Origin of the sequence: Micromonospora sp. SD12 (assembly GCF_052068495.1) — a bacterium.
In the GTDB taxonomy this organism is placed as follows: Bacteria; Actinomycetota; Actinomycetes; order Mycobacteriales; family Micromonosporaceae; genus Micromonospora; species Micromonospora echinofusca.
This window is the reverse complement of sequence record NZ_JBQHDF010000012.1, coordinates 114,209-171,879: the sequence shown is the minus strand read 5'-3', so window position 1 is coordinate 171,879 and position 57,671 is coordinate 114,209. Positions and strand designations below refer to the sequence as shown.

At 76.7% G+C, this 57,671-nt stretch carries 5 protein-coding genes (2 of these 5 running past the window's edge); all 5 read left to right on the top strand.

Going from position 1 to position 57,671, the window contains the following annotated elements; genetic code table 11:
- The coding region annotated (locus ACTMS2_RS21510) for a type I polyketide synthase (RefSeq protein WP_441176999.1) crosses the window boundary (this coding region is incomplete at its 5' end): on the top strand, window positions 1-8,358 show 8,358 of its 8,768 nt. Its footprint begins 410 nt before the window's first position.
- 347 nt (window positions 8,359-8,705) lie between these two features.
- Window positions 8,706-18,764, top strand: coding sequence for a type I polyketide synthase (locus ACTMS2_RS21505; RefSeq protein WP_441176998.1), 10,059 nt, complete (start codon window positions 8,706-8,708; stop codon window positions 18,762-18,764).
- Window positions 18,765-18,807: 43 nt separating this feature from the next.
- Window positions 18,808-33,372, top strand: coding sequence for a type I polyketide synthase (locus ACTMS2_RS21500; RefSeq protein WP_441176997.1), 14,565 nt, complete (start codon window positions 18,808-18,810; stop codon window positions 33,370-33,372).
- Window positions 33,373-33,413: 41 nt separating this feature from the next.
- Entirely contained in the window at window positions 33,414-44,606 is an 11,193-nt protein-coding gene (locus ACTMS2_RS21495) for a type I polyketide synthase (RefSeq protein WP_441176996.1), read from the top strand.
- A gap of 46 nt (window positions 44,607-44,652) precedes the next feature.
- Window positions 44,653-57,671, top strand: partial view of a type I polyketide synthase gene (locus ACTMS2_RS21490; RefSeq protein WP_441176995.1) — the 5' portion only. 1,105 nt of this gene lie beyond the right edge of the window; only the first 13,019 of its 14,124 coding nucleotides appear in the window; the start codon lies at window positions 44,653-44,655; the stop codon falls past the right edge of the window.

Sequence of the window (57,671 nt, the reverse complement as noted above, 5' to 3'; positions counted from 1 at the left end):
TTGGCGACGTACGGGCAGGAGCGTCCCGTCGACCGGCCGCTGTTGTTGGGGTCGGTGAAGTCGAACATCGGGCACACGCAGGCGGCTGCCGGTGTCGCTGGTGTGATCAAGATGGTGCTGGCGATGCGGCATGGTGTGGTGCCGTCGACGTTGCACGTGGATGAGCCGTCGCCGCACGTGGACTGGTCGGCCGGGGCGGTCGCCCTCGCGACCGAGCCCACTCCGTGGCCGGTCGTGGATCGGCCGCGTCGGGCGGCGGTGTCGTCGTTCGGGATCTCCGGGACGAACGCGCATGTGATCATCGAGCAGCCGCCGGCCGAGGTGGTCGAGGGTGAGATCGTCGTCCGTGAGGTGCCGCCGGTGGTGCCGGTGCTGCTGTCGGCCCGCGACGGTGCGGCGTTGTCGGCGCAGGCGGGCCGGTTGGCGCGCTGGTTGGCGGCCGACGAGACCCCGCGTCCGTTGGATGTCGCCTGGTCCTCGGTCACCACCCGGCCCGCCCTGGAGCAGCGCGCCGTCGCCGTGGTGGCCGACGGCAACGACCTGCTCTCCGCACTGCGGGCCCTCGACGCGGGCGAGCCCTCCGGGGCCGTCGTGACGGGCTCCGCCGCCGTACGCGGCCAGGTCGCACTGCTGTTCTCGGGTCAGGGTGCGCAGCGCGCCGGCATGGGTCGGGACCTGTATGCCGGGTTCCCGGTGTTCGCGGCGGCGTTGGACGAGGTGTGTGCGCAGCTCGATGCGCTGCTGCCGCGTCCGCTGCGGGAGGTGCTGTTCGCGGAGGCGGGCAGTGCCGAGGCGGAGCTGCTGGACCAGACCGTCTTCACCCAGGCCGGGTTGTTCGCGGTCGAGGTGGCGCTGTTCCGGCTGGTGGAGTCGTTCGGGGTCGTGCCGGACATGCTGGCCGGTCACTCGATCGGCGAGGTCACGGCCGCACACGTGGCGGGCGTGCTGTCGCTGGCGGATGCGTGTGCGCTGGTGGCGGCGCGGGGTCGGTTGATGCAGGCGCTGCCGGCCGGTGGCGGCATGCTGGCCGTGGCGGCGGACGAGGCAGCCGTGGCGGAGTCGATCGCCGGGCTGACCGACCGGGTCGGCGTCGCGGCCGTCAACGGACCCGCCGCCGTGGTCGTGTCGGGTGCCGCCGACGCCCTGGACGAGGTGGAGCGGCTCTGGCGGGACCGGAATGTGCGGACGCGCCGGCTCACGGTGAGTCACGCGTTCCACAGTCCGTTGATGGAGCCGATGCTGGCCGAGTTCCGTGCGGTCCTCGACGGGTTGACCTTCGCGGCGCCGTTGCTGCCGGTCGTGTCGAACGTGACGGGTGCGCTGGCCGATGCCGACGAGATCCGCACGGCCGAGTACTGGGTGCGGCACGTGCGGGAGGCCGTCCGGTACGCCGACGGGGTGACCGCCCTGAGGGCCGCCGGGGTGGACACGTTCCTGGAGATCGGGCCGCAGAGCGTACTGACCGCGATGGCCGGCGACGTGCTGCCCGCCGACGACGCCGTGCTGGCCGTCGCCGTGCAGCGCCGGGACCGGCCCGAGGCGCACGCGCTGCTGCACGCCCTCGCCGAGCTGCACGTCCACGGCGTTCCCGTGACCTGGCGGCAGTGGTTCGCCGACTCCGGAGCGCGGCGGGTGGACCTGCCCACGTACGCCTTCCAGCACCAGCGCTACTGGCCGGAGGGCACGCCCGCGAAGCAGACCGCCCCGGACGGCGGCGACGCCGACTTCTGGGCCGCCGTCGAGCGGGGCGACCTGGCCGCCCTCGCCGCCGAACTCGGCGACGACACCGAGGACCTGGACGCCCTCGGCCCGGCCCTGCCGCTCCTGGCTCGCTGGCGTCAGCACCGGTCCCGGGACACCGCGCTGGACGGGTGGTCGTACCGGGTCGCGTGGGAGCCGGTGCGCCCGGCCCCGGCGACCGGGCTGTCCGGACGGTGGCTGGTGGTCACCGTCGACGGCGGCGCCGACGCGGGCGTGGCGAAGACCCTGACCCAGGCGGGCGCGCGGGTCGACCTGCTGACCGCGCCGCCCACCCTCACCCGGGCCGACCTGGGCGAGCGGCTGCGCCGAATCGGTGCCGACGGCTGGGCCGGGGTGCTCTGCGTGCTGCCCCGGCAGGACCGGCCCCTGGCGGACACCCCGGCGGTACCCGCCGGCGCGGCCGCCCTGCTCACCCTCACCCGGGCGCTGACCGACACCGGCCTGCCGGGACGGGTGTGGGCGCTGAGCCGAACCGCCATCCCGGTCACGGCCGGGGAGCGGGCCGGCGACGTCTGGGCGGCCCTGGCCTGGGGCCTGGGCCGGGTCGTCGCCCTCGAACAGCCCGACCGTTGGGGCGGCCTGATCGACCTGCCCGACCGCGCCGACCGCGGCGCCCGCGCCGGGCTCGTCGCGGTCCTCGCCGACGGCACCCTGGACCAGGTGGCCGTCCGCCGCAACGGCCTCTTCGGCCGGCGGCTGGTGCCGGCCGCGCCGCCGGCCGGTGCGGGTTGGCGGCCCGTCGGGACGGTGCTGGTGACCGGTGGCACGGGTGCCCTGGGTCGGCACGTGGCGCGTTGGTTGCTGGCCAACGGGGCCGGCGAGGTGGTGCTGGCCTCGCGGCGGGGCCCGGCGGCGCCGGGCGCGGCGGAGCTGGTCGACGAGCTGGGTGCGGTGCGGGTGGTGGCGTGCGACGTCACCGACCGGGCGGCCGTCGACGCCCTCGTGGCGGACCTGCCCGGGCTGACCGCCGTCGTGCACACCGCCGGGGCGTCCGGCGGCACCACCCCGGCGTACGAGGTGACCGACGGCGAGCTGTCGGAGACCCTGGCCGGCAAGGTGCTCGGCGCCGTGCACCTCGACGCCGCCTGCCGGGGCCGCGACCTCGACGCGTTCGTGGTCTTCTCCTCGGTCGCCGGCGTCTGGGGCGGCGGCGGGCAGGCCGGCTACGCGGCCGGCAACGCCCTGCTCGACGCGCTCGTCGCCGCCCGCCGGGCGGCCGGCCTGCCCGCCACCGCCCTGGCCTACGGCCCGTGGGCGGAAGACGGCATGGCCGCCGGCGAGACGGCGGACGGCCTGCGCCGCCGCGGGTTCAGCCCGCTCGCGCCCGACGCCGCCGTCGCGGCGCTGGGCCGCTGGGTGAACGCCCCCGAGGCGGCCCCGGTGATCGTGGACGTCGACTGGTCCCGGTTCGTCACGGCGTTCACCGCCGCGCGGCCGAGCCACCTCTTCGACCGGGTCGCCCCGGCCGTCGCCGAGCAGCCGGAGCGGCCGGAGAACGCCGCCGCCACCGACGGGCTGCGCAACCGGCTCGCGACGCTCCCGGCGACCGGCCAGGAGGCGCTGCTGGTCGACCTCGTCCGCGCGGAGGCGGCGGCCGTCCTCGGCCACCCCACCACCGACCAGGTGCCGGCCGGCCGGGCGTTCCGCGAGCTGGGCTTCGACTCCCTCGCCGCCGTGCAGCTGCGGGACCGGCTGGGCCGGGTCACCGGCCTGACCCTGCCGTCGACCGTGGTCTTCGACCACCCGTCGGCGGCGGAACTGGCCCGCTTCCTGCGTACCGAAATCGTGGTCGGCGCGGACGGCGGCCCCGCCACCGGCGGCGTGGCCTCGGCCCGGCCGCCGGCCGACGAGCCGATCGCGATCGTCTCCATGGCCTGCCGGTTCCCGGGCGGGGTGTCGTCGCCGCAGGAGCTGTGGCGGCTGCTGGCCGACGGGGTGGACGCGGTCACGCCGATGCCCACCGACCGGGGCTGGGACCTCGACGCCCTGTTCGACGCCGACCCGGAGCGGGTCGGCACCAGCTACACCCGCAGCGGCGGCTTCCTGCACGACGTGGCGGGCTTCGACGCCGCGTTCTTCGGCATCAACCCGCGCGAGGCCCTCGCCATGGACCCGCAGCAGCGGCTGCTGCTGCACACCACCTGGGAGGTCTTCGAACGCGCCGGCATCGACCCGCACCGGGTACGCGGCTCCGCGACCGGCGTCTTCATGGGCACCAACGGGCAGGACTACGCCACCCTGCTGCTGGGCGCCCGGTCCCAGGTGGAGGGCTACCAGGCGACCGGCAACGGGGCGTCGGTGGTCTCCGGCCGCCTGGCGTACTCGTTCGGGCTGCACGGCCCCGCGGTCACCGTCGACACGGCCTGCTCGTCGTCGCTGGTCGCGCTGCACCTCGCCGCGCAGGCGCTGCGCAGCGGCGAGTGCGACCTCGCGCTGGCCGGCGGCGTCACGGTGATGTCGACCCCGGGCGCGTTCCTGGAGTTCTCCCGGCAGCGTGGCCTGGCCGCCGACGGGCGGGTCAAGGCGTTCGCCGAGGCCGCCGACGGCACCGGCTGGGGCGAGGGCGTCGGCGTCCTGCTGCTCCAGCGGCTCTCCGACGCCCAGCGCGGCGGCAACCGGATCCTCGCCGTCGTACGGGGCAGCGCCGTCAACCAGGACGGCGCGAGCAACGGCCTCACCGCCCCGAACGGGCCCGCGCAGCAGCGGGTCATCCGGCACGCGCTGGACAACGCCGGCCTCACCCCCGCCGACGTGGACGTCGTCGAGGCGCACGGCACCGGCACCACCCTCGGCGACCCGATCGAGGCGCAGGCGCTGCTGGCCACGTACGGCAGGGAGCGCCCCGCCGACCGGCCGCTGTGGCTCGGGTCGGTCAAGTCGAACATCGGCCACACCCAGGCGGCGGCGGGCGCGGCGAGCCTGATGAAGATGGTGCTGGCCCTGCAACACGGGGTGCTGCCCGCGACCCTGCACGTGGACGCGCCGACCCCGCACGTCGACTGGACGTCCGGCACGCTGGCGCTGCTCACCGAGGCACGACCGTGGACCACCACGGACGGGCCGCGCCGGGCCGGCGTCTCCTCGTTCGGGATCAGCGGCACCAACGCCCACGTGATCATCGAAGAGGCCCCGCAGCCGGAACCGGTCGCCGCCGACGGGGAAGGGCCCGAAGCGACCGTCGGGCACGGCGAAGCGCCACGCGACCAGCGCGCCGTGGCCCTGCCGTGGCCGGTCTCCGCCGCCGACCTGCCCGCGCTGCGCGCGCAGGCCGGCCGGCTGGCCGACCGGCTCGCGACCGGGGACGACCCCGCCGACCTGGTCGCCTGGACGCTCGCCGACGGCCGGGCCCACCTCGGCCGGCGGGCCACCGTGGTCGCCGCCGACCGGGGGACCCGGCTGGCCGCCCTGCGCGCCCTGGCCGGCGGGGAGGACCACCCCGCGCTGGTCATCGCCCGACGGCACGGAGGCGGCCTCGCGGTCCTCTTCTCCGGCCAGGGCGCCCAGCGTCCCGGCGCCGGCCGGCAGCTGTACGACACGTTCCCCGTGTTCGCGGCGGCCCTCGACGAGGTCTGCGCGGCGCTGGACCACCAGCTGCCGCAGCCGCTGAAGCCGGTGCTGTTCGCGGCCGACGGCAGCGCCGAGGCGACGCTGCTCGACGAGACGGTGTTCACCCAGGCGGGGCTGTTCGCGCTGGAGGTGGCCCTGTTCCGGCTGGTCGAGTCGTTCGGGGTGGTGCCCGGGCACGTCGCCGGGCACTCGATCGGCGAGATCACCGCCGCACACGTCGCCGGGGTGCTGTCCCTCGCCGACGCCGCCACGCTGGTGGCCGCCCGGGGCCGGCTCATGCAGGCCCTGCCCGCCGGGGGCGGGATGCTCGCCGTCGCCGCCGACGAGGCGGCGGTGGCCGAGTCCCTCGCCGGGCTGACCGACCGGGTCGGTGTCGCCGCCGTCAACGGCCCCACCGCCGTGGTGCTCGCCGGAGCCGTCGACGCCCTCGACGGGCTGGAGCGGCTCTGGCAGGAGCGCGGCGTACGCACCCGGCGACTGCGGGTCAGCCACGCGTTCCACAGCCCGCTGATGGAACCGATGCTGGCCGAGTTCCGGGCCGTCCTCGACGGGCTGACGTTCGCCGCGCCACTGCTGCCGATCGTGTCGAACCTGACCGGGCGGCTCGCCGGGCCAGACGAGATCCGTACGCCCGACTACTGGGTGCGGCACGTGCGGGAGGCCGTCCGGTACGCCGACGGGATCGCCGCGCTGCGCGACGCGGGCGTGGACACCTTCCTGGAACTCGGCCCGCAGGCGGTGCTGACCGCGATGACCGCCGGCCTGCTGCCCGACGACGACGGCACGGCCGTGGCGGCGCTGCGCGCCAACGCCGACGAGCCGACCGCCCTGCTCTCCGCGCTGGCCGTCGTGCACGGCACCGGACGCGACGTCGACTGGTCGGCGGTGCTCGCCGCGCTGGCCGGCCCCCGTCCGGACCCCCGCCGGCTGCCCGAGCTGCCGACGTACGCGTTCCGGCCGCAGCGCTACTGGCCGACCCTCGACGCGGCGCCGACCGTCGACCCGGTCGACGACGCGTTCTGGCGGGCCGTCACCGACGGCGACCTGGGCCGCCTCGGCCTCGACCCGGACCAGCCGCTGCGCGAGCTGCTGCCGGAACTGGAGTCGTGGCGGCGTCGCCAGCGCCTCGACGGCACCCTGGCCGGCTGGCGGTACCGGATCACCTGGGAGCGCCGGGCGCTGACCGGCGCCGACCCCGGCACGTGGCTGGTGGTGGCCCCGCCGCACCAGGTCACCGACCGGGTGCTCGCCGCCCTCACGGCCGGCGCCGCGACGGTGCACGTGCTGACCGTCGACCCGGCCACGGTCACCCGCGACGGCCTGGCCGCCGACCTCGACCGGCTCGCCGCCGCGTACCAGCCGACGGCGCTGCTGTCCCTGCTGGCGCTGGACGAGGCGCCGCACCCGGAGCAGACCGCGCTGCCGACCGGCCTGGCGGCGAACCTGCTGCTCGTGCAGGCGCACACCGGCCGCTCCGGACCGGCCGTGCCGCTGTGGCTGGCGACCACCGGCGCCGTCGCCGTGGACGACGAACCGGTCGTGCACCCGACGCAGGCCACCACGTGGGGCCTCGGGCTCGTTGCCGCCCTGGAGCACCCCCGGCACGTCGGCGGAGTCGTCGACCTGCCGGCGGGCCCCGACGAGGCGGCGTACGCGGCCCTGGTCTCGGCGCTGGTCAACGTCGACGGGGAGGACCAGCTCGCCGTCCGGCAGGCCGGCGTACACGCCCGGCGTCTGGTCCGCGACACCGGGCGGCCGGCGACGGGCGACGGCTACCAGCCGAACGGCACCGTCCTGCTCACCGGCGGGACCGGGACGCTAGCCCGGCACACCACCGACTGGCTGGGCCGCCACGGCGCCGAGGTGCTCCCGCTGACCGAGCCGGCCACGGGCAAGCTCGGTGATCTGATGGAGCAGCTCGCCGCCGAGAGCCGGCCGGTGACCGCGCTCGTGCACGTACCGGCGGAGACCGGCTCGGTGCCGCTGGGCGAGCTGACCCTCGCCGGCCTGGCCGCCGACCTCGCCGCCACCGTCGGCGACGTCCCCAGGTACGCCGACGAGCTGGCCCACCGGCCGCTCGACGCGTTCGTGCTGTGCACCTCCACGACGGGGGTGTGGGGCGCGGGCGGCCGGGCCGGCCAGTCCGCCGGTGACGCGCTGCTGCACGCGCTCGCGGCGAACCGACGGCACGGCGGACTGGCGGCCACCGCCGTGGCGTGGGGCCCGTGGCACGACGATCCCGAGTCGGCCGAGCTGGCGCAGCTGCGCCGGCGGGGCCTGCCGGGCCTGCCCCCGGAACTGGCCGTCGAGGCGTTCGGGCAGGCGCTGCGGGGCGAGGCGGCGCTGGTGGTCGCCGACGTGCGCTGGGACCGGTTCGTGCCGACGTTCGCGTCGATGCGGCCGTGCCCGCTGCTGACCGGGGTCCCCGAGGCGGGCGCGGCGATGCCCGCCGACGACGACCACCGGCCGGCGGACGACGAGGCGGCCGCCGCGCTGCGGGAGCGGCTTCGCCCGCTGAGCCCCGCCGAGCGGGAGGGCGTCCTCGTCGACCTGGTGGGTGGCCTCGCGGCGGCCGTACTCGGCCACACCGGGGATGCGGGGCTGGAGCCCGACCGGGCGTTCCGCGAGGTCGGCTTCGACTCGATGACGGCCGTGGAGCTGCGCAACCGGCTCCGCGCCGCCACCGGCGTCCAGCTCCCCGCCGCCGTGGTGTTCGACTATCCGACGCCGGCGGCGCTCGCCCGGCACCTGCGCGACCGGCTCGCCGAGGACGGCGCCACCGCGGCGGCCCCGCTGCTCGCCGAGCTGGAGCGGCTCGACGGCGTCTTCGCGGCCGACGCGCCGGACCGGCTCACCCGCCAGAAGCTGCTGGTGCAGCTCCAGGCGTTCGTGGCCCGATGGGGCGACGAGCGTGGTCCCGTCGAGGAGAAACCGGCCTCGCACACCCTCGACGACGCCACCGACGCCGAGATCTTCGATTTCATCCACCGCGAGCTGGGTGGCCCCGGCGGCAATTTGCCGGGCATCTAGAAATGGTGTCGTACGGCCGTTGTCGACGGTTGTGACACCTGCGGCCGGGCGGGCCTGGACACCCGCCCGGCCGCAGGCCGCGAGGGTGCCGCGCCGGACCGCTCGCAGGGCGGGTCGGCGCAGCCTGCGCCCCCGCCGCCTAGGGGCACCCGTAGGGGCACGCTAGGGGTTGTGACCGCCGTCCGGCGACAATTACCTTTCGTCCGGCGCGTAAGACCTGGTGGGGGCTTAAACGCTATTTGTCTAGCAATTCGTGGTCGGCTGAATGGGTTTGGATCTTCGCGGCTTGTGGCGTCTGTGGACGGTATTGGGTCGCTGTTTCTTTCCGACCCGAAGAGGTGGCGTCAATGGCGACTGAAGATACGCTCCGGGAGTACCTGAAATGGGTGACGGCGGACCTTCACCAGACCAGGAGGAAGCTCGGCGAGCTTGAGGCGGCCAACCGCGAGCCGATCGCCATCGTCGGCATGGCCTGCCGGTTCCCGGGCGGGGTGGACTCGCCGGAGGAGCTGTGGGAGCTCGTCGACTCCGGCCGCGACGCCGTCTCCGCGTTCCCCGCCGACCGTGGCTGGGACCTGGCGCGGCTGTTCCACCCGGACCCCGACCACCCCGGCACGTCGTACGTCGCCGAGGGCGGCTTCGTCGACTCCGCCACCGACTTCGACGCCGCGTTCTTCGGCATCTCGCCGCGCGAGGCCCTCGCCATGGACCCCCAGCAGCGGCTGCTGCTGGAGACCTCGTGGGAGGCGTTCGAGCACGCCGGCATCGACCCCTCGACGCTGCGCGGCCACCAGGTCGGGGTGTTCGCCAGCACCACCGGCCAGGACTACGTGGGGCTGCTCCAGCAGCCGCCGCCCGGCACCGAGGGATACATCCTCACCGGCACCGCGGCCAGCGTCGTGTCCGGCCGGATCTCGTACGCGCTCGGCATCGAGGGACCCGCCGTCACCGTCGACACCGCCTGCTCGTCGTCGCTGGTCGCGCTGCACCTGGCCTGCCAGGCGCTGCGGCAGGGCGAGTGCACCCTGGCGCTGGCCGGCGGGGCCACCGTCATGTCCACCCCGTCCGCCTTCATCGGCTTCAGCCGGCAGCGGGGCCTGGCCATGGACGGCCGGGTCAAGTCGTTCGCCGCCGCCGCCGACGGCACCGCCTGGGGCGAGGGGGCCGGCCTGCTGCTGGTCGAGCGGCTCTCCGACGCCCGCCGCAACGGCCACCCGGTCCTCGCCGTGGTACGCGGCAGCGCGGTCAACCAGGACGGCGCGAGCAACGGGCTGACCGCCCCCAACGGCCCGTCCCAGCAGCGGGTCGTGCTCCAGGCGCTGGCCAGCGCCCGGCTCGCCCCGGAGCAGGTCGACGTCGTGGAGGCGCACGGTACTGGCACCACCCTCGGCGACCCCATCGAGGCGCAGGCGCTGCTGTCGACGTACGGGCAGGGCCGGCCGGCGGACCGGCCGCTGTGGCTCGGCTCGGTCAAGTCGAACATCGGCCACACCCAGGCCGCCGCAGGCGTGGCCGGCGTGATCAAGATGGTGATGGCGCTGCGGCACGACACCGTGCCCGCCACCCTGCACGTCGACGAGCCCACCCCCAACGTGGACTGGACGGCCGGCGCGGTCGCGCTGGCCACCGAGCCGCGGCCGTGGCCCGCCGGGGAGCAGCCCCGCCGCGCGGGCATCTCCTCCTTCGGCATGAGCGGCACCAACGCCCACGTGATCATCGAGGAGGCGCCCGCCGCCGACCCGGCCCCGGCGGACGCCCCGGACGCCCCCGACGCCGGCACCGTGCCGGCCGCCGCCGACACCGCCTGCGTCGACGGGGCCGGCCTCGTGCCGGTGCTGGTCTCCGCCCGCGACGCCGAGTCCCTGACCGCGCAGGGCACCCGCTGGGCCGACTGGCTCGACGGCCGCCCCGAGCTGCGGCTGACCGACGTCGGCTGGTCGTCGGTGCACACCAGGGCCAGCCTCGAACACCGCGCCGTACTGCTCGCCGCCGACCGCGCCGACCTGACCGCCGGCCTGCGCGCGCTGGCCGCCGGCGGCGACGCCCCGGGCCTGGTCACCGGCGCCGGCCCGCGCGGCGGCAAGCTCGCGTTCCTCTTCTCCGGCCAGGGCGCGCAGCGCAGCGGCATGGGCCGCGAGCTGGCCGCCGCGTTCCCCGTCTTCGGCCGGGCGCTGGCCGAGGTCTGCGCCGAGCTGGACCGGCACCTGCCCCGCCCGCTCACCCCGGTGCTCTTCGCGCCCGAGGGCGACGAGGCCGCCGGGCTGCTCAACCAGACCCTCTACACCCAGGCCGGCCTGTTCGCCGTCGAGGTCGCGCTGTTCCGGCTCCTGGAGAGCTGGGGGATCGTCCCGGACGTCCTGCTCGGCCACTCGATCGGCGAGCTGTCCGCCGCGCACGCGGCCGGCGTGCTGTCGCTGCCCGACGCCGCCACGCTCGTCGCGGCCCGGGGCCGGCTGATGCAGGCCCTGCCGGCCGGCGGCGCGATGCTGGCCGTCCAGCTCCCCGCCGACGCCGTCCGGGCCGCCCTGGCCGGCGTCGAGGACCGGGTCGCCGTGGCCGCCGTCAACGGGCCCACCGCCGTCGTCGTCTCCGGCGCGGCCGACGCCGTCGAGGAACTGGAGCGCCGCTGGGCCGACCAGGGCGTACGGACCAGGCCGCTGCGCGTCAGCCACGCCTTCCACAGTCCGCTGATGGAACCCATGCTCGCCGAGTTCGCCGCCGTGGTGCGCCGGCTGGAGCTGCACCCGCCGGCGCTGCCGATCGTGTCGAACCTGACCGGCGCGCTCGCCGACCCCGACGAGATCCGCACCGCCGACTACTGGGTGCGGCACGTGCGGGAGGCCGTCCGGTTCGCCGACGGCGTCGACCAGCTGCGCGCCCTCGGCGTGCGTACGTTCCTGGAGGTCGGCCCCAGCGGGGTGCTCACCGCGCTGGCCCGCGACGTCCTCACCGCCGCCGGCGCGGACGACGACACCGCCGCCGTGGCGCTGCTGCGCCGCGACCGCCCCGAGCCCGCGTCCGCGCTCACCGCCCTCGCCGAGCTGCACGTCGGCGGGGTCGAGGTCGGCTGGGCGCGGCTGTACGCGGGCGCCGAAGCCGCGCGGGTGCCGCTGCCCGGGTACGCCTTCCGCCGGCAGCGCTTCTGGCCCGAGCCGCCGCCCGCCCCCGACACCGTGGCGGCGGACGGCGACGACGAGTTCTGGACCGCCCTGGAACAGGCGGACGCCGACACCCTGCGCGGCGAGCTGGGCGACGACGACGAGCAGGTCCAGGCGCTGCTGCCGGCCCTGCCCGTGCTCACCTCGTGGCGCCGGTCCCGGCGGGAACGCTCCCTCGTGGACGGCTGGTCGTACCAGGTGACCTGGCAGCCCGTGCCGGTCGAGGAGGCCGACGCCCCGGCGGGCCGCTGGCTGGTCGTGCTGCCCGCCGACGACGCGCCGGCGTGGGCCGACGGCCTGACCGGGCTCTTCGGCGACGCCGAGTCGCCGGTGCTGCGCGTCGGCGCGGCGGACCTGGACCGCGCGGCCCTCGCCGCCCGGCTACGGGACCTGGTCGACGGCCGGCCCGTCGACGGCGTGCTCGCCGTGGTCGCCGGCCAGGACCGGTTGCTGCCCGAACACCCCGGCGTGACCCTCGCCGCCGCCGGCACCCTCGCCCTGGTCCAGGCCATGACCGACCTCGACCTGGTGGCGCCGCTGTGGTGCGTCACCAGCGGCGCCGTGGCGGCGGCCCCGGGCGACCGGGTCGCGCACCCGTTGCAGACCGAGGTCTGGGGCCTCGGCCGCGCCGCGGCCGTCGAGCAACCGCACCGCTGGGGCGGCCTGGTCGACCTGCCGGCCACCGTCGACGACGCCACCACCCGACGGCTCGCCGCCGTGCTGGCCGGCCACGGCGGCGAGGACCAGGTGGCCGTACGACCCGGCGGCACCTGGGCCCGACGGCTCACCCCGGCCCCGCCGGCGGCGGACGAGCCGTCCGCCGGCGACTGGTGCTCCGGCACCGTCCTGGTCACCGGCGGCACCGGCGCCCTCGGCGGCCACGTCACCCGCTGGCTGCTCGACCGCGGCGTCGGGCGGGTGGTCCTGGCCAGCCGCCGGGGCGCCGCCGCCCCGGCCGTGGCGGACCTGCTCGATGCGTACGGCGCCGACGGGCGGGTCACCGCCGCCACCTGCGACGTCACCGACCGGCGGTCCGTGGCGGAGCTGGTCGGGTCGCTGCCCGACCTGACCGCAGTCGTGCACGCCGCCGGCACCGACCAGCTCACCCCGCTGACCGACACCACCCTCGACGAGTTCTCGCACGTCGTCGCGGGCAAGGTGCTCGGCGCCCTGCACCTCGACGCGTGCCTCGCCGACCGCGAGCTGGGCGCGTTCGTCATGTTCTCCTCCATCTCCGGCGTGTGGGGCAGCGCCGGGCAGTGCGCCTACGGCGCCGGCAACTCCCTGCTGGACGCCCTGGCCGTCAACCGGCGCGACCGGGGCCTGCCGGCCACCGCCGTCTCCTGGACGGCCTGGGGCGGCGCGCACGGCATGGCCGCCGAGAACGTGGCCACCGAGCAGCTCAACCGGATGGGCCTGCCGCCCGTCGACCCGGAGAAGGCCCTCGTCGCCCTCGACCGGGCGCTGCGTCGCCCGACGCCCTGCGTGACCGTCGCCGACGTCGACTGGAGCCGGTTCCACCCCGCGTTCACCGTGGCCCGGCCCAGCCCCTTCCTGGGCGGCCTGCCGCAGGTGCGGGCGCTCGTCGCGCAGGAGGAGGCCGCCGCCACGCCCACGGGCGGGGTCGCCGCGCCGCTGCGCCACCTCGCGACACTGCCCGCGGCGGAGCAGGAGCGAGAGCTGCTGCGGCTGGTCAACGAGCAGACCGCCGCGGTGCTGGGCCACGCCACCCCCGACGAGCTGCGCGGCCGCCCGTTCAAGGACCTCGGCTTCGACTCGCTGACCGCCGTGGACTTCCGGGGACGGCTGAACACGGCCACCGGCCTGCGGCTGCCCACCACGCTGGTCTTCGACTACCCCACCCCCGCCGAACTGGCCGCGCACCTGCGCGAGCTGGTCTCCGGCGCCGCCCCCGCCGACGCCCCGCAGGCCGTCGTCGTCGACGCCGACGAGCCCGTCGCGATCGTCGGCATGGCCTGCCGCTACCCCGGCGGCGTCGACGGGCCGGAGACGTTCTGGCGGCTGGTCGCCGACGGCGTGGACGCCATCTCGCCGTTCCCCACCGACCGGGGCTGGGAGATCCCCGAACCGGCGGAGGGGACGCACCCGCCGGCGGGCGGCTTCCTCTACGACGTGGCGGACTTCGACCCCGCGTTCTTCGAGATCTCGCCCCGCGAGGCCCTCGCCATGGACCCGCAGCAGCGGCTCACCCTCGAGACGTCCTGGGAGGCGCTGGAACGGGCCGGGGTGGACCCGGCGACGCTGCGCGGCACCCGTACCGGCGTCTTCGTGGGCGCCTCCACCTCCGGCTACGGCACCGGCCTGACCGAGGTCCCTGAGGGCGTCGAGGGCTACCTGATGACCGGCGCCGCGCACAGCGTGATCTCCGGTCGGGTCGCGTACGCCCTCGGGCTGGAGGGACCCGCCGTCACCGTCGACACCGCCTGCTCCTCGTCCCTGGTGGCGCTGCACCTCGCCGGGGCGGCGCTGCGGCGCGGCGAGTGCGACCTGGCGCTGGCCGGCGGCGTGGCGGTGATGGCCACCCCGACGGCGTTCCAGGAGTTCTCCCGCCAGGGCGGCCTGGCCTCCGACGGGCGGTGCAAGTCCTTCGCCGCCACGGCGGACGGCACCGGCTGGTCCGAGGGCGTCGGCATGCTGCTCGTGCAGCGGCTCTCCGACGCCCGGCGGCAGGGCCGCCGCATCCTCGCCGTGGTACGGGGCTCCGCCGTCAACTCCGACGGCGCGTCGAACGGCCTGACCGCCCCCAACGGCCCCTCCCAGCAGCGGGTGATCCGGCAGGCCCTCGCCAGCGCCCGGCTGACGGTCACCGACGTGGACGTCGTCGAGGCGCACGGCACCGGCACCGTCCTCGGCGACCCGATCGAGGCGCAGGCGCTGCTGGCGACGTACGGGCAGGACCGGGGCGACGCCGGCCCGCTGCTGCTGGGCTCGGTCAAGTCGAACATGGGCCACGCGCAGGCCGCCGCCGGCGTGGCCGGCGTGATCAAGATGGTGCTGGCGATGCGGGAGGGCACCGTCCCGGCGTCGCTGCACGCGGACACCCCGTCGCCGCACATCGACTGGTCGGCCGGCGACGTGGAGCTGGTGACCCGGTCCCGGCCCTGGCCGGCGGTCGACCGGCCCCGCCGGGCGGCGGTCTCCTCGTTCGGCATCTCCGGCACCAACGCCCACGTGGTCGTCGAGCAGCCCGTCGACACCGACGCCGCCGGCGACGCCGAGCCGACCCCCGCCCCGGCCGCCGGGCTGCTGGGCGCCGACGCGGTGGTCTGGCCGGTCTCGGCCCGCTCGGCCTCCGCCCTGGCCGCGCAGGCGTCCCGGCTGGCCCGGCACCTACGCGCGCACCCCGGCCTCGCCCCGGCGGCGGTCGGCTGGTCCCTCGCCGCGACGCGCTCGGCGTTCGACCGGCGTGCCGTGGTGCTCGGCGCCACCCCCGGCGAGCTGCTGGCCGGCCTGGACGCCCTCGCGGCCGGCACGCCGGCCGGCAACGTGGTGACCGGCACCGTCGCCAACCACGGCGCGGGCCCGGTGTTCGTCTTCCCGGCCGCCGCCCCGGCGGGCGCGGCGGCCGACCTGGTGGGCCGCTGCCCGGTCTTCGACGACGCCCTCGCCGAGTGCCGGCAGGCCCTCGCCCCCTGGGTGGACGTCGACCCGGCCGCCCTGCTCACCGGCTCCGACCCCTCCTGGGCCGAGCGGCCGGAGCTGGCCCGGCCCGTCCTGTTCGCCGTCGGCGTGGCGCTCGCCGCCGTCTGGCGGCACGCCGGGCTCGCCCCGGCCGCGGTCGTCGGCGACGGCGACGGCGAGGTCGTGGCCGCCTGCGTCGCGGGCCTGCTGTCCCTGCCCGACGCCGCCCGCACGGTGGCGCTGCGGGCCCGGGCCGCCGCCGGCGACCTGGACCCCGAGGGCCTCCGCGCCGCCCTGGCGGGGATCGCGCCGCAGCCCGGCACCGCTCGGCTGGCCTCCACCGTCACCGGGGACTGGACCGACCCGGCCGGCCTCGGTCCGGACCACTGGGCCGCGCTCGGGACCGGTGCTCCGTCGGCCGCCGACGGGGACGCGGGAACGGAGCGGCTCGACGCCGCCCTGCGCGCCGCCGTCGCGGCCGGACACGTGACCTTCGTGGAGGTCTCGCCGACACCGGCGCTGGCCGCCCGGGTCGCCGCCGTGCTCGACGCGACCGGCACCACCGGCCACGTCCTGGACACCCTCGACGGGCCGGACGACGCCGCCACCCGGCTGCTGACCGGCCTCGCCACCGCGTACACCCTCGGCCTGGCGGTGGAGCACCGCCGGCTGCTGCCCGAGGCCGAGCCGGTCGACCTGCCCACGTACGCCTTCGACCGGCACCGCTACTGGCTGGAGCGCACCGGCGCACACCGTTCCGTCCTGCCCGCCGTCGGCCTCGACGTGGTCGACCACCCGCTGCTCAGCGCGGTGGCCGACCTGCCCGGCGACGAGGGCCTGCTGTTCACCGGCCGGATCACCCTCACCACCCACCCGTGGCTCGCCGACCACGCCGTGCTGGGCACGGTGCTGCTGCCCGGGACGGCCCTGGTGGAGCTGGCGTCCTGGACCGGCCGGCAGGCCGGCGCGGCGACGGTCGCCGAGCTGAACCTGGAGGCGCCGCTGGCGATCCCCACCGAGGGTGGCATCGACCTGCGGGTCCGCGTCGGCCCGCCGGACGAGACCGGGCACCGGCCCGTCGCCATCCACACCCGGCGCGACGACGACACCGGACCCGACGGCGCCCGGGCCTGGCAGCGGCACGCCTCCGGCCAGCTCGCCGACACCGTCGACCCGGACCCCGCTCCGGCCGCCGTGTGGCCGCCCGCCGACGCCGAGCCGATCGCCCTCGACGGGCTCTACGCCCGGCTCGCCGCCCAGGGCTACCACTACGGCCCCGCCTTCCGCGCGCTGCGCGCCGCGTGGCGCTCGGGCCCGGACATCCTCGCCGAGGTCGCCCTCGACGCCGACGCGTCCACCGACACCACGGCCTTCTCGGTGCACCCGGCCCTGATGGACGCGGCGCTGCACGCCATCGGCGCCAGCGCCACGGCCGGCGCCACCGGCGCCACCGGCGCCACCGCGGACGGCGGCGCGCCGGCCACCGCCGGCGGCCCCGACATCCGCCCGGGCCTGCCGTTCACCTGGTCGGGCGTCACCATCCGGCCCACCCGCGCCCGCGAGCTGCGGATCCGGCTGCGCGCCACCGACGCCGGGTCCGTGGCCCTGACCATCACCGACACCGGCGCCACCCCGGTCGCCTCCGTCGACGGCCTGGTCCTGCGGCCCATCTCCGGCGAGCAGCTCAGCGCCGCCCGCCGCTCGGCCAGCCGGTCCCTGCACCGCCTCGACTGGGTCGCCCCCGCCGCCGGCCGCGCCGACGGCACCCCCCGGCTCGTCGTCCTCGGCGACGACTGGCCCGGCACCGACCGGCATCCGGACCTCTCCGCGCTGGTCGCCGACGTCCGCGCGGGCGCTGCCGTGCCCGACGCGGTGGTGGTGACCTGCGCCGGACCGGCCGCCGACGAGCCGCACCCGGCCGCCCAGGCCCACCGCGTCGCCCACCGCACGCTCGCGCTGGCCCAGCAGTGGCTCGCCGAGGAGGCCCTCACCGCCGCCCGGCTGGTGGTGGTCACCCGCGGCGCGGTCCGGGTCGACCCGGACGAGCGGATCGCCGACGTACCGGCCGCCACCGCCTGGGGCCTGCTGCGCTCCGCCCAGTCGGAGAACCCCGACCGGATCGTGCTCCTCGACGTCGACGACGACGCTTCGGCCGCCGCGCTGCTGCCGGCGGCCCTGGCCACCGGCGAACCCCAGCTCGCCGTACGCGCCGGCCAGCTCCGGGTGCCCCGGCTGACCCGGCTCGGGCCGCCCCCGGCCGAGGCGCCCGGCCCCGACCTGGCCGCCGGCACCGTCCTGGTGACCGGGGCGACCGGCCTGCTCGGGCGGCTCGTGGCGCGGCGGCTGGTGACCCGGCACGACGTACGGCACCTGCTGCTGGTCAGCCGCAGCGGGGCGGACGCCCCGGGCGTCGCCGCGCTGGTCGACGAGCTGGCCGAGCTGGGCGCCACCGCCCGGGTGGTCGCCTGCGACGTCACCGACCGCGACGCGCTCGCCCTGCTGGTCGACCAGCTCCCCGCCGACCTGCCGCTGACCGGCGTGGTACACGCGGCCGGGGTGCTCGACGACGGCGTCCTGCCCGCGCTCACCCCGGACCGCTTCGACACCGTGCTGCGCCCCAAGGTCGACGCGGCCTGGCACCTGCACGAGCTGACGGAGAAGCTGGACCTGGCCGCGTTCGTGCTCTTCTCCTCGGCCGCCGGCCTCTTCGGTGGCCCCGGACAGGCCAACCACGCGGCGGCGAACTGCTTCCTCGACGCCCTCGCCCAGCACCGGCACGACCGGGGACTCCCGGCGCTCTCGCTGGCCTGGGGGCCGTGGGTCAACGACACCGGCGACGGGCAGACCGGGCACGTCGACGAGGCCCGGATGAACCGGGGCGGCTTCGTCCCGCTCGGCGCCGAGGAGGGCATGGACCTGTTCAGCGAGGCTCTGCGCTTCGCCGAGCCGGTGGTCGTACCGGTCAACCTGGACCTCGCGCTGATCGGCCGGCACGGGCCGGCGGCGGTGCCGCCGGTGCTGCGGTCGCTGGTCCGCCCGGCGACGACCGGCGCGGCCCGGGCCGCCGAGCGCGACCCCGCCGAGGCGCTGCGGGAGACCCTCGCCGCCACGGCGGAGGCCGACCGCGACCAGGTGCTCTCCGACCTGGTCCGCACCCACGCCGCCGCCGTCCTCGGCTACGCGTCGATCCGCTCGATCGACGCCGAGCGCGGCTTCGTCGAGCTGGGCTTCGACTCGCTGACCGCCGTCGAGTTCCGCAACCGGCTCAACGCGGCCACCGGCCTGCGGCTGCCGTCCACGCTGATCTACGACCGGCCGACCACGGCCGCGCTGGTCGAGTACCTGCGGGGCGCGCTGCTGGCGGAGCGGAGCACGTCCGCGCTGACGGTGCTCGGCGAGCTAAACAAGCTGGAGCACGCCATGCGCGCGGTGGCCACCGGTGACACCGACCGGGCCGCCGTCGGCGCCCGGCTGCGCGAACTGCTCTCCCTGTGGACCTACACCGAGTCCGGTGCGGAGGCCGCCGCCGACGAGGGCGCCAGCCTCGAGTCGGCCTCCGCCGAAGAGATCTTCAGCCTGCTGGACGAAGAGTTCGGCTCGGCCTGATCCGGCATGTCGCACACCTCGAACCCCGATACGGAGTGGCCCGATGCCCACTGAGGCAGAGTTCCTCGACTACCTCCGGCGTGCCACTGCCGACCTGCGCGACGCGCGCCGGCGGGTACGCGAGGTGGAGGCCAAGGACCGCGAGCCGATGGCCGTCATCGGCATGGCGTGCCGGTTCCCGGGCGGCGTGTCCAGCCCGGCCGAGCTGTGGGACCTCGTCGACCGGGGCGGCGACGGCGTGGGCGACTTCCCGACCGACCGGGGCTGGGACCTGGAGCGGCTCTTCCACGTCGACCCGGACAACCCGGGCACGTCGACCAGCAGCCAGGGCGGCTTCCTCTACGACGCGCCGCAGTTCGACCCGGGCTTCTTCGGCATCAGCCCCCGCGAGGCGCTGGCGATGGACCCGCACCAGCGACTGCTGCTGGAGACGTCCTGGGAGGCGTTCGAACACGCCGGCATCGACCCGCAGCGGCTGCGCGGCAGCCGGACCGGCGTGTTCGCCGGGGTGATGTACCACGACTACGCGTCGCGGGTGCTGGACCTGCCCGACGGCGTCGAGGGCTACATCGGCACCGGCAACTCCGGCAGCGTCGTGTCGGGGCGGGTGGCGTACACCTTCGGGCTGGAGGGCCCGGCCGTCACGGTGGACACGGCGTGCTCGTCGTCCCTGGTCGCCGTGCACCTGGCCACGCAGGCGCTGCGCCAGCGGGACTGCGACTTCGCGCTCGCCGGCGGCGTCACGGTCATGTCCACCCCCGGCACCTTCGCCGACTTCTCCCGCCAGCGGGGCCTGGCCTCGGACGGCCGGTGCAAGTCGTTCGCCGCCGCCGCCGACGGCACCGGCTGGTCCGAGGGCGTCGGGGTGCTGCTGTTGCAGCGGCTCTCCGACGCCCGCCGCGACGGCCGGCGGATCCTCGCCGTGGTCCGGGGCAGCGCCGTCAACCAGGACGGCGCCAGCAGCGGGCTCACCGCCCCGAACGGCCCGTCGCAGGAGCGGGTCATCCGGCAGGCCCTCGCGAACGCCCGGCTCTCGCCGGCCGACGTCGACGTGGTCGAGGCGCACGGCACCGGCACCACCCTCGGCGACCCGATCGAGGCGCAGGCGCTGCTGGCGACGTACGGGCAGGACCGGGGCGACGGCGGGCCGCTCTGGCTGGGCTCGGTCAAGTCGAACCTGGGCCACACGCAGGCCGCCGCCGGCGCCGCCGGTCTGATCAAGATGATCGAGGCGATCCGGCACCGCACCATGCCCGCCACCCTGCACGTCGACGAGCCGTCCCCGCACATCGACTGGTCCGCCGGGCAGGTCTCGCTGCTGACCGAGGCGCGGGCATGGTCGGCCACCGACCGGCCGCGCCGGGCCGCCGTGTCGTCCTTCGGCATCAGCGGTACGAACGCACACGTCATCCTGGAGGAGGCGCCCGCCGACGACGCCCCGTCCACCGACGAGGCCCCGCCCGTCGCCGACGCGCCGGTCACGCTCCCGCTCGCCCCGGTGTTCCTCTCCGCCCGTACGCCCGAGGCGCTCGCCGGGCAGGCCGGGCGCTGGGCCGACCACCTCGCCCGCGTCGACTCCCTGCGTCCGGTGGACGTCGCGGTCTCCTCGGTCAACCGCGCGGGGCTCGAACACCGCGCGGTCGTCCTGGCCGGCGACGCGGACGACCTGCTCGCCGGGCTGCGGGCCCTCGCCGCCGGCGAGCCCACCGGCACCGTCACCACCGCGGCGTCGGCCCCGCGCGGCCGGGTGGCCTTCCTCTTCTCCGGCCAGGGCGCGCAGCGCGCCGGCATGGGTCGCGAGCTGTACGCGGCCTTCCCGGTCTTCGCCGCCGCCCTCGACGAGGCGTGCGGACACCTGGACCCGTTGCTGCCGCGCGCGTTGCGGGAGGTGCTGTTCGCCGGGGCGGGTACGCCCGAGGCGGAGCTGCTGGACCAGACGGTGTTCACCCAGGCGGGGCTGTTCGCCGTCGAGGTGGCCCTGTTCCGCCTGGTCGAGTCGTTCGGGGTGGTGCCGGACCTGGTGGCCGGGCACTCCATCGGCGAGATCGCGGCGGCGCACGTGGCGGGGGTGCTCTCCCTGGCCGACGCGTGCGCGCTGGTCGCCGCGCGCGGCCGGCTCATGCAGGCCCTGCCGGCCGGCGGCGGCATGCTCGCCGTGGCCGCCGACGAGGCCGCCGTCGCCGCGTCCCTCGCCGGGCTGCCCGGCCGGCTGGACGTGGCCGCCGTGAACGGCCCCGCCGCCGTGGTGGTCGCGGGCGACGTCGAGGCCCTCGACGAGGTGCAGCGGCTGTGGTCGGAGCGGGGCGCGCAGACCCGCCGGCTGCGGGTCAGCCACGCCTTCCACAGCGCCCGGATGGACCCGATGCTGGCCGAGTTCGCGGCCGTCGCCGAGGGGTTGGCGTTCCGGCCGCCGACGATCCCGGTCGTGTCGAACCTGACCGGTCGCGTCGCCGACGCCGACCAGCTCTGCGACCCGGGCTACTGGGTGCGCCACGTACGCGGCACCGTGCGCTTCGCCGACGCCGTCGACTGCCTGCGCGCCGAGGAGGTCGACACCTACCTGGAGGTGGGGCCGAACGGCGTCCTGACCGCCATGGCGCAGAACTGCCTCGCCGAGCGCGCGGACGACGAACCGGCGCCCCTGCTGGTGCCGGCGTCGCGCCACGACCGGCCCGAGCCGCAGGCCCTCCTGGAGGCCCTCGCGTCGCTGCACGTGCACGGCGTGACCGTCGGCTGGGCGGACCTGCTCGGCCGGGCCGGCGGCCGGCACCTGGACCTGCCGACGTACGCCTTCCAGCACCAGCGGTACTGGCTGGAACCGGCGGGCCGGTGGACGGACGTCTCCGGGGCGGGCCTCGGGGCGGCCGGGCACCCGCTGCTCGGCGCTGCCGTCTCCGTGGCCGGCGAGGACATGGTGGTGCTGACCGGCCGCCTGTCCACGTCGACGCACGCGTGGCTCGCCGACCACTCCGTCTCCGGCGCGGTCATCGTGCCGGGCGCCGCCCTGGTGGAGTTGGCGGTGCGGGCGGGCGACGAGGTGGGTGCGTCGCGGGTGCGGGAGTTGACCGTGGCCGCGCCGCTGGTGCTGCCGTCGGCGGGTGCGGTTCGGGTGCAGGTGCGCGTCGGCGCGGCCGACGAGGCGGGCGGCCGGTCGGTGACCGTGCACTCGCAGCCGGAGGAGGCCGTCGACCCGGAGTGGGTCCGGCACGCGGAGGGTGTGCTGGAGCCGGCGTCGGCCGACGAGCCGGGCGTGGGGGAGTGGCCGCCGGCCGGCGCGTCCGAGGTGGACGTGGCGGGCTGGTATCCGGCGTTGGCCGAGCGCGGCCTGTCGTACGGGCCGGTGTTCCGGGGGCTGCGCCGGGTGTGGACCGCCGGTGGCGACGAGGTGTACGCCGAGGTCGCGTTGCCGGACGAGGTGGCGGGCGACGCGGCGGGCTTCGGGGTGCACCCGGCGTTGCTGGACGCGGCCCTGCACCCGATCGGGCTGCTGCCGGGCTCGGAGGGTTCGGGCGGGCCGCGCGTGCCGTTCGCGTTCGAGGGTGTGCAGGTGCACGCCTCGGGCGCGCGGGTGTTGCGGGTGCGGTTGACGCGCGTGGGTTCGGCGGTGCGGCTGGTCGCGTGCGACGAGTCGGGTGCGGCCGTGGTGTCGGTCGACTCCCTGGCGCTGCGGGAGCTGACCGGGGTGTCGTCGTCCCCCGGCGAGGCGGCCCGGTCGTTGTTCGAGGTCGCCTGGCAGGCCCAGGAGGTCAGCCCGGCCGGGGACGTCTCCGGGTGGGGGCTGGTGGGCTCGCCGGTCGGCGTGGACCTGCCGGCGTACGTCGACGTCGAGGCGGCCGCCGGGTCGTCGGGCGTGGCGCCGCGCCTGCTGCTGGTGCCGGCGGGCGGCGCGCAACGTCCCGACCACGCAGGCGCGCCGGACGCCGGCCACGACAACGACCCCGAGGCGGTACGCGCCGCGACGTCGCACGTGCTGGCAGTCGTCCAGTCCTGGCTGGCGGCGGACGCGCTGGCGGATTCGCGGCTCGTGGTGGTGACCCGGGGCGCGGTCTCGGTCGGTGCCGACGACCGGGTGGCCGACCTGGCGGGCGCGGCGGTGTGGGGTCTGCTGCGCTCGGCGCAGTCGGAGCACCCGGGTCGCATCGTCCTGGCGGATGTCGACGGCGACGTGGACGCCGGGCTGCTGGGTGTGCTGACCACGGTGGCCGACGAGCCGGTGTCGTTCGGCGGTCAGGTGGCGGTGCGCTCCGGTGGGGTGTTCGTGCCGCGTCTGGTGCGTGCGGTGGCCCCGTCGTCGGTGAAGGCGCCGGTCGTGGGTGACGGTGCGGTGCTGGTGACCGGTGGTACGGGCGCGCTGGGTGCGTTGGTGGCGGAGCACCTGGTGTCGGTGCACGGCGTGCGGTCGCTGGTGCTGGTGTCGCGACGTGGTCCGGAAGCCACCGGTGCGGGTGAGCTGTCGGCGCGGCTGTCGGCGTCGGGTGCGTCGGTGCGGGTGGTCGCGTGCGACGTGACCGACCGGGATCAGGTCGGCGCGCTGGTGGCCGAGGTTTCCGCCTCGGGTCGTCTGGCGGGTGTGGTGCACACGGCCGGCGTGCTCGACGACGGTGTCGTGGAGGGGCTGACGGCGGAGCGTCTGGCGGGGGTGTTGGCGCCGAAGGTGTCGGCGGGTTGGTTGTTGCACGAGGCGACGGCGGGCCTGGATCTGGACTTGTTCGTGGTGTTCTCGTCGGTGGCGGGTGTGTTGGGTTCGCCGGGTCAGTCGGCGTACGCGGCGGGTAACGCGTTCCTGGACGCCCTGGCGGCGTACCGGCGGCAGTCGGGTCTGCCGGCCGTCAGCCTCGCCTGGGGCATGTGGGACACGGACGGCATGGCCGCCTCCCTCGACGACGCGGACCGGGCGCGATCGACCCGGGGCGGCGTCACCGCGATGAGCGCCGAGACCGGGCTGCGGCTGTTCGACGCCGCCCTGGCCGCCGACCGGCCGGCCCTGGTGCCCGCCGTGATCGACCTGGTCGCCCTCCGGGCCGCCGCCGGCGCCGGCCTGGTGCCGCCGATGCTCCGCAACCTGGTCGGCACGACCACGACCCGCCGCCAGGCGGGACAGGGCACCACCTGGGCGACCCGCATCGGCGGCCTGAGCGCCGACGAGGCGCGCGCCCAGCTCGACGTGCTCGTACGCGGCCTCGTCGCGCAGGTGCTCGGGCACGGCGGCGCGGAAGCCGTGCCGGCCGACCGGGCGTTCCGCGAGTTGGGCTTCGACTCGCTGACCGCCGTCGACCTGCGCAACCGCGTGAACGCGGCCACCGGCCTGCGGCTGCCCTCGACGCTGGTCTTCGACTACCCGACGCCCCAGGCGCTCGCCGCCCACGTGCACGCCGAACTGGCCGGCGCCGCCGGCGGTCCCGCCGCGCCGGGCGCGCGGACCACGACCCGGGTCGACGAACCGCTCGCCATCGTCGGCATGGCCTGCCGCTACCCCGGCGGCGTCGAGACGCCCGACCAGCTGTGGGCGCTGCTGGCCGCCGGCGGGGAGGGGATCGGGGAGTTCCCCACCGACCGCGGCTGGGACCTGGAGAGCCTGTTCGACCCCGACCCCGACCACCCCGGCACGTCGTACACGCGCCACGGTGGTTTCCTGTACGGTGCGGCGGAGTTCGACCCGGGCTTCTTCGGGATCTCGCCGCGTGAGGCCTTGGCGATGGATCCGCAGCAGCGGTTGCTGCTGGAGGCGTCGTGGGAGTCGTTCGAGTCCGCCGGGCTGGACCCGCAGCGGCTGCGGGGCAGCCGGACCGGTGTCTTCGCCGGGGTCATGTACCACGACTACGCCTCCCAGCTGATGGAGCTGGCCGACGAGGTCGAGGGCTACGTCGGCACCGGCAACTCCGGCAGCGTCCTGTCCGGCCGGGTCGCCTACACGTTCGGCCTCGAGGGCCCGGCGGTCACCGTCGACACGGCGTGCTCGTCCAGCCTCGTGGCGCTGCACCTCGCCGCGCAGGCGTTGCGCAGTGGTGAGTGTGATCTGGCGTTGGCCGGTGGTGTGACGGTGATGGCGACGCCGGGGACGTTCATCGAGTTCTCGCGGCAGCGGGGTCTGTCTGCCGACGGCCGGTGCAAGTCGTTCGCGGCGTCGGCCGACGGCACGGGCTGGTCCGAGGGCGTCGGGGTGCTGCTCGTGCAGCGCCTCTCCGACGCCCAGCGCGAAGGCCGGCGCATCTACGCGGTCGTGCGCGGTACGGCGGTGAACCAGGACGGCGCGTCGAACGGTCTGACCGCCCCGAACGGTCCGTCGCAGCAGCGGGTGATCCGCCAGGCCCTCGCCAACGCCCGCCTGACCCCGGCCGACGTGGACGCCGTGGAGGCGCACGGCACGGGCACCACCCTCGGTGACCCGATCGAGGCGCAGGCGTTGTTGGCGACGTACGGGCAGGAGCGTCCCGTCGACCGGCCGCTGCTGTTGGGGTCGGTGAAGTCGAACATCGGGCACACGCAGGCCGCCGCCGGTGTCGCCGGTGTGATCAAGATGGTGCTGGCGATGCGGCACGGTCTCGTGCCGCCGACCCTGCACGTGGACGAGCCTTCCCCGCACGTCGACTGGACCGCCGGGGCGGTCGCCCTCGCGACCGAGCCCACCCCCTGGCCGGTCGTGGACCGGCCGCGTCGGGCGGCGGTGTCGTCGTTCGGCATCTCCGGCACCAACGCCCACGTGATCATCGAGCAGTCGCCCGCCGAGGCGGTCGACGCGCCGTCCGCCGACCGGCCGCGCGCCGGCGTCGTACCCCTGCTGCTCTCCGCCGTGGACACCCCGGCGCTGCGCGACCAGGCGGCCCGGCTGGGCGCGCACCTGGCGGCACGCCCGGAGCTGGCGCCGGCCGACGTCGCGCACGCCCTGGTCACCACCCGGGCCGCGTTCGCCCACCGCGCCGTCATCCTCGGCCGCGACACCGTCGACCTGACGCGGGCCCTGGAGTCGTTCCACCTCGGCGAGGCCACCGCCGCCACCGTCACCGGCATCGCGGCGCGCGGCGCCGACCCGGTCCTCGTCTTCCCCGGCCACGGCGACCCGTGGCCCGCCGCGACCGCCGAGCTGCTCGACCGGGCACCGGAGTTCGCCGCCGCGATCACCGCCTGCGAGGCGGCCCTCGCCCCCCACGTGGACTGGTCACTCACCGCAGTGCTGCACGGCGCGGACGGCGCCCCGACCCCGGCCGACCCCGGGGTGGCGCCGGCCGTCCGGTGGGCCGTGGCGGTCTCGCTGGCCCGCTGGTGGCGCTCGCTCGGCGTACGACCCGCCGCCGTGCTCGGACACGCCCACGGCGAGGTCGCGGCCGCCTGCGTGGCCGGGGCGCTGTCGCTGGACGACGCGGCGAGGACGATCGCCCTCGGCGGCGGGGCCGAGGCCGGCCCGGACGCGCCGGCAGGGATCACCCTCCGGGCGGCCGAGGTGCCGCTGTACTCGGCGGCGACCGGCGGCACGGTCGACACCGACGGCCTCGATTCCGCCCGGTGGTACCGGGAACTGGCCGACGACGTCGACGCCGACCCGGTCGTACGCGCCCTGCTCGACGAGGGCCACCGGGTCCTCCTCGAGGTTGCCCCCGGGCCCGTGCTCGCCGCCGGCATCCGCGAGACCGCGCAGAGCGTCGCCGACGACGCCGTCGTGGTGGCCGCCGACGACACCGCAGCCGGCGGCTGGCACCGCGTGCTGGCAGTCCTCGCCGGGCTGCACGTGCACGGCGTGCCTGTGGACTGGACCGCGATCCTGGGCACCCGCACCGGCCCGCCGGTGGAGCTGCCCACGTACGCCTTCCAGCGCCAGCGCTACTGGCCGCAGGCGCCGGTGGCGACCGCCCCCGCCCTCGCCGGCTCCGACGAGGCGGACCGGCACTTCTGGGAGGCCGTGGAACGCGCCGACCCGCAGGCGCTCGCCGCCGCGATGCGGATCGACGAGACCACGGCCCGGTCCCTCGACCCCGCGCTGCCCCTGCTCTCCTCGTGGCGCCGGCGCCGCCGGGACGAGTCCACCGTGGACTCGTGGCGGTACCGGGTGACCTGGAAGCCGCTGACCGTCGCGCCGGAGGCCACCCTCTCCGGCACCTGGCTGCTGGTGGTGCCGGCGGCCGACGCCGACCACCCCCTGGTCGACGGCGCCGCCCGGGCACTGGGCGAGGGCGGGGCCGAGGTCGTCCGGATCGACGCGCCGGAGACGGACCGGCGGGCGCTGGCCGACCGGCTCGCGCGTACCGGCGGAGCCGTCGCCGGCGTGCTCTCCCTGCTCGGCCTGGACGACGCGCCGCACCCGACCCACCCGGTCGTGCCGGCGGGCCTCGCCGGCACGTACGCCCTGGTCCAGGCCCTCGGCGACGCCGGGATCACCGCGCCGCTGTGGTGCGCCACCGCCGGCGCGGTCTCCACCGGCCGGGCCGATCCCCTCGACCGCCCCCGGCAGGCGATGCTCTGGGGCCTCGGCCGGGTGGTCGCCCTCGAACACCCGGACCGCTGGGGCGGCCTGCTGGACCTGCCCACCGAGCTGGACCCCCGGGACCGGGCCCGGCTCGTGGCGGTGCTGGCCGGCGTCGAGGCGGAGGACCAGCTGGCGCTGCGCCCCTCCGGGGTGTTCGCCCGGCGACTGGTCCGGGCCCGCGCCGAGCGCACGGCGACCGGGGACTGGCGTCCCGCGAGCGGCGCCGTCCTGGTCACCGGCGGCCTCGGGTCGATCGGGGCCCAGGTCGCGCGCTGGCTGGCCCGCGAGGGCGTCGGCGAGCTGGTGCTGACCGGCCGCCAGGGCCCCGCCACGCCCGGAGCCGACGAGCTGGCGGACGAACTGCGCGCCGCCGGCGCCACCGTCACCGTGGCCGCCTGCGACGTCGCCGACCCCGCCGCCGTGCGGGCCCTCGTCGAGCGGCTGGCCGGGCAGGGCACCCGCATCGGGGCCGTGTTCCACACCGCCGGCGTCGCCCACGCCGCACCGGTCGCAACCACCGACGTCACCGAGCTCGCCGACGCCCTGCGGGCCAAGGTGGCCGGCGCGGTGAACCTCGACGAGGTGTGCGGCGACGAGCTGTCGGCGTTCGTGCTCTTCTCCTCCGGCGCGGGCGTCTGGGGCGGCGGGCACCAGGGCGGCTACGCCGCCGCCAACGCCTTCCTCGACGCGCTCGCCGAGGACCGGCGACGGCGCGGCCGGGCCGCCACCGCCATCGCCTGGGGCGCCTGGGACGGCGGCGGCATGGTCGACGCCGAGGGCGCCGCCGACCAGATGTTCCGCTCCGGCGTACGGGCCATGCGCCCCGACCTCGCGGTCTCCGTCCTGGCCGGGGCGCTCGACGACGGCGACACCACACTCACCGTGGCGGACATCGCCTGGGACCGGTTCCTGCAGACCTACACGCTGGCCCGCCCCCGGCCGCTGATCGCCGACGTCCCCGAGGTGGCGCGGCTGCTCGCCGGCGGTCGGCGCGACGGCGACACGCCCGACGCGGCCTCGCCCCTGCGCGGCCGGCTGGCCGGCCTCGCCGCGCCGGAACGCCGCCGGGTCCTGCTCGACCTCGTACGCGTCCACGCGGCGGCGGTGCTGCGGCTGGCCTCGCCGCAGGCGCTCGCGGCGGACCGGTCCTTCCGGGAGATCGGCTTCGACTCGCTCAGCGCCGTCGAGATGCGCAACCGCCTCGCCGAGGCGGTGGGGCTGAACCTGCCGGCGACCCTGGTGTTCGACCGCCCGACGCCCGACGCCCTCGCCGAGCACCTGGCGACCAGGATCACCGGCGACGACACCCCGGCGACCGCGCCCACGCGGGCCGCCACCGCGCTGGACGAGCCGATCGCCATCGTCTCGATGAGCTGCCGCTACCCCGGCGGCGTCGCCGGCCCCGAGGACCTGTGGCGACTGGTCGCCGAGGGGCGCGACGGGATCGCGGAGTTCCCGACCGACCGGGGCTGGGACCTGGCGGCGATCTACGACCCCGATCCCGACCGGCCCGGCACCTCATACGTGCGGGAGGGCGGCTTCCTCACCGATGCCGCCGGCTTCGACGCCGCCCTGTTCGGCATCTCCCCGCGCGAGGCGATGGTGATGGACCCGCAGCAGCGGGTGCTGCTGGAGAGCGCCTGGGAGCTGTTCGAGCGGGCCGGCACCGCGCCGGCCGACATGCGGGAGACCAACACCGGCGTCTTCGTCGGCACCAACGGCCAGGACTACGCGACGCTGCTGATGGCCGCCCGGGTCGAGACCGAGGGCTACCAGGCCACCGGCAACGTCGCCGCCGTCATCAGCGGTCGGCTGGCGTACCACTTCGGGTTGCAGGGCCCCGCCGTCAGCGTCGACACCGCCTGCTCGTCGTCGCTGGTGGCGCTGCACCTGGCCTGCCAGTCCCTGCGGCAGGGCGAGTGCGACGTCGCGGTCGCCGGTGGCGTGACGGTGATGGCCACCCCCGGCCCGTTCCTCGAGTTCGCCCGGCAGCGGGGGCTGGCCCTCGACGGCCGGTGCAAGTCGTTCGCCGGGGCCGCCGACGGCACCGGCTGGGGCGAGGGCGTCGGCCTGGTGATGTTGCAGCGGCTCTCCGACGCCCAGCGTGACGGTCGGCGGATCCTGGCCGTCGTCCGCGGCTCGGCGATGAACCAGGACGGCGCCAGCAACGGCCTGACCGCACCCAACGGGCCGGCCCAGGAGCGGGTGATCAGCCAGGCGCTGGCCAACGCGCGGCTGACCGCCGCCGACGTGGACGCCGTCGACGGGCACGGCACCGGCACCCGGCTCGGCGACCCGATCGAGGCACAGGCGCTGCTGGCCACCTACGGGCGCGACCGGCCCGCCGACCGGCCGCTCTGGCTCGGCTCCGTCAAGTCGAACATCGGCCACACCCAGGCCGCCGCCGGCGTCTCCGGTGTGATCAAGATGGTGCTGGCGCTCCAGCACGACCTGCTGCCGCCCACCCTGCACGTGGACGAGCCGTCGCCGCACGTGGACTGGTCGGCGGGCGCCGTCGCGCTGCTGACCGAGGCGCAGCCGTGGCCGGACGTCGACCGGCCGCGCCGGGCCGGCGTGTCGTCGTTCGGGGTCAGCGGCACCAACGTGCACGTCATCCTCGAACAGGCGCCCGCCGCGCCGCCGGCCGACGCCGGCACGCCCCGGCCGGCCGACGGGCCGCCGGTGCTGCCCTGGGTCGTCTCGGCCGACACCGCCGACAGCCTGCGGGCCCAGGCGGCACGGCTGGCCGACTGGCTGCCGGGCAGCGCGACGCCCGCCGCCGACGTGGCCCGGGCACTGGCCACCGGACGGTCCCCGCTGCGGCACCGCGCGGTGCTGCTCGCCGCGGACGCCGACGCCGCCCTCGCCGGCCTGCGGGCTCTCGCCGCCGGCCAGGACCACCCCGGCCTCGCCCGGGGCGTCGCCGAGCCCGGCGGCGCGCTGGCGGCGCTCTTCTCCGGCCAGGGCGCCCAGCACGCCGGGACGGGCCGTCGCCTGTACGAGACGTTCCCCGTCTTCGCGGCGACCCTCGACGAGGCGTGCCAGCACCTGGACGCGTACCTGCCGCGACCGCTGCGTCCGGTGCTGTTCGCCGAGCCCGGCACCGCGGAGGCCGACCTGCTCGACCAGACGGCCTTCACCCAGACCGGGCTCTTCGCCGTCGAGGTGGCGCTGTTCCGGCTCCTCGAACACTGGGGGATCCGGCCCGACTTCGTGGCCGGGCACTCCGTCGGGGAGATCAGCGCGGCCCACGTCGCCGGGGTGCTCGACCTGGCCGACGCCTGCGCGCTCGTCGGCAACCGGGGCCGGCTGATGCAGGCCCTGCCCGCCGGTGGCGGGATGCTCGCCGTCGCCGCGCCCGAGGTCGACGTGCTGCGGGCCCTGGACGGCACGGCGGGACAGGTCGCCGTCGCCGCCGTGAACGGGCCGGCCGCCGTCGTCGTCGCCGGCGCCGGGGACGCGCTGACCGGGCTGGCCGCCCACTTCGCCGACCTCGGGGTACGCACCAAGCGGCTGCGGGTCAGCCACGCCTTCCACAGCCCGCTGATGGAGCCGATGCTCGCCGAGTTCGCGGCCGTGGCGGCGACCCTGTCGTACGCCCCGCCGACGGTGCCGCTGGTGTCGAACCTGACCGGCACGGTCGTGGACGCCGAGCAGCTCTGCACCCCCGACTACTGGGTGCGCCACGTCCGGGAGGCGGTCCGCTTCGCCGACACCGTCACCCACCTGCACGCCAACGGGGTGACCCGGTTCCTGGAGATCGGGCCGGACACCGTGCTGACCGCCCTGACCGCCGACGCGCTGCCGGCGGACGCCCCGGTCGTCGTGACCGGCGTGCAGCGACCCGGCCAGGACGAGGTGGCCACCCTGCTCGGCGCGGTGGCCCGGCTGCACTGCCACGGCGTGCCCGTACGCTTCCCGGCGCTGCTGCCCGGCGCCGGCCCCGTCGACCTGCCCACGTACGCGTTCGCCCACCAGCGGTTCTGGCCGACCCTCGACGCGGCGCCGACGGGCACCCCGACCGGCACCCACGACGACGTCGACTCGGCGTTCTGGCGGGCCGTGGCGTCGGGCGACGGCGACGCGTTCGCCGGCCGGCTCGGCCTCGACGCGGACCGGCCGCTGCGGGAACTGCTGCCGGACCTGGACCGGTGGCGGCGCCAGCAGCAGGAGGACACCCTCGCCGGCGGCTGGCGCTACCGGATCACCTGGCGTCCGCAGGCGCTCGCCGCAGGTGCCGCCGACGGCACGTGGACCCTGGTCCACAGCGGCACCGATCAGCCGGTCGTCGACCGGCTCGCCGAGCTCGTCACCGCCCGGGGCGGCACCGTGCGGCAGCTCGCCGTCGACCCGGCCACGACCGACCGGACGGCGCTCGCCGGGCAGCTCGCCGGCGCCGCTCCCACCCGGATCGTGTCGCTGCTCGCCCTCGACGAGCGACCGCACCCCGAGCGCCCCGCCGTGCCCCTGGGCCTGACCGCGAACCTCGCCCTCGTGCAGGCCGTCACGGACGCGCTGCCCCCGGTGCCGCTGTGGCTGCTCACCCGGCAGGCCGTCGCCACCGGCGTCGACGACCCCGTCGCCCGCCCCGCCCAGGCCACCACGTGGGGCCTCGGCCTGGTGACCGCGCTGGAACACCCCCGGCACTGGGGTGGCCTGCTGGACCTGCCCGCCACGCTGGACACCGCCACCGCCGAGCACGTCCTGGCGGCGCTCACCGCCGCCGGCGACGAGGACCAGCTCGCGGTACGCGACTCCGGGACGTACCTGCGTCGACTCGCCCGCGCGCCCCGCACCGAGGCGCCGGCCGGCTGGCAGCCGCCGGACACCGTCCTGGTCACCGGCGGCACCGGCGCCGTCGGCCGGTACGCCGCCGGCTGGCTCGCCCGGCACGGCGCGCGCCGGCTGCTGCTGGTCAGCCGGCGCGGCGCGGCGGCCCCCGGGGCCGACGAGGCGGTGGCGGAACTGGCCGCCCTCGGCGCCGAGGCGCGGGTGCTGGCGTGCGACCTGGCCGACCGGGACGCGGTCGCGGACCTGGTGCGCTCCCTGCGCGCCGACGGCGAGACCGTGCACGCCGTGGTGCACGCCGCCGGGGTGGGCCGGCTCAACCCGGTCGCCGCGGTGACCGAGGCGGAACTCGCCGACGTCGTCTCCGGCAAGGTCGCCGGCGCCCGGCACCTGGACGAGTTCCTCGACCCGGAGCCGCTCGACCTGGTCGTGCACTTCTCCTCCATCGCCGCCGTCTGGGGCGTCGGCGACCACGGCGCGTACGCCGCCGGCAACGCCTTCCTGGACGCCTGGGCGCAGTCCCGGCCGGCCGGGAGCCCCCGGCACCTCTCGGTCAACTGGGGACCGTGGGCCGGCGGCGGCATGGTGACCGACGCGCACGCGGCGGCCATGAGCCGGCGCGGGGTGTCGCTGCTCGACCGGGAACCGGCGATGGCCGCCCTGCGCGCCGGCCTCGACGGCGACGACATCGCCCTCACGGTCGCCGACATCGACTGGGACCGCTTCGCGCCGGTCTTCGCCTCCGCCCGGCCCCGGCCGCTGATCAGTGAGATCGCCGAGGTTGCCGCCCAGGCCGCGGCGGCGCGCGCCGACGCCGAGGACGGCGACCAGGTCGCCGGCGAACTGCGCAAGCGGCTCGGTGAGCTGTCGCAGGCCGAGCAGGCGCGGCTGCTGGTGGACCTCATCCGCACCGCCGCCGGCGAGGTCATCGGCCACGACAGCCCGTACGCCGTGGAGGCCGGTCGGCCCTTCCGGGACCTCGGCTTCGACTCGCTCACCGCCGTGGAGCTGCGGGGGCGGCTGGCCCGCTCGACCGGGCTGAGCCTGCCCAGTTCGGTGGTGTTCGACTACCCGACCCCGCAGGCGCTGGCCGAGCACCTGCGGGCCGAACTGCTCAGCGAGGCGTCGGTGGAGGCGCTGCCGACGCTGGCGGAGCTGGACCAGTTGGAGAGCGCCCTCGCGCTGCGCGACCCGGACGACATCGGCCGGGTGCGGATCACGATGCGGCTGCACAGCCTGCTCGAACGGCTCGGCACCGCCGAGGAACGTCGGGAGGAGACCGCCGAGGTGGCCGACCGGCTGCGGGTGGCCAGCAACCAGGAGCTGTTCGACCTCATCGACCAGGACCTCGGGCTCTCCTGAGCCGTCCGGGGACCTGTGGTGTCACGAGAAAGCGAGATGTCATGGCGGACGAAGAGCGGCTGCGCGAATACCTGACGCGGGTCGTCGCCGAGCTTCAGCAGACCCGCCAACGGCTGCGCGAGGTCACCGCCGAGGAGTCCGAGCCGGTGGCGATCGTGGCGATGAGCTGCCGCTACCCGGGCGGCATCAGCTCGCCTGAGGAGCTGTGGGAGTTCGTCTCGTCCGGCGGGGACGCCATCGGCGACTTCCCCACCGACCGGGGCTGGGACCTGGAGCGGCTCTACCACGCCGACCCGGACAACGCCGGCACCTCGTACACCACCTCCGGCGGGTTCCTGCACGACGCGGGGCGCTTCGACGCCGCGCTGTTCGGCATCTCGCCGCGCGAGGCGGTCGCCATGGACCCCCAGCAGCGGCTGCTGCTGGAGGTCACCTGGGAGCTGTTCGAGCGGGCCGGCATCGCCCCGCTGTCGCTGCGCGGCAGCCGCTCCGGCGTCTTCGTCGGCACCTCCGGGCAGGACTACGCCGCCGTGCTGCACCGGGCACCCGGCGTCGAGGGGTACGTGCTGACCGGCACCGCCGCCAGCGTGGTCTCCGGCCGGCTGGCGTACACGTTCGGGCTGGAAGGCCCGTCGGTCACCGTGGACACCGCCTGCTCGTCGGCGTCGGTCGCCATCCACCTCGCCTGCCAGGCGCTGCGCCAACGGGAGTGCGGCCTCGCCCTGGCCGGCGGGGCGACCGTGCTGGCCACCCCCGGCCCGTTCGTCGAGTTCTCCCGGCAGCGCGGCCTCGCCGCCGACGGCCGGTGCAAGTCGTTCGCGGCGTCCGCCGACGGCACCGGCTGGTCCGAGGGCGTCGGCATGCTGCTGCTGGAACGGCTCAGCGACGCCCGCCGCAACGGCCACCCCGTGCTCGGGATCATCCGCAGCTCCGCGGTCAACTCCGACGGCGCGTCCAACGGGCTCACCGCCCCCAACGGCCCCTCCCAGCAGCGGGTCATCCGGCAGGCCCTGGCCAGCGCGAAGCTCACCCCCGACCTGGTCGACGTGGTGGAGGCGCACGGCACCGGCACCACCCTCGGCGACCCGATCGAGGCCCAGGCCCTGCTCGCCACGTACGGCCGGGAGCGCGGCGACGCCGCGCCGCTGCTGCTCGGCTCGATCAAGTCCAACATCGGCCACACGCAGGCCGCCGCCGGTATCGCCGGGGTGATCAAGATGGTGGAGGCGATGCGGCACGGCGTCGTGCCGGCCACCCTGCACGTCGACGAGCCCACCCCCCACGTGGACTGGGCCGCCGGAGCGGTCACCCTGGTCACCGAGGCCACGCCGTGGCCCGCCGTGGACCGGCCGCGCCGCGCCGCCGTGTCCTCGTTCGGGATGAGCGGCACCAACACCCACCTCATCCTCGAACAGCCCGAGCCGGCCCGCGCCGAGGCCGACCGGCCGGCGGCGCCCGCGCCCGCGCCGGTGCTGCTCACCGGGCGTACCCGCGCCGCGCTGCGTCACCAGGCCGAGCGCTGGTCCCGGTACGTCGCCGACGACGCGGCCCTGCGCCCCGCCGACGTGGCCTGGACCTCGGTGGTCTCCCGCTCGCCCCTGGAACACCGGGCGGTCGTGCTCGCCGACGACACCGACGGGCTGCTCGCCGCCCTGGGCGCCCTCGCCGACGACCGGCCCGCCCCCGGCCTGGTCACCGGTGCCGCCGCCGAGCGTGGCGGGATCGCGTTCCTCTTCTCCGGCCAGGGCGCCCAGCGCGCCGGCGCGGGCCGGGAGCTGTACGAGACGTACCCGGTCTTCGCCGAGGCGCTCGACGAGGTGTGCGCCCACCTCGACCACCGGCTGCCCCGGCCGCTGAAGCCGCTGCTGCACGCCGAGCCCGGCACCGACGAGGCCGCGCTGCTCGACCAGACCGTCTACACCCAGGCCGCGCTGTTCGCCGTCGAGGTGGCGCTGCACCGGCTGCTCGGCTCCTGGGGGCTGGCCCCCGACCTGGTCGCCGGGCACTCCGTCGGTGAGCTGACCGCCGCCCACGTGGCCGGCGTGCTCAGCCTCGACGACGCGTGCGCCCTCGTCGCCGCCCGGGGGCGGCTCATGCAGGCCCTGCCCGCCGGCGGCGCGATGCTCGCCGTCGCCGCCGACGAGGCCCGGGTCGCCGAGTCGATCGCCGACGTGACCGACCGGGTCGCCGTCGCCGCCGTCAACGGCCCGGCCGCCGTCGTCGTCTCCGGCGACGGCGCGGCCATCGACGACCTGGCCGAACTCTGGACCGGCCGGGGTGTCAAGGTGCGGCGGCTGCGGGTCAGCCACGCCTTCCACAGCCCGCTCATGGAGCCGATGCTCGCCGAGTTCGCCGCCGTCGCCGCCCGCCTCGACCTGCGCGCCCCCACCCTGCCGGTGGTGTCCAACCTGACCGGCGAGCTGGCCGACCCGGCGCAGCTCACCGACCCCGGCTACTGGGTGCGCCACGTCCGGGAGGCGGTCCGCTTCGCCGACGGCGTACGCACCCTGCGGGCCAACGGCGTCGGCACGTTCGTGGAGGTCGGCCCCGACGCCGTGCTCACCGCCAGCATCCAGGAGACCCTCGCCGGGGCCGAGGCGGCCGACGCCGCCCCCGCCGTGGTGGTGCCGGTGCTGCGCCGGGACCGCCCGGACCGCCGCGCCCTGCTCGCCGCCCTCGCCCAGCTCCACGTCGCCGGCACGCCGCCGCGCTGGACGGACGTCCTCGCCGCCCGGCCCGGCCGGCTCGTCGGCCTGCCCACCTACCCGTTCGAGCGGCAGCAGTACTGGGTGCCGGCCGAGGCGCCCGCCGACGAGGCCGCCACGGACGGAGCCGGCGCGCTCGACCGGCGGTTCTGGGCGGCCGTCGAACGCGCCGACCTCGACGCGCTGCGCGACACCCTCGCCGTCACCGACCCCACCGCCGCCGAGTCGCTGCGTACCCTGCTGCCCGTCCTCGCCGACTGGCGGCGGCAGCGGCAGGAGCACTCGGTCCTCGACGGCTGGCGGTACCGGGCCGAATGGCAGGTGACCGGCGAACCCGCCCCCGCCCGGCTGACCGGCACCTGGCTGCTGGCGCTGCCCGAAGGCGGCGCCGACGACCCGGCGGCGCGGACCGTCCGGGCCGCGCTGACCGGCGCCGGAGCCGACGTACAGCCGCTGACCGTCGAGCCGGACGCCGACCGGGCCGGCCTCGCGGCGGCGCTCGCCGGCACCGACCCCGCCGGCGTCGTCTCCCTGCTCGCCGGGGAACCGCCCGCCGCCGACGGCACCGGCCTGCCCGGCCTGACCGCCACCCTCACGCTCGTGCAGGCGCTCGGCGACGCCGGGCTGGCCGCGCCGCTGTGGCTGGTCACCCGGGGCGCCGTCGCCGCCGCCTCGTACGACCGGCTCGCCGACCCCGCGCAGGCCGCGATCTGGGGCCTCGGCCGGGTCGTCGGCGTCGAGGCGCCGCACCGCTGGGGCGGCCTGGTCGACCTGCCGCCGGAGCCCGACGACCGGGCCGCCACCCGGCTCGCCGCGATCCTCACCGGATCGACCGGCGAGGACCAGCTCGCGGTACGCGGCCCCGGCGTCTTCGCCCGCCGCCTGGTGCGCGCCGCCCTCGGCGACCGCCCGCCGGCGCGCCGGTTCACGCCCACCGGCACCGCCCTGATCACCGGCGGCACCGGCGGCCTCGGCGCCCGCGCCGCCCGCTGGCTCGCCGCCGCCGGAGCCGAACACGTCGTGCTGGTCAGCCGGCGCGGACCCGGCGCCCCCGGCGCCGCCGAGCTGGAGGCCGAGCTGACCGGCCTCGGCACCCGGGTCACCGTCGCCGCCTGCGACATCGCCGACCGGGCCGCCCTCGCCGACCTGCTCGACCGGGTCGAGTCCGCCGGACCGCCGGTGCGTACCGTCGTGCACACCGCCGGCATCGCCCAGGCCACCCCGCTGGCGGAGGTCACCCCGGCCGAGCTGGCCGAGGTCACCGTCGGCAAGACCGCCGGGGCCACCCACCTCGCCGACCTGCTCGCCGACCGGGAGTTGGACGCCTTCGTCGTCTACTCGTCCATCGCCGCCACCTGGGGCAGCGGCGGGCAGGCCGGGTACGCGGCCGGCAACGCCTACCTCGACGCGCTGGTGCAGCGGCGCCGCGCCGACGGCCGCGCCGGCACCGCCATCGCCTGGGGGCCCTGGGCCGACGGCGGCATGCACGCGGCCGACGCCGAACGGAACCTGCGCCGCCGGGGCCTGCCCGCCATGGACCCGGCCGTGGCCATGGGCGCTTTGCAGCAGGCCCTCGACCACGACGACGTCACCGTGACGGTGGCCGACGTGGACTGGGCCCGGTTCGCCCCCGCGTACGCCTCCGCCCGCCGCCGGCCCCTGCTGGAGGGCGTACCGGAGGCGCGGGCCGCCCTCGACGGCGGCGCCACGGTCGACGACGGCGACGAGGGCCCGGCGGCGACCCTGCGCCGGCGCCTCGCCGCGCTGACCACGGCCCGGCGGGAGGAGACCGTCGCCGACCTGGTCCGGGAACTCGCCGCCGACGTGCTCGGCCACGACGGCGGGACCGCCGCCGTCCCGGCGACCACCGCGTTCCGTGACCTCGGCTTCGACTCGCTGACCGCCGTGGAGCTGCGCAACCGGCTCGCCGCCGCCACCGGGCAGGCGCTGCCCACCACCCTGGTCTTCGACCACCCCACCCCGGTCGTGCTGGCCCGCTTCCTGCTCGCCGGGCTCTTCGGCACCGAGGCCGGGCCAACCCCCGACGCCACCCCGGCCGCCGTGGACGACGACGAGCCGGTGGCCATCGTCGCCATGGCCTGCCGCTACCCCGGCGGCGTCGACGACCCCGAGCAGCTGTGGCGCCTCGTCGCCGACGGCGTCGACGCGATCGGCGACTTCCCGACCGACCGGGGCTGGGACCTTGACCGGCTCTACGACCCCGACCCGGCCAACCCCGGCACCACCTACGCCGACAAGGGCGGCTTCCTGCACGGCGCGGGCGAGTTCGACCCCGGTTTCTTCGGGATCTCGCCCCGCGAGGCGGCGGCGATGGATCCGCAGCAGCGGTTGCTGCTGGAGGTTTCGTGGGAGGCGGTCGAGCGGGCAGGGGTTGAGCCTGGGGTCCTTCGGGGTTCGCGAACAGGGGTGTTCGTGGGCACGAATGGTCAGGACTATGGGGCCCTGCTGATGGCTGCGGGGGAGCAGGCCGAAGGGTTCGGGGCCACCGGGAACGCCGCCAGTGTGGTGTCGGGTCGGGTGGCGTACGCGTTGGGGTTGGAGGGGCCGGCGGTGTCGGTGGACACGGCGTGTTCGTCGTCGTTGGTGGCGTTGCACCTGGCGGTGCAGTCGCTGCGGCGCGGCGAGTGCGACCTGGCCCTCGCCGGCGGCGTCACGGTCATGGCCACCCCCGGCACCTTCTTCGAGTTCTCCCGGCAGCGGGGCCTGGCGGCCGACGGCCGGTGCAAGGCGTTCGCGGCCGCTGCGGACGGCACGGGCTGGGGCGAGGGCGTCGGCGTGCTGCTCGTCGAGCGGCTGTCGGACGCGCGGCGCAACGGCCACGAGGTCCTCGCGATCGTGCGGGGGAGCGCCGTCAACCAGGACGGCGCCTCCAACGGGCTGACGGCGCCGAACGGCCCCTCGCAGCAGCGGGTGATCCGGCAGGCCCTCGCGTCGGCGCGGCTCTCCACGGCCGACGTGGACGTGGTCGAGGCGCACGGCACCGGCACCACCCTTGGTGACCCGATCGAGGCACAGGCCCTGCTGGCGACCTACGGCCAGGGCCGCAAGGCCGACGAGCCGCTGCTGCTCGGCTCGATCAAGTCCAACATCGGGCACACCCAGGCCGCCTCGGGCGTCGCCGGTGTGATCAAGATGGTGCTGGCGATGCGGCACGGAGTCGTGCCGGCGACGCTGCACGTGGACGAGCCGTCCCCGCACATCGACTGGAGCGCCGGCGCGGTGGAGTTGGCGACGCAGTCGCGGCCGTGGTCCGAGGTGCAGCGGCCACGTCGGGCGGCGGTGTCGTCGTTCGGCATGTCCGGCACGAACGCCCACGTGATCATCGAGCAGGCCGACGAGCCGTCCGAGGTCGCTGCTCCGGCCGAGCACGGTCCGGGACTCGTGGCCGCCGACGTTGTGGTGTGGCCGGTGTCGGCGCGCTCGAAGCGCGCCCTGACCGGCCAGGCGGCCCGGCTCGCGCGGTACGTGCGTGAGCACGGCGATCTCGCCCCAGCGGCGGTGGGCTGGTCTCTCGCCGCCACCCGGTCGACGTTCGACCACCGCGCCGCCGTGATCGGTTCGAGCGCGGAGGAGCTGCTGGCGGGGCTGGACGCGCTGGCGTCCGGGTCGCCGGCCGGCAACGTCGTCGCGACGGCGGCTTCGTCGCATGGCGCGGGCCCGGTGTTCGTGTTCCCGGGTCAGGGTGCGCAGTCGGCGCGGATGGCGGCCGGCCTGGTGGGTCGTACGCCGGTGTTCGACGCGCGTCTGGCGGAGTGCCAGCGGGCTCTGGCCCCGTATCTGGACGTGGACCTGGTGTCGGTGCTCACGGGTGATGACGAGTCGTGGTTGGCGCGGGTGGAGGTCGTGCAGCCGGTGCTGTGGGCCGTGGGTATGGCCCTGGCGGCGGTGTGGCAGCACGCCGGGGTTGCCCCGGCTGCGGTGGTTGGTCACTCGCAGGGTGAGATCGGCGCGGCCTGCGTGGCCGGGATCCTGAGCCTGGAGGACGCGGCGAAGGCGGTGGCGTTGCGGTCGCGGGCGCTGACGGTGCTGCGGGGCACCGGGACGATGGCGTCGGTCGACCTCTCCGCCGAGGCGGTCAGTGAGCGGCTCGGGGAGTTCCCCGGCGTGGGTGTCGCGGCGGTGAACGGGCCGTCCACGGTGGTGGTGTCGGGTCCGCCGCAGCCGGTCGCGGATCTGGTGGAGGCGTGTCAGGCCGACGGGGTGCGGGCGCGGTTGATCCCGGTGGACTACGCGTCGCACTCGGCGGCCGTGCAGGACGTCGCGGAGCAGTTGCGCGCTGACCTGGCCGACGTCACCCCCCAGGCCGGTCACACCCGGCTCGTCTCGACGTTGACCGGTGACTGGGTCGATCCCGCCTCGATGACGGCGGACTACTGGTACGAGAACCTGCGGCAGACGGTGCAGTTCGACGCGGCCGTGCGCGTCGCTGTCGCCGCCGGGCACACCACGTTCGTGGAGATCTCCCCGCATCCGGTGTTGACGATGCCGGTGACGGCGATCCTCGACGACGCCGGGGCGAGCGGGCACACGCTGGGTAGCCTGCGCAGGGGCGACGACGACGCGACGCGGCTGCTGACCAACCTGGCCACCGCCCACGCGATCGGCCTGCCCGTCGACCTGACGGCCGTCCTCGCCGAGACCGGCACCGTGGCGCTGCCCACGTACGCCTTCGAACGGGGACGCTTCTGGCTGGACGCGCCCGCGCACCGCGTACGCGACGTCGGCTCCGCCGGCCTCCAGGACACCGACCACCCGCTGCTCAGCGCGGCCGTACCCGTCGCCGACGACGGGACGGTGGTGCTGACCGGGCGGCTGTCCGTGCGTACCCACCCGTGGCTGGCCGACCACGCCGTCGGCGGGGCGGTGATCGTCCCGGGCACCGGCGTGGTCGACATGGTGGTCCGGGCCGGCGACGAGGTCGACGCCGGCCAGGTCGGCGACCTGACGCTGATCAACCCGCTGGTGCTCCCGCCGGCCGGCGCGGTGCAGGTGCAGGTACGCGTGGGCCCGCCCGGCGGCACCGGCGAGCGGAGCGTCACCGTGCACTCCCGCCCCGAGGAGAACGCCGACGCGGAGTGGACCCGGCACGCCGAGGGCCTGCTGCTGGCGCACCTGCCCGCCCCGGCCGCCGTATCGGGTCAGTGGCCGCCGGCCGACGCCGTCGAGGTCGACGCCGACCTGGACGCCTGGTACGCGCAGATGGCCGAGGGCGGCCTCGGCTACGGCCCCGCCTTCCGGGGCCTGCGCCGGGTGTGGCGCGGCGACGGCGAGGTCTACGCCGAGGTGGCCCTCCCCGAGGAGGCGACCGCCGACGCGTCCCGCTTCGGGCTGCACCCGGCCCTGTTCGACGCGGCCCTCCAGGCCAGCGGGGTCACCGCCCTGCTCGGCGACCCGGCGGACACCTCCGGCGCGGGCTGGATGCCGTTCGCCTTCCGCTCGGTCGCCCTGCACGCCCACGGCGCCACCCGGCTGCGGGCGCGGCTGCGCCCGCTCGGCCCGGACACCGTCGCGGTCACCCTCGCCGACACCGCGGGCCAGGCCGTCGCGACCGTGGAGTCGCTGACGTTCCGTCCGGTCGCCGCGGGCCGGGCCGACGAGGCCGCCGCCCTGCGCCGCACCTCGGTGTTCCACCTGGACTGGACGCCGCTGCCGAGCACCGACGGGGCGGCGGGGGAGTCGGTCCGCTGGGCGCTGCTCGGCGACGACACCCTCGGCCTCGCCGGGGCGCTCACCGCCGTCGGGCACCCGGTGCGGACCCACGCCGACCTGGCGGCGCTGGTCGCCGAGGTCGGGGAGTCCGGGGACGTACCCGATGTGGTGCTGGACCTGCGCGCCGGCGCGGAGTCGGACCCGCAGCGGGCCGGCGCGGCCGCGCACGACGCGGCCCGCGACGCGCTCGCGCTGGTGCAGCAGTGGTTGGGCGAGCCCCGGCTGGAGCGGTCCCGGCTGGTGCTGCACACCCGGGGCGCGGTCGGCGCCGCCCCGGGCGAGGCCCCCCGCGACCTGGCCCGGGCGAGCCTGTGGGGGCTGGTCCGCTCCGCGCAGTCCGAGCACCCCGGCCGGTTCACGCTGCTCGACACCGACGACGACGCCGCCTCCCTGGCGGCCGTCCCGGCGGCCGTCGCCTCCGGCGAGCCGCAGCTCGCGCTGCGCGACGGCGTGCCGCTGGTGCCCCGGCTGGCCCGGGCCCGCGACGCCGGGGTGCTGCCGCTGCCCGCCGACGAGGTGCCGTGGCGCCTCGACGTCACCGAGAAGGGCACGCTGGAGAACCTGGCCCTGCTGCCCGCCCCCGAGGTTTCCGGGGAGCTGCCGGCGGGCCACGTCCTGGTCGGGATGCGCGCCTCCGGGCTGAACTTCCGCGACGTGGTGCTGGCCCTCGGCATGGTCCCCGACCAGGAGGTGCTGGGCAACGAGGGCGCCGGCGTGGTGCTCGGCGTCGGGCCGGGGGTCACCGACCTCGCCCCCGGCGACCGGGTGATGGGCATCTTCTCCGGCTCGTTCTCCTCGGCGGCGGTCACCGACCGCAGGCTGCTCACCCGCATCCCCGACGGCTGGTCGTACACCGACGCCGCCGCCGTGCCCGTGGTCTTCCTGACCGCCTGGTACGGCCTGGTGGAGCTGGCCCGGCTGCGCGCCGGGGAGTCCGTGCTCGTCCACGCGGCGGCCGGCGGTGTCGGCATGGCGGCCGTGCAGATCGCCCGCCACCTCGGCGCGGAGGTCTACGGCACGGCCAGCCCCGGCAAGTGGCCGGCGCTGCGCGCCACCGGCTTCGACGACGCGCACCTCGCCTCCTCCCGCAGCCTCGACTTCGCCGAGGAGTTCGCCCACCGCACCGGCGGACGGGGCGTCGACGTGGTGCTCAACGCGCTCAGCGGCGAGTACGTCGACGCGTCGCTGCGGCTGCTCGCCGACGGCGGTCGGTTCGTCGAGATGGGCAAGACCGACAAGCGGGACCCGCGGCGGGTCGCCGCCGACCACCCCGGCGTCAGCTACCAGGTCTTCGACCTCATCGAGGCTGGCCCGGAGAAGATCGGCGCGATGCTGGGCGAACTGATGGCCCTCTTCGCCGGCGGGGCGCTGCGGCCCCTGCCCCGGCGCACGTGGGACGTCCGGCGCGCCCCCGAGGCGTTCCGCTTCCTCAGCCAGGCCCGGCATGTCGGCAAGCTCGCCCTGAGCGTCCCGCAGGCGCCCCGCCTCGACGGCACGGTCCTGGTCTCGGGGGCGACCGGCACCCTCGGCGCGCTGCTCTGCCGGCACCTGGTCACCGCGCACGGCGCCCGGCAGTTGCTCCTGGTCAGCCGGCGCGGCCCGGACGCCGAGGGCGCCGACGACCTGCTCGCCGACCTCAAGGCCCTGGGCGCGGACGTGTCGATCGTCGCCGCCGACCTGGCCGACCCGGACGCCGTGGCGGACGTGCTCTCCATGGTGGACCGGCGGCACCCGCTGCGCGCGGTCGTGCACGCCGCCGGCGTCCTCGACGACGCCACCGTGGAGTCGCTCACCCCCGACCGCCTCGCCGCGGTGCTGCGGCCCAAGGTCGACGTGGCCTGGAACCTGCACCGGGCGACCCTCGGCCACGACCTGAGCGCGTTCGTGCTCTTCTCGGCCGCCGCAGGCGTGTTCGGCGGCCCCGGCCAGGGCAACTACGCCGCCGGCAACGCGTTCCTCGACGCCCTCGCCGAGCACCGCCGGGCCCTCGGCCTGCCGGCGGTCGCGCTGGCGTGGGGCCGCTGGGCCCAGGCCAGCGGCATGACCGGCCACCTCGACTCGGCCGACATCCGCCGCCTCGACCGGGGCGGCATGGCCGCCCTCTCCGACGACGAGGGACTCGCCCTGTTCGACGCGGTCTGGCGCTCGGAGCGGGCGACCCTGATGCCCGCCAAGATCGTCACCGGGGTGGCGGCGCCCGGATCGCCCGTGCACCCGCTGCTGACCAACCTGGTCCGCGCCGCCGGCCGCCGGGCCGCAGCCGGCGAGGCCGCCGACGGGCAGGCGTACGCCGAGACGCTGCGCGCCCTGCCCGACGACAAGCGGGTACGCGCCCTGCGTGACCTGGTGCTGTCGCACGTGGCGGTCGTCCTCGGCCACGGCGACCCGGCCGGCATCGAGCCGACCCGCGCGTTCCGGGAACTCGGCTTCGACTCGCTCACCGCGGTCGAGCTGCGCAACCGGCTCGGCGCGGCCACCGGGCTGCGGCTGCCGGCGACGCTGGTCTTCGACAACCCGACGCCCGAGGCGCTCGCCACCCACCTGGCCGGGCAGTTCGCCCCGGTGACCCCGGCGGGGGAGACGTCGACGGCCGGCCGGGAACTCGACCGGCTGGAGGCGGCGCTCGTCGGGCTCGACCCGACCGACGACGAGTTCCGCCGGATCACCGACCGGCTGCACGGCCTGCTGGACCGGCTGACCGAGCGGCAGGCGGACGCGGACGGCGACGACGACGACCTGGAGTCGGCCACCGCCGAGAACATCTTCGACCTGATCGACCGCGAGCTGGAGACGTCGTGACGACCAGCCGCAACGACATCGGCATGCCGAGTGAGGTAGGTCCACGGTGAGCAACGAGGACGAGAAGTACGTCGAGTACCTGAAGCGTACGACCTCGGAGCTGCGGCGTACCCGGCGGCGGCTGCGCGAGCTGGAGGCCCGGGACTCCGAGCCCATCGCCATCGTCGCGATGAGCTGCCGCTACCCGGGCGGGGTCGACAGTCCCGAGGCGCTGTGGCAGCTCGTGCACGACGGCGGCGACGGGATCGGGCCGTTCCCCGCCGACCGGGGCTGGGACCTGGAGAACCTCTTCCACCCCGACCCCGACCACCCGGGCACCAGCTACGTGCGCGAGGGCGGCTTCGTCTACGCCGCCGCCGACTTCGACGCCGACCTGTTCGGTATCTCGCCCCGCGAGGCCGTCGCCATGGACCCGCAGCAGCGGCTGCTGCTGGAGACCTCCTGGGAGGCGTTCGAGCGGGCCGGCCTGCCGCTGCCGGCGGTACGGGGCAGCCGCACCGGCGTCTTCGTCGGGGCGTCGTCGCACGGCTACGACGGCATGATGGCGCAGGCCGAGAACGGCGAGGGGCACCTGCTCACCGGCAACGCCACCAGCGTCATCTCCGGCCGCGTCGCGTACACCCTCGGGCTGGAGGGGCCGGCGGTCACCGTCGACACCGCCTGCTCGTCCTCGCTGGTCGCCATCCACCTGGCCGCGCAGGCCCTGCGCAACGGCGACTGCGAGCTGGCGCTGGCCGGCGGCGTGACGGTGATGCCCACCCCGGCGGTCTTCGTCGGCTTCAGCCGGCAACGCGGCCTTGCCGCCGACGGCCGGTGCAAGGCGTTCGCCGCCGGCGCGGACGGCACCTCGTGGTCCGAGGGCATCGGCATGCTGCTGCTCACCCGGCTCTCCGACGCGCAGCGGCACGGGTACCCGGTGCTCGCGGTGGTGCGGGGCAGCGCGGTGAACCAGGACGGCGCGTCCAACGGGCTCAGCGCCCCGCACGGCCCCTCCCAGGTGCGCGTCATCCGTCAGGCCCTGGGCAACGCCCGGCTCACGCCCGAGCAGGTCGACGTGGTGGAGGCGCACGGCACGGGCACCCGGCTCGGCGACCCGATCGAGGCGCAGGCGCTGCTGGCCACGTACGGGCAGGACCGCGACGATGCCGCGCCGCTGCTGCTCGGGTCGGTCAAGTCGAACATCGGGCACACCCAGGCCGCCGCCGGCGTGGCCGGCGTGATCAAGATGGTGATGGCGATGCGGCACGGCGTCGTGCCGCCCACCCTGCACGTCGACGAGCCGTCCCCGCACATCGACTGGACCGCCGGGGCGGTCACCCTCGCCACCGCCGCGACGCCCTGGCCCGCCGTGGACCGGCCGCGCCGGGCCGCGGTGTCGTCGTTCGGCGTCTCCGGCACCAACGCGCACACCATCATCGAGCAGGCACCGGCCGAGGTCGAGGCCGAGGCGGAGCCGACCGCGCCGGTGGCCCGCACGGTGGCCCCCGTGCTGCTCTCCGCCCGCTCCGACGCCGCGCTCGCCGCGCAGGCCGGCCGCTGGGCCGCCCGGTTCGCCGCCGACGAGACCCTCCGCCCGCTCGACGTGGCCTTCTCGTCGGTCGCCTCGCGCTCCATCCTGGACCGCCGCGCCGTGGTGTCGGCGACCGGCCGCGACGACCTGTTCGCGGCGCTGCGCGCCCTCGCCGCCGGGGAACCGGCCGGCACCGTCGTCATCGGCGCCGGGGCGCCGCGCGGCCAGCTCGCGGTGCTCTTCTCCGGCCAGGGCGCGCAGCGCGCCGGCATGGGCCGCGAGCTGTACGCCGAGTTCCCCGTCTTCGCCGCCGCCCTCGACGAGGTGTGCGGTTACCTGGACCGGGCCCTGCCGCGCCCCCTGCGCGAGGTGCTCTTCGCCGCCGAGGGCTCGGCCGACGCCGAGCTGCTTGACCGGACGGTGTTCACGCAGGCCGGCCTGTTCGCCGTCGAGGTGGCGCTGTTCCGCCTCGTCGAGTCCTTCGGCATCGCCCCCGACCTGGTCGCCGGCCACTCGATCGGCGAGGTCACGGCCGCGTACGTGGCCGGGGTGCTGTCGCTGGAGCACGCCTGTGCGCTGGTGGCGGCGCGGGGCCGGCTGATGCAGGCGCTGCCCTCGGGCGGCGGGATGCTGGCCGTCGCGGCTGCCGAGGCGGACGTGCTGGTCACGCTGGACGGGCTGGCCGACGTGGGGATCGCGGCGGTCAACGGGCCGACGGCGGTGGTGGTCTCCGGTGCCGTCGACGCGCTCGACGAGGTGGAGCGGGTCTGGCGGGAGCGGGGCGTGCGTACGCGCCGCCTGGCGGTCAGCCACGCGTTCCACAGCCCGCTGATGGAGCCGATGCTCGCCCGGTTCCGCGCGGTGCTCGACCGGCTGGAGTTCTCCGCGCCGTCGCTGCCGGTGGTGTCGAACGTGACCGGTGCGCTGGCCGACGCCGACGAGATCCGTACGGCCGACTACTGGGTGCGTCACGTCCGCGAGGCCGTCCGCTTCGCCGACGGGGTCGCCGCGTTGCGTGCCGCCGGGGCGGACACGTTCCTGGAGATCGGGCCGCGCAGCGTACTGACCGCCATGGTCGGCGACGTCCTGCCGGGCGGGGACGGCGTGCTCGCCGTGCCGGCGCAGCGCGGGGACCGGCCCGAGGCGCAGGGGCTGCTGGCCGGGCTGGGCGAGCTGCACGTGCACGGGGTGGCCGTCGACTGGCAGCCGTGGTTCGCCGACACCGGCGCCCGGCGGGTGGATCTGCCCACGTACGCCTTCCAGCACCAGCGCTACTGGCCGGAGGTCGGCGGCACCGCCGCGACCGCCGCGCCGGGCGACAGTGCCGAGGGGGACTTCTGGGCTGCCGTGGAGCGCGGGGACCTGACCGGGGTCGCCGCCCACCTGGCCGTGCAGGACGACCCCGCGGCGGTCGAGGCCCTCGCCCCCGCCGTACCCGTGCTGTCGTCGTGGCGGCGGGCGCGGCACCGCGACGCCGTGGTGGACGGCTGGACGTACCGGGTCGACTGGGAGCCGGTACGCCCCGCCGCCGTGCCGGCGCTGACCGGCCGCTGGCTGGTCGTCACCGCCGACACCGACGACGCCGGGGTGGCCGGCACGCTGACCGGCGCCGGCGCCCACGTCGACACCCTCACCGTCGCCCCCGGCGTCGCCCGCGCCGAGCTGACCGGGCTGCTGCGCGGCCACGGCGACCAGGGCTGGACGGGGGTGCTCTGCGTGCTCCCCGCGACCGACCGGGCGCTGCCGGACGCCCCGGCCGTCTCCGGCGGCGCCGCGCTGCTGCTCACCCTCACCCAGGCGCTCGCCGACGCCGGCCTGCCCGGCCGGCTCTGGTGCCTCACCCGGGGCGCCGTCCGCGTCGGGGCCGGCGAGACCCTCGCCGACCCCTGGTCCGCCCTGGCCTGGGGCCTGGGCCGGGTCGTCGCCCTCGAACAGCCCGACCGCTGGGGCGGCCTGATCGACCTGCCCGCCCGCGCCGACCGCACCGCCGCCGACGCGCTGCTCGCCGTCCTCGCCGACGCCGGCCACGACCAGGTGGCGATCCGCCCGCAGGGCGTCTTCGGCCGGCGGCTGGTGCCGGCCGCGCCGCCGGCCGGCGCGGGTTGGCGGCCCGCCGGGACGGTGCTGGTGACCGGTGGTACGGGTGCCCTGGGCCGGCACGTGGCCCGTTGGCTGCTGGCCAACGGGGCGGCCGAGGTGGTGCTGGCCTCGCGGCGGGGCCCGGCGGCGCCGGGCGCGGCCGAGCTGGTCGACGAGCTCGGCGCGGTACGGGTGGTGGCGTGCGACGTCACCGACCGGGCGGCCGTCGACGCGTTGGTCGCCGCTCTGCCGGAGCTGACCGCCGTCGTGCACACCGCCGGCGTGGTCGACGACGGCGTCCTCGACGGGCTCGACCTGGGCCGGATGCAGACCGTCCTCGACGGCAAGGTCCGCGCCGCCCAGGTGCTGCACGAGGCCACCGCCCACCGCGACCTCGACGCGTTCGTGCTCTTCTCCTCCCTCGCCGGGGTCATCGGCAGCGCCGGACAGGGCAACTACGCGGCGGCCAACGCGTACCTCGACGCGTTCGCGGCCTGGCGACGCGACCAGGGTCTGCCCGGCACCGCCATCGCCTGGGGCGCCTGGGCCGAGGACGGCATGGCCGCCGCGCTGACCGCCCGGCTCGCCCGGGGCGGCGTCGACGCGCTCCCCGTCGCCGAGGCCGTCACCGCCCTCGGCCGGCTGGTCAACACCACCGAGCCGGCGGTCACCGTCGCCGACGTCGACTGGGGACGCCTCGCCGCCTCCTGGGGCCGCCCGACGCCACTGATCGCCGCCCTGCCCGGGGTGCCCGCCGTGCCCACCGGCCCCGCCCGCGCCGTGGTGGTCGGCCGGTCCCTGCCGCAGCTCGCCGACCTCGTGCGCACCCAGGCCGCCGTCGTGCTCGGCTACCCGGCCGGGCAGCCGCTGCCCGAGCGCACCTTCCGCGACCTCGGCTTCGACTCGCTCACCGCCGTCGAGCTGCGCAACCGGCTCACCGCCGAGACCGGCATGACCCTGCCCGCCACGCTGGTCTTCGACCACCCCACGGTCGCCGAACTCGCCGCCCACCTGCACGGCCTCACCGCCGGGCACACCACCGGCGAGGTGGTCGCCGACGGCACCGGCCGCGACCGCGAGCCGATCGCCATCGTCGCGATGAGCTGCCGCTTCCCCGGCGGCGTCACCTCGCCCGAGCAGCTCTGGGACCTCGTCGCCACCGGCACCGACGCGATGAGCCTGATGCCCGGCGAGCGCGGCTGGAATCTCGCCGAGCTGTACCACCCCGACCCCGAGCACCTCGGCACCAGCTACGTCCGGGAGGGCGGCTTCGTCGCCGGGGCCGGCGAGTTCGACCCGGCCTTCTTCGGCATCAGCCCCCGCGAGGCCCTCGCCATGGACCCGCAGCAGCGGCTGCTGCTGGAGGCCACCTGGGAGGCGTTCGAGCGGGCCCGGATCGACCCGACCGCGCTGCGCGGCAGCCGCACCGGCGTGTACGTCGGCACCAACGGCCAGGACTACGGCTCGCTGCTGATGGCCGCCGGGGACGTCGACGAGAACTACCTCGCCACCGGCACCTCCGCCAGCGTCATCTCCGGCCGGCTGGCGTACACCTTCGGGCTGCACGGCCCGGCGGTCACCGTCGACACCGCCTGCTCGTCGTCGCTGGTCGCCATGCACCTGGCCGCGCAGGCCCTCCAGACGGGCGAGTGCGACCTCGCCCTGGCCGGCGGCGCCACCGTGATGGCCACCCCCGGCATCTTCGTCGGCTTCTCCCGCCAGCGCGGCCTCGCCGCCGACGGCCGGTGCAAGCCGTTCGCCGGGGCGGCCGACGGCACCGGCTGGGGCGAGGGCGTCGGCCTGCTGGTGCTCCAGCGCCTCTCCGACGCCCGCCGCGACGGCAACCCGGTCCTCGCCGTGCTGCGCGGCAGCGCCGTCAACCAGGACGGCGCCTCCAACGGCCTCACCGCCCCCAACGGCCCCGCCCAGCAGCGGGTGATCCGCCAGGCCCTCGCCAACGCCGGACTCACCGCCGACCAGGTGGACGCCGTCGAGGCACACGGCACCGGCACCACCCTCGGCGACCCCATCGAGGCGCAGGCGCTCATCGCCACGTACGGGCAGGACCGTCCCGCCGACCGGCCGCTCTGGCTCGGCTCGATCAAGTCGAACATCGGGCACACCCAGGCCGCCGCCGGCGTCGCCGGGGTGATGAAGATGGTCCTGGCCATGCGGCACGGGGTGCTGCCGCCCACCCTGCACGTGGACGAGCCCACCCCACACGTCGACTGGAGCGCCGGCAGCGTCGAACTGCTCACCTCCGCCCGCCCGTGGGAGCCGACCGACGGCGTACGCCGCGCCGCCGTCTCCTCGTTCGGCATCAGCGGCACCAACGTGCACACCATCCTCGAACAGGCCCCCGCCGACGAGCCGGAGTCCGAGCCGGTGGTCGGCGGGCCGACCGGGGAGCTGCCCTGGGTGCTCTCCGGGCGCACCGTCGACGCCCTCACCGCCCGCACCCGGGACCTGCTCGACCACCTCGACACCGTCGACGACGACAACCTCACCGCCGTCGGCTGGTCGCTGGCCGCCACCCGCGCCGCCCACGACCACCGGGCCGTCGTCTTCGCCGCCGACCGCGACGAACTGACCGCGTCCCTCGACGCGCTCGCCGCCGGCCGGCCCAGCCCGCAGACCGTCACCCGCGTCCCCGGCACCCCGGGCGAGGTCGCCTTCGTCTTCCCGGGCCAGGGCTCCCAGTGGGTCGGGATGGCGGCCGAACTGCTCGACACCGCCCCGGTCTTCGCCGAGAAGTTCGCCGCCTGCGCCGAGGCGCTGCGCCCGTACGTCGACTGGTCGCCGACCGACGTGGTGCGCGGCGCGCCGGACGCCCCGTCGTTGGAGCGGGTCGACGTCGTGCAGCCCACCCTGTTCGCGGTCAGCGTCTCGCTCGCCGCGCTCTGGGAGTCGTTCGGGGTGCGCCCCTCCGCCGTCGTCGGCCACTCCCAGGGCGAGATCGCCGCCGCGTACGTCGCCGGCGGCCTCACCCTGGACGACGCGGCGGCCGTGGTCGCGCTGCGCAGCCGGATCATCGCCGGTATCGCCGGGGACGGCGGCATGGTCTCGGTCGCCACCACCGCCGACGAGGCCACCGGCACGATCACCCGCTGGGCCGGCCGGGTCGCCCTGGCCGCCGTCAACGGACCCACCTCCGTCGTGGTCTCCGGCGACAGCGCCGCCCTCGACGAGCTGGTCGCCCACTACGAGTCCCGCGAGGTGCGGGTGCGCCGCGTCCCCGTGGACTACGCCTCCCACTCCGCCCACGTCGAGCAGCTGCGCGAGCAGCTCCTGGAACTGCTCGCCGGGCTGCGGCCCCGCACCGGCGAGGTCCGGTTCCGCTCCACCGTGGAGGGCGACTGGCTCGACACCGCCGCCCTCGACGCCGACTACTGGTACCGCAACCTGCGGCAGACCGTCCGCTTCGACGAGGCGGTGCGCAGCCTCGTCGCGGCCGGCTACCAGACCTTCGTCGAGGTCAGCGCGCACCCGGTGCTGACCATGGCCGTGCAGGAGAGCGTCGAGCTGGCCGCCGCCGAACCGGACGCGGTCACCGTCACCGGCAGCCTCCGCCGGGGCGAGGGCGGCCTCGGCCGCTTCCTGCGCGCCCTGGCCGAGGTCTGGACCGGAGGTACGCCGGTGGACTGGCGGCCCGCCTTCACCGGCCTCGCCGGACGTCGCCTCGACCTGCCCACGTACCCGTTCCAGCGGCAGCTGTACTGGCCGCAGCCGTCCGCCGCGCCCGCCCCGGCCGCCGGCAGCGGCACCGCGCCCGTGGCCGACGACGAGGTCGACGCCCGGTTCTGGGCGGCCGTGGAGGCGGAGGACCTGGCCGCGCTCACCGCCGAACTCACCGCCACGACCGATGCGGAGCCCGTGCCGGACGCCGCGTTCGCCGACGTGCTGCCCGTCCTCGCCGCCTGGCGCCGCCGGCACCGCGACCAGGCCACCGTGGACTCGTGGCGGTACCGGGACAGCTGGACGCCCGTCGTCCCCGACGCCGCCGGCGAGCCCGCCGTCACCGGCACCTGGTGGCTGCTCACCGGCCCCGACGACACCGGCGCGGCCGAGGCCGCCTTCTGCGCCGAGGCCGTGCGGCGGCACGGCGGCACCGTCGTACCGCTGGCGCTGGACGCCGACCGCACGGACCGCGCGGCGCTCGCCGCCCGGCTGCGCGACCTCGCCGACGGTGGCTCCCGCCCCGCCGGGATCGTGTCGCTGCTGCCGCTCGACGAGACGCCCGCCCCGGCGCACCCGTCGGTGCCGGTCGGCTTCGCCGGCACGGTCACCCTCGTGCAGGCGCTCGGCGACGCCGGCGTCCGCGCGCCGCTGTGGTGCCTCACCCGGGGCGCCGTCGCCACCGGCCCGGCCGACCCGCTGCCGCACCCGCTCCAGCAGCTCACCTGGGGCTTCGGCCGGGTCGCCGCCCTCGAGCACCCCGACCGGTGGGGCGGCCTCGTGGACCTCCCCGACGAGCTCGACGACGCCGCCGGCCGCCGGCTGGCCCGCGTCCTCGCCGGTGCCGACGGGGAGGACCAGGTCGCGTTGCGGTGGGCCGGCGCCTTCGGCCGGCGACTGCTGCACGCCCCGCTCGGCGCCACCCCCGCCCCGCGCACCTGGCGGCCCTCCGGCACCGCCCTGGTCACCGGCGGCACCGGCGCGCTCGGCGGACACATGGCCCGCTGGCTCGCCGCCAACGGCGCCGCCCACCTGGTGCTGGTCAGCCGGCGCGGCCGGCAGGCCGACGGCATCGCCGACCTCGAGGCCGAGCTGGTCGCACTGGGCGCCCGGGTGACCGTCGCGGCCTGCGACGCCGCCGACCGGTCGGCGCTCGCCGCCGTCCTGGCCGACCTGCCGCCCGAGCACCCGCTGACCACCGTCGTGCACACCGCCGCCGTCCTCGACGACTCGGTGATCAACTCGCTGACCCTGGAGCAGGTCGACTACGCGCTCAGCGCGAAGGTCACCGCCGCGCTGAACCTGCACGAGCTGACCCGCGAGCTGGACCTCGACGCGTTCATCCTGTTCTCCTCGATGGCCGGCACCGTCGGCAGCTCCGGCGTGGGCAACTACGCCCCCGGCAACGCGTTCCTCAACGCCCTCGCCGAGCACCGCCGTGCCCTCGGCCTGCCCGCCACCTCCATCGGCTGGGGCGCGTGGGGCGGCGGCGGCATGGCCGACGGCGAGTTCGGCCGGATGCTGCACCGCCACGGCGCGCCCGAGATGCCCCCGCGGCTCGCCGTCGCGGCCCTGCACCAGGCCGTCGAGCACGACGAGACGTTCCTGACCATCTCCAACATCGCCTGGGACCGGTTCTTCGTCGCGTTCACCGCCACCCGGCCCGGGCCGCTGATCTCGGAGATCCCCGAGGCGCAGCGGTTGCAGGCCACCAAGGGCCTCGCCGAGACGAAGGAGACCGACGAGGCCGGCCCGGCCGGCGCGTTCACCCGGATGAGCGCCGCCGAGCGTCAGCAGGCGCTGCTCGACCTGGTCCGCGACCAGGCGGCCACCGTCCTGAAGTACGCCGACGGCCAGGCCGTCGACCCGCACCACGCGTTCCGCGACCTCGGCTTCGACTCGGTGACCGCGGTGGAGCTGCGCAACCGGCTCGCCACCGCCACCTCGCTGCGGCTGCCCGTGACCCTGGTCTTCGACTACCCGTCGCCGACCGCGCTCGCCCGGCACCTGCACGAGGAACTGGGCGGTGAGGCCGCCGTGGCCGTCGAGACCGCCCCGGTGGCGCTCGGCGACGACGAGCCGGTGGCCATCGTCGCCATGTCCTGCCGCTTCCCCGGCGGGGCCAACGACCCCGAGCGGTTCTGGCAGATGCTGCACGCCGGCCGCGACGCCGTGTCCGACCTCCCGGGCGATCGGGGTTGGGACGTCGAGCGCCTCTACGACCCCGACCCCTATTCCACCGGCACCTCCTACGTCCGCAGTGGCGCCTTCCTCTACGAGGCGGCGGAGTTTGATGCCGGTTTCTTCGGGATTTCCCCCCGCGAGGCGTTGGCCATGGATCCGCAGCAGCGGTTGCTGCTCGAGGTTTCGTGGGAGGCGGTCGAGCGGGCAGGGGTTGAGCCTGGGGTCCTTCGGGGTTCGCGAACAGGGGTGTTCGTGGGCACGAATGGTCAGGACTATGGGGCCCTGCTGATGGCTGCGGGGGAGCAGGCCGAAGGGTTCGGGGCCACCGGGAACGCCGCCAGTGTGGTGTCGGGTCGGGTGGCGTACGCGTTGGGGTTGGAGGGGCCGGCGGTGTCGGTGGACACGGCGTGTTCGTCGTCGTTGGTGGCGTTGCACCTGGCGGTGCAGTCGCTGCGGCGCGGCGAGTGCGACCTCGCCCTCGCCGGCGGCGTGACCGTGATGGCGACCCCCGGGCTGTTCGTGGAGTTCTCCCGGCAGCGGGGCCTGGCGGCCGACGGCCGGTGCAAGGCGTTCGCCGCGGGAGCCGACGGCACCGGCTGGGGCGAGGGCGTCGGCATGCTGCTCGTCGAGCGGCTCTCGGACGCGCGGCGCAACGGCCACGAGGTGCTGGCGATCGTGCGGGGCAGCGCCGTCAACCAGGACGGCGCCTCCAACGGGCTGACCGCGCCGAACGGCCCGTCGCAGCAGCGGGTGATCCGGCAGGCCCTCGCGTCGGCGCGGCTCTCCACGGCCGACGTGGACGTGGTCGAGGCGCACGGCACCGGCACGACGCTGGGTGACCCGATCGAGGCCCAGGCCCTGCTGGCGACGTACGGGCAGGAGCGCGACGAGCCGCTGCTGCTCGGCTCGGTGAAGTCGAACATCGGCCACACCCAGGCCGCCGCCGGCGTCGCCGGCGTGATCAAGATGGTGCTGGCGATGCGCGAGGGCGTGGTCCCGGCGACGCTGCACGTGGACGAGCCGTCCCCGCACATCGACTGGACCTCCGGCGCGGTGGAACTGGCCACGGAGTCGCGGCCCTGGCCGGCCGTGGACCGGGCGCGCCGGGCGGCGGTGTCGTCGTTCGGCATCTCCGGCACCAACGCCCACGTCATCATCGAACTGCCCGAGGACCGGCCCGCCGAGAGCGCGGAACCCGAGGCCGCCGAGAGCCGCAGCCCGGGACTCGTGGCCTCCGACGTCGTCGTCTGGACGGTGTCCGGGCGGTCGAAGGGCGCCCTGGCCGGTCAGGCCGCCCGCCTGGCCCACCACGTCCGCGCGCACGCCGACATCGATACGGCGGCGGTGGGCTGGTCCCTCGCCGCCACCCGGTCGACGTTCGACCACCGGGCCGCCGTCGTCGGCGCCGGGGTGGCCGAGCTGCTGGCGGGGCTCGACGCCCTGTCCGCCGGCGCGCCGGCGGGAAACCTCGTCACGGGTACGGCCGCCGGGACCGGTGCGGTGTTCGTGTTCCCGGGTCAGGGTGCGCAGTCGGCGCGGATGGCGGCCGGCCTGGTGGGTCGTACGCCGGTGTTCGACGCGCGTCTGGCGGAGTGCCAGCGGGCCCTGGCCCCGTACCTGGACGTGGACCTCGTTGCGGTCCTCACGGGTGAGGACGAGTCGTGGCTGGCGCGGGTCGAGGTCGTGCAGCCGGTGCTGTGGGCCGTCGGCATGGCTCTCGCCGCGGTGTGGCAGCACGCCGGGGTCACCCCGGCTGCGGTGGTCGGTCACTCGCAGGGTGAGATCGGCGCGGCCTGCGTGGCCGGGATCCTGAGCCTGGAGGACGCGGCGAAGGCGGTGGCGTTGCGGTCGCGGGCGCTGACGGTGCTGCGGGGCACCGGCACCATGGCGTCGGTCGACCTCTCCGCCGAGGCGGTCAATGAGCGGCTCGGGGAGTTCCCCGGCGTGGGTGTCGCGGCGGTCAACGGCCCGTCCACGGTCGTGGTCTCCGGCCCGCCGCAGCCGGTCGCCGACCTGGTGGAGGCGTGCCAGGCCGAGGGAGTGCGGGCGCGGTTGATCCCGGTGGACTACGCGTCGCACTCGGCGGCCGTGCAGGACGTCGCCGAGCAGTTGCGCGCCGATCTGGCGGACGTGAGCCCTCGGCAGGGGCACACCCGGCTCGTCTCGACGCTGACCGGGGACTGGGTGGACCCGTCCTCGATGACCGCCGGGTACTGGTACGACAACCTGCGGCAGACCGTGCAGTTCGACGCGGCCGTGCGCGTCGCTGTCGCCGCCGGGCACACCACGTTCGTGGAGATCTCCCCGCATCCGGTATTGACGATGCCGGTGACGGCGATCCTCGACGACGCCGGGGCGAGCGGGCACACCCTGGGCAGCCTGCGGCGTGGTGACGACGACGCGACGCGGCTGCTGACCAACCTCGCCACCGCGCATGCGATCGGCCTGCCCGTCGACCTGACGACGGTCCTCGCCGAGACCGACATCGTGGCGCTGCCCACGTACGCCTTCGACCGCAGTCGCTTCTGGCCGACCGCGGCGACCGGGCAGGGCGACACCGAGGAGACCCCGAGCGGCGTCGACTCGGCGTTCTGGGCGGCCGTGGAACGCGAGGACCTGGCCGCGCTCGCGGAACTCACCGAGCAGGACGCCACGGAGTCCCTGGAACGGCTGGGCGCGGCCCTGCCCGTGCTCGCCTCCTGGCGGCGGCAGCAGCGCAACCGGTCCAGCCTCGACGACCTGCGGTACCGCAGCGTCTGGCAGCCGTACACCGGGACGCCCGTCAGCTTCCTCCCCGGCGCCTGGTGGGTGATCGCCGACGAGCGGCGCCCGGAGGAGGGCGAGGCCGCCGTCGCCGAGCTGACCCGCCGGGGCGCCGACGTCCGGCTGGTGTCCCTGCCGGAGAACCTGACCGACCGCGCCGCCCTCGTCGCGCACCTGACCGGCGCCACCCGCACCGCCGACGGCGGGCCGGCCCCGGTGGACGGGGTGCTGTCGCTGCTCGCCCTCGCCGACGGCGCGGTCGACGACACCCAGCCGGTGCCGCCGTTCCTCGCCCGGTCGCTCGCGCTGATCCAGGCGCTCGGCGACCTCGACGTCGCCGCGCCGCTGTGGTGCGTCACCCGCGGCGCCGCCGGCACCACCCGGGGCTCGGCGCCCGGCCGACCGGAGCAGTCGCTGCTCTGGGGCCTCGGCCGGGTCGTGGCCCTCGAACACCCCGAGCGGTGGGGCGGTCTGGTCGACGTACCGGCCACCCTGGACGACCACGGCTGGGACCTGCTCTGCGCCGCCCTCGCCGGCCTCGACGGCGAGGACCAGCTCGCGATCGACGGCGCCACCATCCTGGTACGCCGGCTGGTGCGGGCCCCCGGCGGCGAGGCGCCCACCGACGAGGCCGGCTACCCGGGCACGACCCTGGTCACCGGCGGCACCGGCGCGCTCGGCGCGGAGGTGGCCCGCTGGCTGGCCGCCCGGGGCGCCGAGCACCTGATGCTCGTCAGCCGCCGCGGCGCGGACGCCCCCGGCACCGCCGAACTCGTCCGCGAGCTGACCGGGGCGGGCACCCGGGTGACCGTCGGGGCCTGCGACGTCGCCGACCGGGCGGCGCTGGCCAAGCT

Excerpts from the sequence above, each read along its gene's own strand:
- ACTMS2_RS21495 (WP_441176996.1), top strand. The coding sequence starts at position 33,414 with ATGGCGGACGAAGAGCGGCTGCGCGAATACCTGACGCGGGTCGTCGCC.
- ACTMS2_RS21500 (WP_441176997.1), top strand. The coding sequence starts at position 18,808 with ATGCCCACTGAGGCAGAGTTCCTCGACTACCTCCGGCGTGCCACTGCC.
- ACTMS2_RS21505 (WP_441176998.1), top strand. The coding sequence starts at position 8,706 with ATGGCGACTGAAGATACGCTCCGGGAGTACCTGAAATGGGTGACGGCG.